The following is a 56221-nucleotide window of genomic DNA, read 5'->3' as shown; positions in this document are numbered from 1 at the left end:
TCGGCACGTCCGGAACGGTCATCCGACCGAAGTCCACGGGCGCCAGCGGGAGCACCGACACGATGCCGAACGGATCCTCCTTCGCCTGGTTCAGCGTGACCGCGGACGTCGCACCTTCGCCGCCGCGGGAGTGCCCCATGATGCCCACCCTGTCGAGGTCGAAACGGCCGACGAGTGCGGAGGCCGTGACGCCCGCGGCAGGGGCAGGAGCGTCGCGTCGTGTCGTCGCGTACACCAGAGCCTCGTCGAGCGTTCGGGTGGTGGTCGTGACGGTTCCCTCGGCATCCGGCCAGGAGATGTCGTCGAACGCCACGGGTGCTCCCGAGCTCGCCTTCTCGAGCATCTCCAGAGTGTCGAGGATCAGCTGTCCGCGTGCCTTCGCACCGTAATCCAGGGCGAGCTGGTTGTCGTTGGAGTTCACCGCGTTCGCCGCGATCGACAGCACGTTGTAGCCATGCGAGGCCAGCGCGCGACCCGTGCCCTCGTATCCCTGATAGCTGCGTACATTGACCTGCGACGGAGCGCATGGCCAACGATTCGCCGGCGTACCGCTCGTGGCGCAGGAGCCGTGACGTCCGTGCAGCAGCACGACCGTCGGCCGTTCTCCCGCCGCACTCGTGAGGTACATCTTGCCGGTCACCTCGCCACGGATCCCGGAGATCCCGGACAGGGCGATCGCTCGATCGCCGAAGTCGTACTCAGCCTCGGTCACCGTGTACTCGCCGGGGTCGCTCGGATCCGCGACCTCCGGTGCCGCGTCGATACGGCTCAGTTGATCCAGCAGCTCCTGGTTCGGCTCATCCACGACGCGTTCCGCTTCGGCGTCTTCGGCGGCCTTGGCCGAATCTCCCGACGCCCACCCCTTCTCGACGTCCTCCGCCGTCGTGACGCGCGGATCGTTGGTGAAGACCCTGAGGGAGCGACCGTCATCGGATTCGGTGGCGAGACCGATGACCTCGCCGTCGGCGAGCAGTGTCGGGGCGTCACTGACGATCGGCAGAGGCTCGTCGAGCTCGAACGTGACGAGATAACCGCCGGCCGCGTTGACGACCGACCAGTCGTCACCTGCTGCCACGGTGTCGCCGTCGTCGGGAGCAGCGACTGCCGCTGCGGGGGTGCTCAGCGCGATCAAGGGGGTGGCGACGGCGGCGGTGATCGCCAGCCATCTGAGGCGCGCGTTCGTGTGCTTTCTCACTGCACTCCAGAAGAGTCTGAGCCGGAATCGTGATTCCGGCCTCGGTGTCGGGTGGGGGACGCCGGCGATGCGCCGACCCGCACGACGCTATGAGAGCGCCGTGTCGCCGCCTGACCAAAACGGCAGAGGTTTACACCGCGGAAACAATCTGTAACCGGGAGGGGCAACTTTCATGCGTCCGAATCGAGTTGTTCTCATTTCGTGTCCGAACGGAATCGCGGAGCACCTGCGGGTCACTGGTATATTCCGCCGTGCACGGGGCACCGTCGTGGTCGCGGGGGCCTGGTGCGAGGATGGATGCATGGACACAGCCGACCTCACCCGAGACGAGACGGCGGCGCGATCCGCTGTCGTCACCGCTCGCAGTATCCGCGTCGAACTCGATCTGACCGGCGCTCCGCAGCGCGCCCGCACCGGGTTCCCGACGATCACCACCCTCGAATTCGAGTCGACGAGCACCGAGACCTGGCTCGACTTCATCGGCGAGTCGGTCGATCGCGTGGTCGTCAACGGCGTCGAGGTCGATATCGACTACGACGGTGCGCGCATCCGGCTCGGCGGCCTCGGCACGATCAACACCGTGCGGGTCGAGGCGACCGCGGCGTACAGTCGCTCCGGCGAGGGAATGCACCGCTTTCACGACCCCGTTGACGAGAACACCTACCTCTACACCCAGTACGAGCCCGCCGACTCGCGACGGGTGATGGCGTGCTTCGAACAGCCGGACATCAAGGCCTCGTACACGTTCGTGGTCGACGCGCCGGCCGGCTGGGAGGTGCTGTCGAACCAGGTGGCCGCGAAGCTCGACGTGGGAGTCGGAGTGCAGCGGGTCGAGTTCGCCCCCACCCTGCCGATCTCGAGCTACATCACCTCGGTGGCGGCGGGCCCCTATGCCCGGGTGCAGGGGGAGTGGCGTCGCGACGAGCAGCAGATCGCCCTCGGCGTGCTGGTACGACGTTCGCTGGCCCCGCACCTCGAGTCCGACGAGATCCTCGAGGTCACCCGCCAGGGGCTCGACTTCTTCACCGATGCCTTCGCCTACCCGTATCCCTGGGGCAAGTACGACCAGATCTTCGTGCCCGAGTACAACCTCGGTGCCATGGAGAACCCCGGCCTGGTCACTTTCACCGAGGCGTACATCTCGCGCGGCGCGGCCACGGATGCTCAGCGCGCCGCGCGCGCCAACACGATCCTGCACGAGATGGCCCACATGTGGTTCGGTGACCTCGTCACGATGACCTGGTGGGACGATCTGTGGCTCAAGGAGTCCTTCGCCGACTACATGGGCTCGCACGCCTCGGCGATCGCCACCCGATTCCACGACGCGTGGGTCACGTTCGCTCTGCGGAGGAAGGCCTGGGCGTATCAGCAGGATCAGCTGCCGACCACGCACCCGATCGTCGCCGACATCGTCGATCTCGAGGCGGCCAAGCTCAATTTCGACGGAATCACCTACGCCAAGGGGGCATCGGTGCTCAAGCAACTCGTCGCCTTCGTCGGCGACGACGCGTTCTTCGAGGGTGCCCGCCGGTACTTCGCCGCCCACGCGTTCGGCAACACGACGCTCGACGACTTCCTGGTGCAGCTGAGCGACGTGTCGGGGCGCGACATGAGCACCTGGTCGGATGCATGGCTGCAGACATCCGGATTGTCGACGATCAACTGGCAGCAGGATGCCGACGGGCGCGACCAGCTCGCGCAGACCGATCCGAGACCGCACCGCCTCCGCATCGGCGGGTACGGGTGGCAGGACGGTCGTCTGGTCCGCACATCGCAGGTGTCGCTCGATCTCGTCGACGAACGTATGACGATCGACCGGCCGGATGCCGACCTCGTGCTCATCAACGACGACGATCTCACCTACGCCAAGGTGCGCCTCGACGACCGCTCGCTCGAGACGGTCGAACGGTCCCTCTCGTCGATCGAGGATCCCCTCGCCCGCGCACTCGTGTGGTCGTCGCTGTGGAACGCGACGAGAGACGCAGAGCTCGACCCGCGTCGGTATCTGGCGATCGTGCGCACGCATGCTCCGGCGGAGGGCAATATCGGACTTCTGACCGGCGTACTGGCGAACGCCTCCTTCGCAGTGCAGCACTTCCTTCCCGAGAGGGTGCGCGCTGAGGAGGCGCGCACATGGGCGGAGACCACCGCCGCAGCGCTGAGCGCTGCCGAACCCGGCAGCGACGCCCAGCTCTCGTGGGCACGGGCTCTGGCGACGGCATCCGTTCTCGACGACGCGCAGCATGCACTCGTACGATCGCTGCGCGATGGCGACGGACCTGCCGGCCTCATCGTGGATCCCGACCTGCGCTGGCAGCTGCTCACGGCGCTCGTCGCGACCGGGCACGCGAGCGCAGCCGACGTCGCCACGGAGCTCGAGCGCGACGACACGGGAAGCGGAAGGACGGCGGCCCGGAGGGTGCTGGCCTCACGCCCGGAAGCTCAGGTGCGAGCCGACGCGTGGGATGCCGCATGGAACGACGAGTCGCTCAGCAACGACCACCTCGACGCGTCCATCGCGGGTTTCCGTGCCGGAGGTCGACGCGACCTCATCGCGCGCTTCGACGCGGAGTACTTCGAGCGGATCGCCGACGCCTGGCGCACCCGCAGCATCGAGCTCGCCCAGCGCCTCGTGATCGGGCTGTTCCCGGCCGCGGAGTCGGTCGACGCGGTCGACGCCTGGCTCGCCGCGCACCTCGACGCGCCTGCGGCGCTGCGTCGCATCGTCGTGGAGCAGCGCGACCACCTCGCGCGCGAGCTGCGGGTGCGCGCGTCCTTCGCCTGAGAGGCACGCTCAGGCGAAGGCCAGCTCCTGAGCCGTGCTCTCGCCGAGCGCTCGGAGCTCAGGTCGATCATCGCTCTGTGCGAGGAACACCCCTGCCAGATACGCGGCCCATGCGCGTGCACGTGTCCAGGTGGAGGAGTCATAGCGCTCGTCCGTCGCCTGTCGGAATGATCGACGACCCGCCGCGTCGAACAGGAGCCACGCCGAGGCCAGGTCGTATGCCGGGTCTCCCGCGGAGACGTCGCCGAAGTCGATCAGGGCGTGCAGATCGCCCCTGCGGAGCAGCAGGTTCCCGGGGTGGAGGTCGCCGTGGATCCACACGCGCTCCGTCGTGACGGGCGCCACCACTCCGGCTTCCCAGACGTCTCGAAGGACGGGCAGATCCACACCGGCGAGTCGACTGCGCATCGTGGCGTCTCGCTCGCGGAGCGGGACGCCACGCAGCGGGTTGTGCGGAGCGTCTGCGGGCGCGGGGCGATGCAGGACTCTGAGCGCGGTCGCGAGTCGTGGCGCCCACGATCTGTTCGCGGATCGCAGGTCCCTGAGCGCGGCGCGGCCGTCGAGCCAGGGCACGATCGACCACGGCCAGGGGAAGACGCCGGACGGCGAACCCGAGACGATGGGCTCGGGGGTGCGGATGCCGACGGCGCGCAGGGCCGGAGCGATCACCGGCAGCGCACGCTGTTCGTTCCTGATGAGAGGTGCTGCGACCTCGCGGCGGGGGATTCGCACGGCGTGGTTCTCACCCAGACGCCAGATCCGGTTGTCCCAGCCTTCCGCGACGGGAACCAGCGAGAGGTCCGCGAATTGGGGTGCCTCGGCGCGCAGCAGCTCTCGGACGCCCGACGCATCCAGATCGTGCTCGGCGGCGGGGGAGACCGCCATCGTCAGATGTCGAGGGACTCGCCGGGCTCGAGGACGAAGAACTCTCCGCCGTTCTGCTCGGTCGCCCACTGCAGCCGCTGCCGATGCATGCCCTTGCCGACGACCGACAGAGTCATGTCGTGGGTGCCGAAAGCCCGACGGGGCTTGGTCGCAAGGACGTAGTCGATCGCCTCTCCGATCTTCAGCCACGGGCCGCCGAGGGGAGCGGCCAGCGTGCCCACCTCGATGCCCTCGGGGACCGCGTAGGAGTCGCCCGGGTAGTAGAGCTCGCCGTCGACCAGCACGCCGAGGTTGTCGATGGTGGGGATCGAGGAGTGGATGACGGCATGCGTGCCGCCGAAGAATGTCAGGGTGAACTCTCCGGCCTGCACGGTGTCGCCGGGGGCGACGACCGTGATCTCATAGCCCTCGGCGGCCGCCGCGACCCCGGCAGGAGCGAACACGGGCGTGCCGGGTGCCGCGCGGAGGATGCGGTCGAGCTGTTCCGGGGTCCAATGGTCGGGATGCTCGTGCGTGATGACCACGGCGACGAGCTCGCTGAGATCCGTCAGGGGAGCGGTGAACGAGCCCGGATCGATGAGCAGGGTCTCGTGGTTCTGGTCGATGCGGAGGGTGGCATGTTCGAACTTCGTGACGCGCATGGGACGAGTCAACTCCTCATTCCTTCGAGGAGCAAACTCCGTGTCGCCCCCTGACGCCACGCCCGGGATCCGGGTCGCATCCGCCCCGATTTGGTGACGCGAGAATCGTCATGCCATACTTGAACGGTTGGCGCGGAACGGAAAAGTTCCGCAAGATCTGGCCCCATCGTATAGCGGCCTAGTACGCCGCCCTCTCACGGCGGTAACGCGGGTTCGAATCCCGCTGGGGTCACAACACCGAAAGAACCCCCGGCTTCTGCCGGGGGTTCTTTCGTCTCTGCGAGCGCTGCGGACGCCCGCGAGGTGTTCCCACCTCGGGGACTGTTCCCGCCGCGGATGACGAGGAACGCCCGGCCGAGGCCGGGCGTTCCCAGGGGTCTGTGTCGCGGCTTCCGTCGTCGGATCCTGGGATGCTCAGCTGCCGGCGAGCTCCTCGCGCACGATCCGGGCACCGGCGCTCAGAGCGCTCAGCTTGTCGAACGCGACCGAGCGCGGAAGCGGCGCCATACCGCAGTTGGTGCTCGCGATGAGCTTGTCTGCGTCGACGAACGCGAGCGCCTTCCGCAGCGTGTCGGCCACCTCTTCCGGCGTCTCGATCTCCTCGCTCGCCACATCGATCGCCCCGAGCATCACCTTCTTGCCGCGTAGCAGCTCCACGACATCGATCGGAACGCGTGAACGGTGGCTCTCGAGAGAGACCACGTCGATGCCGGCGGACTGCTGCAGCAGCGGGAAGGACTCCTCGTACTGGCGCCATTCCGCGCCGAGCGTGGCCTTCCAGTCGGTGTTCGCCTTGATGCCGTAGCCGTAGCAGATGTGCACCACGGTCTCGGCCTGAAGTCCCTCGACGGCGCGCTCGAGCGCGGCGACGCCCCAGTCCTTCAGCTCGTCGAAGAAGACGTTGAACGCCGGCTCATCGAACTGGATGACGTCGACGCCGGCTGCCTCGAGCTCACGTGCCTCCTGATTGAGGATCGTCGCGAACTCCCAGGCGAGCTTCTCCCGGCTGCGATAGTGCCCGTCGTACAGGGTGTCGATCATCGTCATCGGCCCCGGCAGCGCGAACTTGATCGGCTGATCGGTCTGCTGGCGCAGGAACTTCGCGTCGTCGACGAAGACCGGAGCACGGCGGCTCACCTCACCGACGACGCTCGGCACGCTGGCGTCGTAGCGATCGCGGATGCGCACCGTCTCGCGCTTCTCGAAGTCGACGCCGTCGAGGTGCTCGATGAACGTCGTGACGAAGTGCTGTCGGGTCTGCTCGCCGTCGCTGATCACGTCGATCCCGCGGTTGCTCTGCTCGAGCACCGCGCTGCGCAGCGCATCGTGCTTGCCCTCGACGAGGGCGTCGCCCTGCAGCTCCCAGGGAGCCCAGAGGATCTCGGGCTTCGCGAGCCAGGCGGGCTTGGGCAGGCTGCCGACGATCGACGTCGGAAGAAGGGTGTTCATGATCGTGTCTCCTCCGACGCTCAACCGACGGGGGCCGGGTACGCGGCCGCCCACTGCTCGAGCACATCCCCGTGCGGCTGCACGAAGTGCTCATCGGTGTACCTGCCCTGGGTGACGGCGAGGCGGCTGCGCTCCTCGCGGTCGTAGTCGACCCGGGTGCGCGAGAAGTCCTGCTGGTCGAGAGTCGGTCGGTACTCGACCGCAGCGGCAGAGTTCGCGTTGTAGATCTCGGGTCGATAGATCTTCTGGAACGTCTCCATCGTGCTGATCGTGCCGGCGAGCTGGAGGTTGGAGTAGTCGTTGAGAAGATCGCCGCGGAAGTAGAAGGCGAGCGGCGCCACCGCACCCGGAGGCATGAAATAGCGCACCTGCAGGCCCATCTTGCCGAAGTACACGTCGGTGAGTGAATGGTCGGGCTGCACGTATTCGACGCCGAGCACCGGGTGGCGGTTCTCGGTTCGACGGTATGTCTTGCTCGTCGAGACGCTGATGCAGATCACGGGCGACACGGTGAAGCGCTCCCGGTAGGCGGCGGAGTCGAGGAAGTGCTGGAACAGCTTGCCGTGCAGATCGCCGAAGTCCTCGGGAATGCCGCTGCCGTCGGCGGTCTTCGCGGGCAGCAGCACGCTGAAGTCGTAGTCGCGGAGGTAGGACGAGAAGTTGTTGCCGACGATGCCGTGGTGGCGGAGGCCGGTCGTCGTGTCGATGATGCCGATGTCGAGCACCTCGAGAAGGGGGAACTCGCGGTCCTCGCCCTCGGCCGAGAACTGCAGCGACACGGAGATGATCTCGAGGTCGAGCGTGTACCGGTCGGCGTTCGGATTGTCCCAGCTCGCGAGATCGTTGAATCGGCGATCGATCATCGTGAGGGCGTTGCGCAGGTTCTCCTGGCGGTGCTCACCACGGGCGAGGTTCGCGAAGTTCGTCGTCAGTCGTGAGCTGTCCGACGGCGAGTAGTCCTCGTCGAAACGCGTGGTGGAGATGTGGAAGGTGAACTCGTTCGCCATGTGCGGCCCGTTCGATGCGTGGTCGGCCGGTCTCGGCCGTGCGGAAAGTCTGAAGCTCTATCGTGCAGCGCGAGCCTCTCCATCGAGAAACTCGGTGAAGCTATGTTTCGCTATAGTCATCACCTATGGCTAGAGGAACCAACGGCATCACTCTTCAGCAGCTCAGCTATTTCGTCGAGGTCGCGGCCGAGGGATCGATCAGCGCGGCCGCCGATCTGCTCTACGTCTCGCAGCCGACGATGTCCGCCGCGATGAAGGATCTGGAGTCGCGGGTCGGGAGGACCCTCCTGCTGCGCTCCGCCCGCGGGGTCACGCTGACGGCCGACGGTGTCGAGTTCCTCGGATACGCGCGTCAGGTCGTCGAGCAGGTCGCCCTGCTCGAACAGCGCTACCTCGATCGACCGCCATCCCGTCGGCTGCTCGGCGTCTCGACCCAGCACTATTCGTTCGCCGTCGATGCGCTCGTCCGCATGGTCAAGGGAAGCGGCGCAGCGGAGTACGAGTTCTCCCTGAGAGAGACCCGCACCTGGGACATCATCGAGGACGTCCGAACGCTCCGCAGCGAGCTCGGCATCCTCTACCGCAACGACTTCAACCGCAACGTCATCGACAAGCTGCTGCGCGACTCGGGGCTCGTCTTCCATCCGCTGTTCTTCGCGGAGCCGCACATCTTCATCTCGCGCAAGAACCCGCTGGCGGCGCGGGAGCGGGTGACTCTCGACGATCTCGTGAGCCTGCCGAGGCTCACGTTCGATCAGGGCGCCAACAACTCGTTCTACTTCGCCGAGGAGATCCTGTCGACGCTGTCCAGCGCACAGGAGATCCGGGTGTCCGACCGGGCGACGATCTTCAATCTGATGATCGGTCTCGACGGCTACACCATCTCGACCGGCATCATCAGCGACGACCTCGACCCTGAAATCGTCGCGATCCCGCTCGATCTCGACGAGCGCATCGAGATCGGATGGATCGGGCATTCGATCATCCCGCTCACGGAACAGGCACAGCGCTACCTCGCCGAGCTGAGATCCGTCGTCGCCGGCTTCGGCGTCGAACTGCTGGGCTGAGCAGCGCGCGGGACACCCAGCATCCGTTCTCCGGCGTCCCGATGGACTACTGTCGGGCAGCCGGTGCCCGGCGCTCTCCGCTTGTGAGCCACATCGCCGCCACAGAGCCGACAAGGGCCGCCGCAGCGAGCGGGAAGTCGAGCCCGTATGCCGTGATCGCGATGACCGGGGCGATGAAGAGCAGCACGCCGGCGATCGTCGCTCTGGCCGAGGGGAAGCGCGGCACCGCGGTCTTCGGCGCCTGCTCGAACCGCACGAGCCAGAGCGAGAGCAGCCAGACCGCGGCGAGTACGACGACGAGGAACACCGGGCGCGTCCACCACCAGAGCGCACTTCCTGGAGCCGGCATCGGGAGTGGGAGCAGCAGCTGGATGCCGGTCAGCACCATGATCATCGGCAGATGCCAGAGGTAGATCGTCATCAGCCGTGAGCCGACGATGAAGACAGCGCCCCGGGCCGCCCTCGTGCGCATCAGGGCCGTCAGCGGGCGATGCAGCAGCGCGAGCACGGATGCCTGGACGACCGCGAACAGCGCCATGAGCGCGGTGGGCGGCCACTGGTTCGTGAGCATGCTCGTGGAGTACCCGCCCAGCGACACGAGCCCCCAGATCGCGGCATAGCCGCCGACGACGATCAGCAGATGCTGCCACCAGCTGCGCCTCGCGAACCAGCCGTCGTAGAGGAAGAAGCCGATCTGCTGCGCGAAGAGCCAGACGAACACGATGTTCGGGATGCCGAACAGCTGCTGACCGAGCCCGTAGCCGGTCGCGGGGATCGGCTCGATGCCCAGCACGCCGCCGATGAAGGCGAAGCGGAACGCGTCGACGGCGATCGCGGCCGCGAGGAGGACGATGGGCACGCGGATGCCGAAGCGTCCGTGCATCCTGATCATGAGAGGGGCGAGTGCCCGCACGACCATGTAGGCCGCAAGGAACCACAGCGGCGAGCCGACGCCGATCGCGATCGTGTCGACGAGGGCGGGGTCGAGGCCGATGCTGCGCGCGACTCCGAGCGCGAGCGTGAAGAACACGAAGACCGGGATGGCGGGCCGGGCGAGGCGGGCGAGACGCACGCGCACGAAGGCGTCGGCGGTCTCCCCGCGGGCCGATGCCGAGCGCCATCCCGCTCGCACCGCGTAGCCGCCCACGACGAAGAACAGCGGCATGATGTTCGCCAACCACGTCGCCGCGGCGAACCACGGCTGGAACTCGACGGTCTTCTCGATGAGCAGAGCGCCGTCGTCCGCCCGCCCGACCCCGGTGAAGAGGATGTGCACGAAGACCACGAGCACCACGCAGGCGACGCGGGCCAGGTCGAGCGTGAGGTCACGCCCGGCGGGGACCGATCGCTTCTCCTGCGCGGTGCTCGTGCGGCTCATGACGCCGACTCTAGTGGGCGGGGACCTGTCTGGTGGTGGGGGACCGGACGCCCACCACCAGTGTCACGCGTCGTCGTCCGCGCCGGAGGATGCCGTGACCCGGCGGGTCCGACGGGCGCGCCGCACGAGCCAGATCACCAGAACGATCACCGCCGCGACGCCGAGCCAGGGGAGGACGAACCCGATCGCGATGACGAGGGCGTTGAGCGAGACGATGAGCCCGTTCCATCCGGCCAGGAGACCGTCGCCGAATCCGGCGGGGTCGGCGGAGGCCTGCTCCACGGGGAGCGTGAGCTGCACCTGGAGGGTGGACATCGCGACCTGATCCTCGATCGATGCGAGCTGCTGCTCGTACGACTCGAGCTCGGCCTGCCTGGTCGTGAGCGCGACCTCGGCTTCGATCAGCTCCGACACCGAGCCCGACTGCGCCATGAGCTCGGTCAGGCGCTGCACTGATGCGCGTGCCGCATCGACCCTGGCGCGTAGATCGATCGCCGTGGCCGTCACATCCTGCTTCGATGTCGAGGAGGAGAGCACCTCGCCGGCGTCGCCCAGCGCCTCGACGACGGCCGGGAGCTCGGCCGACGGCACGCGGACGCTGATCCAGCCGTAGCCGCTGTCGACAGGCGTCGGGATGCTCGTGTCGTAGACCGCACCGCTCTTGCCGATCTCGGTGCCCTCGACGTAGCCGCCCTTGTCGGTCGCGAGCTCGGTGATAGCGGCGACCGCCTCGGCGACGTCGTCGACTTCGAGGGTCGCGTAGGCGCTGGCGACGATCTCGCGGACGCTCTCGTCCGCTGCCGTGCTCGCCTGGTCCGGTGCGGATGCCGACAGCGACTCCGACTCCGTTGTGACGTCCCCCGGGACGCTGCGATCGGCGGAACCCGCGTCGTACAGAGCGGTGCCGGGGATCTCGCCCCCGGCCGTGCTGCTGTCGGAGCCGCCGGCGGCGAGCAGGAGCGGCGGGGTGACGAGCACGCCGGCGACGAACGCCGCAGCGACGCCGAGACCTGTCAGCCAGCGCCGGCGACGTGACCGGGCACGAGCCGGCGCGACGGTCTGCCGTCGTGGCTCGTCCTCGACCTGTGCGAAGACGGCTGACTCGATGCGCGTGATCACGGCATCCGACAGCTCGGGCAGTGCGGGGGTGGGGGTGTTCTCGGTCATGCCTCGCTCGCTTCCTTGACGGCACCGCGCACGTGGGTGCGCGCTCGAGAGAGACGGTTCCGCACGACGGAATGGCTGACGCCGAGGTGATCCGCCGCGGCCTGGTAGGCATAGCCTTCTGCCGCGCACAGCAGGAAGATCTCGCGGTCGAGCTCGCTCAACGTGCCAACGGCCGCCACGATCGTCTCGGCCAGCTCGGTCGTGATGATCTGTTCCTCGACGCTGACGGTGCCCGGCAGCGTCTCGTCGACGGCATCCGCGGTGTGCGCCGCATCGCGTCGCTGGCGCCGCAGGCGATTCGCCGACTGGAACCGGCAGATCGTCGCGAGCCAGGGCAGCACGGAGTCGCCCTGCAGCACGAAGCCGGGCAGCTTGCGCCACGCGGCCACGAACGTCTCCTGGGTCACGTCCTCGGCGTCCGCCGCCGAGCCCAGGATGCCGTGGGCGATCCAGTACACGGGGCGGACGTACGCGCGGTACAGGTCGCGGAAGGCGCTCTCGTCGCCGGCCGCAGCCGCTGCCACCCATCGCTGATCATTCGTCTGTGCAGGCATCGTTCTTCCGTTCGGTGTCTCTCACCCGGAAAGTGTCGTCAGACGGACGATCGTCTCAGAGTCAGTGCTCGGTGGGTGCGGAGGACGCGTGGGCGGCCTTGATCGTGCTCTGCGACATCTTGTCGATCCAGGCGAGGGCGAGCGCCGAGACGATGAACACGACGTGGATCACGACCTGCCACAGCACACCCGTCGACGTGTAGGTCCCGATCTCGGATTTGGTGGTTCCTGTAGGGTCCAGGTCTCCGACGGCGATGAACGTCTTCAGCAGGTGGATCGAGGAGATGCCGATGATGGCCATGGCGAGTTTGACCTTGAGCACGTTCGCGTTGACGTGCGAGAGCCACTCGGGCTGATCGGGGTGGCCCTCGGTGTTGATGCGCGAGACGAAGGTCTCGTACCCGCCGATGATCACCATGATCAGCAGGTTCGCGATCATCACGACGTCGATCAGGCCCAGGACGGAGAGCATGATCGTCGCCTCGTTGATATGCGTGATGTCGTGCATCACGTCCTCGACGATCAGGTGCCAGAGCTCCACCATGAAGACGACGACGTAGACGATCTGCGCGATGATCAGGCCGATGTACAGCGGGGCCTGCAACCAGCGGCTGACGAAGATCAGCGAGCCGATCGATCGGGCCCAGGGATTGCGGGGAGGAGTCTCGAGCGGGGCGATGGTCTGGCTGGATGTTTCGGAGGGCGGAGGCGGAGTCACGCGACTATTCCACCATGGGTTCCGCCGCCTGTGCGTGACGGGTCTAGACTCAGGACCGCGAGAGGGAGTATCCCGGATTCGCACGACCCGTCAACACGAGCATCGAGGACGCTGCTCCGGGCGTGCGGCGCACATCGAGTGCGGGGAGAGACTTTCGGTTCTCACCGACCCCTCCCGAAAGCACGTGCTCCTCCTGTGAACATCCCCGTCTGGTTCGAGATCGGCTCGCTCGCCGTTCTCGTCCTCATCCTCATCGGCGACCTGCTGCTGGTCCGCTTCCGTCCCCACGTCCCGTCGACCAGAGAGTCGACGCTGTGGGTGGTCTTCTACGTGGGCCTGGCGCTCGCGTTCGCAGGCCTCATGTTCCTCTTCGTCGGCCCGGCTCCGGCGGGGGAGTTCCTCACCGGCTGGGCGCTCGAGTACAGCCTGTCGGTCGACAACCTCTTCGTCTTCGTACTGATCATGGCCCAGTTCGCCGTACCGCGACGGCTGCAGCAGATGGTGCTGATGGTGGGCATCATCATCGCCCTGGTCCTGCGCGGGATCTTCATCCTGCTGGGCGTCGCGATCATCGAGAACTTCTCACCCGTGTTCTACCTGTTCGGCGCCTTCCTCATCTGGACGGCGATCCGTCAGGCGATGCCCGAGGGCGATCACGACGGCGAGGTGCAGCGCGAGAATCTCGTGGTCCGCCTGCTCCGTCGTCGCATCGACATCAGCGACCACTACGACGGCAATCGGATCCGCACGGTCGTCGACGGCAAACGCATGTGGACGCCGATGCTCATCGTCTTCGTCGCGATCGGTGTCACCGACCTCATGTTCGCGATCGACTCGATCCCGGCGATCTTCAGCATCACGCACGACAGCTTCATCGTGTTCACGGCGAACCTGTTCGCCCTGATGGGTCTGCGTCAGCTGTACTTCCTCCTCGGCGACCTCCTCGACCGCCTGCGGTACCTGCACTACGGCATCGCGATCATCCTCGGCTTCATCGGCGTGAAGCTGATCCTCCACGCCATGCACGAGAACGAACTGCCGTTCATCAACGGCGGCGAGCACATCGAATGGGCGCCCGACATCCCGATCTGGTTGTCGCTCACAGTGATCCTGGTGTCGATGGTCGGTGCCACGGCGGCGAGCCTCATCGCGTCATCGCGGGAGAAGCGCGCGGCCGCCGAGGCCCCCGCCCGCTCGGAGTGACGTCCCGGCGGGCACGAGGGCCGCACCTTACTCGGCCGACCACAGAAGCTCCGCCTCGAGCGTGAAGTCGATGACCTGACGAAGCACTGCGCCTGCCGTGGTGGATCGAAGCAGGGCGTATCTGTCGTACTCGCCGAGCGGTGCGAGCGCCGCGAGCTGCCAGGCCGCGGCGAGTGGATCATCGGACAGTTCGGTGTTCGCGTCCCAGCGAGCATCGGGGGAGCGAGCGAGGCTGCGCCTCACGATCGCCTCGGCTTGGGCGCGAAGCGGTGTGAGGGCGTCGTTCCACGCGAGCTCCGGCAGGGGAGTGACCTCGGCTCGGGGGTACGGATCGTCCTCCAGCCATTGACGGACGCTGAAGCGCTCGGTGCCGACCGACACCGTGTGCAGCGCCTCTGCGCCGGCGGCGACGCGGACGAGACGGGCCGTCGTGCCTATGGCGTTGCGACGATCGCCGCCGCCGACCTCGTGCCCGCGTTCGATGAGCACTACACCGAACTGCGCCTCGTCCTCGTCGAGAAGCCGCCCGATCATCGTGAGGTAACGCGGCTCGAAGACGCGCAGCGGGAGCGGTGTGTGCGGAAAGAGCACCGAGCCGAGAGGGAACATCGGAAGCACCGTCATGCCCTCAGTCAACACCGAGCGACGTACAGTGAAAAGGTGCGCAGGCCGACTCCTCTCACCCCCGCTCCCGATCAGGAATCCGTGTGGGACTATCCGAGACCACCCCGGGTCGAGCCGGTGGCGGCGCGCATCACGATCCGCCTCGACGGTGATCTGATCGCCGATACCCGGAAGGCCGTCCGCGTCCTCGAGACGAGCCACCCACCCGTGTACTACCTTCCGATCGCCGACTTCGTCGCCGGTGCGCTCACGGCGTCCTCCGGCACCTCGTTCTGCGAGTTCAAGGGCGCCGCGGCCTACTTCGACGTGCGCGGCGGACGCACCGTCCGCGACGGCGCCGCATGGACCTACCCTGACCCGATGCCGGGCTTCGAGGCGCTCGTCGACCGGGTGGCCGTGTACGCCGGGCAGATGGACGAGTGCACGGTCGCCGGCGAGGTCGTCACCGCGCAGCCCGGCGGCTTCTACGGCGGGTGGGTGACGTCCTCCGTCGTCGGGCCGTTCAAGGGCGTGCCCGGCTCCCTGGGCTGGTAGCGCGAGCTCCCGAGCCCCGCCTCAGAACGCGTGCAGGTTCGCTCGCAGCCCGCCGTCGACATACTCGCGACGCAGGATGCCGCGTCGGCGCAGAACCGGGACGAGCTCGTCGAGCGTGCGGTGCAGGGTGACGGGATGGAAGTCGCCCCACAGCAGCACGCCGTCGTTGCCCCAGTCGCCGAGCTCCTCGATCAGGTCGGCGAACTCCTCCGCGGTTCCGACGAATCCCGAGCGATCGCTGATGCGGCCCGTCCGTGCGAGGGCTGCGAGGTGGGCGCGCAGCGGGGCATCCGGTCCGCGGTCACCGATCAGACGTCGGATGCTGCCCTCGGAGACGTGCTCGCCGAAGATCGACGGGTCGAGCGGCCGATCGAGGTCGAGTCCGGTCAGATCGGTCTCGAGGTCGCTCGACTGCTTGCGGGCGATCTGCACGAGCGCCGCATCGTCGGGGTGGGCGGATGCCGCCACGATCCGGTCCGCCTCCTCCGCCGAGGACGTGATCACGGGCTGGATCGCGAAGAGGATCTTGACGTCCTCCGCGCGGCGGCCGGCGGCGGTCGCCGCGGCGTGGATCTTCGCGCGGTAGGCGCGGACGGAGTCCTCGGTCAGCGGCGCGAGTGCCAGCTGCACGTCGGAGTTCGTCCCGGCGAAGCCGAGACCGCGTCCGGAGCCGCCGGGGGAGACGATCGCGGGCTCGCCGTCCACGAACGGCAGCGCATTCAGAGGCCCGTCGAAGGCGTAGTGCTCTCCGCGGTGCTGCACCGGGCGCAGCTTCGATCCGTCGGCGAACACGTCCGTCGCTCGATCGCGCACAAGGGCCCCGTCGTCCCAGCTGCGCCACAGCGAGCGGATGCCGTCGAGCCACTCCTCGGCGCGGTCGTAGGCGGCGTCATGACCCAGTTGCGGAGCATCCGAGAAGTGTCGTGCGCTGCCGGTGTCGGTCACGACGTTGAGCCCGAGCCGGTGTCCGCTCAGGTGCTGCAGCGTCGCGAACTGTCGTGCAGAGGTGTATGGCAGGGACGCTGCGGGGTTGACGGTCGGGACCACACCGAGATGACGGGTCGCCTGGAACAGATACGGTGCCAGCAGCAGAGGGTCGTGCTTCGGACCGCCGAACGCGTGCCGGACGCGCAGATCGATCGTCTCGGCGGAACCGAGCGACGGGGCATCCTCGATTATGACCAGATCGAACCCCGCCTGCTCGAGAGTGCGCGCCGCCTCCTGATAGATCTCGGGCCTGGTCCAGTCGTAGTCCCAGTCCAGCGAGGGGTAGCCCCAGCCCTGCGGCCCGAAGCCGCGGGCGAGGAACCATCCGAAGTGCTGCGGCCGGCTCATGCGACCTTCTCCCACACGGTCGCGAGGACGCGGGAGAGGTCCTCGATCAGGTCGTCGACGGACTCGATGCCGATCGATACGCGTAGGGTGCCGGGATGGATGCCGTGCGCCTCGCGCTCCTGCTCCGTCCGGTGCGAGTGGCTCGTGGTCGCCGGATGCAGGACGAGGGAGCGCACGTCGCCGATGCGCGTCATGTGCGTGAACACCTGCACACTCTCGACGAAGTCCCGTGCTGCTTCGAGTCCGCCGCGCAGGGTGAACGTGAAGATCGAGCCGTAGCCGCCGCTCAGGTAGCGCTGGGCGAGGTCGTGGTCGGGATGGCTCTCGAGCCCGACGTGATCGACGCTCTCCACAGCCTCCTGGGCCTGCAGCCAGCGCGCGATCTCGAGGGCGTTGCGGGATTGGCGTTCGACGCGGAGTCCGATCGTCTCGGCGCCCTGTCCGATGAGGAAGGCGTTGAGCGGCGAGGGGGAGGCTCCAAAGCGTGGCGCGACGCTCTCACGGGCGTAGGCGATGCGGGCATCTCCTCCGTGCCTCTCGAAGATACTGGGGGCACCGCCGGCACCTGGCGCGAGCAGATGCGGCGCGTGGCGACCCGACAGGGTCGCGTCGAAGCGCCCGCCGTCGATGATGACGCCGCCGAGCACCGATCCGTGACCGGCGAGGAACTTCGAGGCCGAGTGCACGACGATCGACGCACCGTGCTCGAGGGGGCGCACGAGGTACGGGGTGGCGAGCGTGTTGTCGACGATGAGGGGGATCCCGGTCTCGTCGCCCACCGCGCTCACCGCGGCGATGTCGAGGATGTCGTTGCGGGCGTTCGCGATCGACTCGGCGAACAACGCCCTGGTGTTCGGTCGGATCGCGGCACGCCAGGCCGCCGGATCGCGGATCTCGTCGACGAAGGTCGACTCGATCCCGAGCCTCGCCAGGTTGTCCACGAGAAGGCCGCGGGTGCCCTCGTAGATGTGCGTAGAGGCGACGATGTGATCGCCTGCCCCGGCCACGGTGAGCAAGGCGATCGCCACGGCGGCCTGCCCGCTCGCCACGAGCACGGCATCGGAGCCGGACTCCAGATTCGCGAGCTGCCGCTCCACGGCGCGCAGCGTGGGGTTCCCGGTCCGCGTGTAACCGAAGCCCTCGCCCGTGCCGAAGTGGTGCGCGGCGTGATCGAAGTCCTCGAACTCGAACCCCGCCGTGAGGTATATCGGCGTCGCGCGGGACGGTGCCGTCTGACGACTGCGCCCAGCATGCAGTGCGCGGGTGAAGAAGCTGGGGGAGTCGGTCATGGCTGGCACCTCTCGGGTCGATGGCGTCCAGAGTGTCACGGCGTGTCTCGCGCTGCTCATCGAGTGGTAATCTGACGACATGCGGATCGTGCTCCTTCTTAGCGGCCGCGACGAGACCTCGTTCTGAGCCCCTCCTCGTCGCGGAGTCCATCGTGGGCCGAACCGCCAGCTTCAGGAGACACGCAATGAACACCCCCGCAGAGAACGCCGCTTCCGCACGCACGAGGACCCTGGCCGAGAAGGTCTGGGACGACCACCTGGTCGTCAAGGGCGAGAACGGCGAGCCGGACCTCATCTACATCGACCTGCACCTCGTGCACGAGGTCACCAGCCCGCAGGCCTTCGACGGGCTGCGGGCCGAGGGGCGCCCGCTGCGCCGACTCGACCTCACGATCGCGACCGAGGATCACAACACCCCCACGTGGGAGATCGACAAGCCGATCGCCGATCTGACGAGCCGCACCCAGATCGAGACGCTGCGGCGCAACGCCACGGAGTTCGGTGTGCGGCTGCACTCGCTGGGCGACGCGGAGCAGGGCATCGTGCACGTCGTCGGCCCGCAGTTGGGACTCACGATGCCGGGCATCACCGTCGTCTGCGGCGACTCGCACACCTCGACGCACGGCGCGTTCGGAGCGATGGCCTTCGGCATCGGCACGAGCGAGGTCGAGCACGTCATGGCCACGCAGACGCTGCCTCTCAAGCCCTTCAAGACCATGGCGATCAACGTCGAGGGAACGCTGAAGCCCGGCGTCACGGCCAAGGACATCATCCTCGCCGTGATCGCGAAGATCGGCACCGGCGGCGGCCAGGGATACGTGCTGGAGTACCGCGGCAGCGCGATCCGTGCGCTGTCGATGGAAGGCCGCATGACCATCTGCAACATGTCGATCGAGGCGGGTGCTCGCGCCGGCATGGTGGCTCCGGACGAGACCACCTTCGCCTACGTCAAGGACAAGCCGCACGCGCCGCAGGGCCAGGACTGGGACGACGCCGTCGCCTACTGGCGTACGCTGCCGACCGACGAGGGCGCGACCTTCGACGCCGAGGTGTTCATCGACGCCGACGAGCTGGAACCCTTCGTCACCTGGGGCACGAACCCCGGGCAGGGCAGCTCGCTGTCGGCATCCGTTCCGAACCCGATGGACATCCAGGACCCGAATGAGCGTGCCGCAGCCGAGCGGGCACTCGAGTACATGGATCTGACCCCGGGCACTCCGCTCAAGGAGGTTCCGGTCGACGCGGTGTTCATGGGCTCGTGCACGAACAGTCGCATCGAGGACCTGCGCGCCTTCGCGTCGATCATCGAGGGCAAGAAGAAGGCCGACGGCGTACGCGTCATGGTCGTACCGGGATCGGCGCGCGTGAGGCTCGAGGCCGAGGCAGAGGGTCTAGACAAGATCATCACCGACTTCGGCGCCGAGTGGCGTTTCGCCGGGTGCTCGATGTGCCTCGGAATGAACCCCGATCAGCTCGCGCCGGGTGAACGCTGCGCGTCGACCTCGAACCGCAACTTCGAGGGACGCCAGGGCAAGGGCGGACGCACGCACCTCGTGTCTCCGCTGGTCGCTGCGGCGACCGCGATCCGCGGCACCCTGTCCAGCCCGAGCGACCTGGAGGTCTGACTCATGGAGAAGTTCACCACGCACACCGGTATCGCGGCCCCGCTGAAGCGGTCGAACGTCGACACCGACCAGATCATCCCGGCCGTCTTCCTCAAGCGCGTCACCAAGACGGGCTTCGAGGACGCGCTGTTCCACGGGTGGCGGCAGGATCCCGAGTTCGTCCTCAACCAGCCGGCATTCCAGGGGGCATCGGTGCTCGTCGCCGGACCCGATTTCGGCACCGGATCGAGCCGCGAGCACGCGGTGTGGGCGCTGCGCGACTTCGGCTTCAAAGTCGTGCTGAGTCCGCGTTTCGCCGACATCTTCCGCGGCAACTCGGGCAAGCAGGGCCTGCTCGCGGCCACCGTCACCGAGGCCGAGGTCGAGCAGATCTGGGCCGAGATCGACAAGGATCCCGGCGCGCAGATCACGGTGGACCTCGAACAGCGCACCGCCTCGATCGGCGGGTTCCAGGCCGACATCGGTATCGACGATTACACTAGATGGCGGCTCCTCGAAGGGCTCGATGACATCGGGCTCACGCTGCGCAACGAAGACAAGATCGCGCAGTTCGAGGCCCGACGAGAGTCGTGGCGGCCTCGCACTCTTCCCGTCAGGTGACGTAGAGGGGGCGGGCGAGCAAGGGGCACCCGCCCCCGAACACCTGGAACGAAGTGAGGCCCCGAATGACGACACCCGTGCGCGACGCTCTCCCCGAAGGAGTCCCTGCACTCACCGGAGACGTCCTCGCCATTCGTGGCGGGCGCCCGCTCCGCGGACGCGTCGACGTCAAGGGCGCGAAGAACCTCGCCACCAAGGCGATGGTCGCGACCCTGCTCGGCGAGACGGCCAGCACTCTGCGCGACGTCCCCGCGATCAGCGACGTCGCCGTGGTCCGCTCGCTGCTCGAGGTGCACGGCGTCCGCGTCAGCGAGGGCGACGAGCCCGGCTCGCTCGTGTTCGACCCGAGCGACGTCGAGTCTGCCCACTTCGAAGAGATCGACGCCCATGCCGGCGCCTCTCGTATTCCGATCCTCTTCTGCGGCCCGCTGCTGCACCGTCTCGGTCAGGCGTTCATCCCCGATCTCGGCGGCTGCCGCATCGGCGACCGTCCGATCGACTTCCACCTGGACGCGCTGCGCAAGTTCGGCGCCATCGTCGAGAAGCTGCCGAGCGGCATCCGTCTCTCCACGGGCGGCGAGCGTCTGCACGGCGCGAACATCCACCTGCCGTACCCGAGTGTCGGCGCCACCGAGCAGGTGCTGCTGACGGCGGTCCGCGCCGAGGGGACGACCGAGCTGCGCAACGCGGCCATCGAGCCCGAGATCATGGACCTGATCGCGGTGCTGCAGAAGATGGGCGCGATCATCTCCTACGAGCCGAACCGCGTCATCCTCATCGAGGGCGTCGAGAAGCTCCGCGGCTACGACCACCGCTCGATCTTCGACCGCAACGAGGCGGCCTCCTGGGCCTCTGCGGCGCTCGCGACCGATGGCGAGATCTTCGTCGGCGGTGCCAAGCAGCAGGAGATGCTCACGTTCCTCAACGTCTTCCGCAAGGCCGGCGGCTGGTTCGACATCCAGGAGGACGGCATCCTGTTCCGTCGCGAGGGCGAGCTCAAGCCCGTGGTCGTCGAGACCGACGTCCACCCAGGCTTCATGACCGACTGGCAGCAGCCGCTGGTCGTCGCGCTGACACAGGCGAACGGCCGCTCGGTCGTGCACGAGACGGTGTACGAGAACCGGATGGGCTTCACCGAGGCGCTCGTGAAGATGGGCGCCGACATCGTCGTGCACCCCCACGGGTTGCAGGCCGGACCGCGTCGGGTCGCCCGCCGCGAGCTGGAGCAGGCGGCCGTGATCACCGGACCGACTCCGCTGCACGGCGCCGACATCGTCGTGCCCGACCTGCGCGGCGGGTACAGCCACGTGATCGCGGCGCTGACCGCGACGGGCGAGTCGAAGGTGTCGGGCGTCGACATCCTCAGCCGCGGGTACGAGAAGTTCCTCGCCAAGCTCGACGCCCTGGGCGCTGACTTCGACGTCATCCGGTGACCGACGTGCGCTCCGGATCGGAGACGCGTCGGCCCAGCCTGTTCTGGCCGCTCGCGGCGATCGTCGTGCCGGTGGTCTCGCTCATCGCGAAGATCCGCATCTCCGGTGCCGAGAAGCTCCCTCGTGAGGGCGCTTACGTGCTCGCACCCAACCACTACTCCGAGTTCGATCCGCTCATCGTGGCGGTCGCGGTGTGGCGGATGGGCCGTGCGCCGCGTTTCATGGCGAAGGAGAGCCTGTTCCGCGTGCCGGTGCTCGGTGCGGCGCTGCGCGCGACGGGGATGATCCCTGTGGCACGCGCCTCTTCCGCAGCCTCGGCGAAACAGACGATGGCGCAGTCGGCCGCGCTCGTCGAGAACGGCCGCGGTGTGATCGTCTATCCGGAGGGGACCCTCACCAGGGATCCTGCTCTCTGGCCGATGCGCGGCAAGTCCGGTGCCGTGCGGCTGGCCCTTGCCGACGGCATCCCGCTCGTCCCGATGGCGCAGTGGGGAACGCAGGAGATCATGGGGCGGTATCAGAAGGGGCTCAGCCTCTGGCCGCTGCGCAAGCCGGTCAGGGTGCTCGTGGGCGACCCGATCGACGTCTCCGATCTCCGAGGCCGGGCAAGCGAGCCGGCGGCGCTCAACGAGGCGACCGCCAGGCTCATGAACGCGATCACCGCCCTTCTCGAGGAACTGCGCGGTGAGAAGGCTCCCGCGGAGCGCTGGAACCCGTCATCGCACGGTCAGAACGAGACGGGGCGCCTTGACTCCTAGACGACAGCCGCAGAGCGGCCCTCGGGTCGCGGTCATCGGTGCGGGCAGTTGGGGCACGACGTTCGGCAAGATCCTCGCCGACGGCGGCGCCCAGGTCACGATGTGGGCCCGGCGGGCCGAACTCGCGCAGGAGATCAACGAGGCCAAGCGCAACTCGCGCTATCTGCCCGGGATCAACCTGCCACGCAGCATGGGGGCGACGCACGAGCTCTCGCTCGCATTGCGTGACGTCGATCAGGTCTACCTGTCGGTGCCGAGTCAGTCGCTGCGTGAGAACCTCAAGGCCCTGCGACCGCTGCTCTCCCAGAACGACGTCAAGATCGTCAGCCTCATGAAGGGCGTCGAGAAGACGACGGGCCTGCGGATGAGTCAGGTCATCGAGCAGGAGTTGCGCTGCGATCCCGATCGGATCGCCGTCGCCTCCGGTCCCAACCTCGCGCTCGAGATCGCTCGCGAGCAGCCGACCGCCGCGGTGATCTCCTCTCGCAGTCAGGAGACCGCGGAAGAGGTCGCTCGCGCGGCGAGGAACTCGTACTTCCGCACCTTCGTGAACACGGATGTCATCGGCACCGAGTTCGGCGGTGTACTGAAGAACCTCATCGCAGTGGCGATCGGCATCGTCGACGGTGTCGGTTACGGCGAGAACACCAAGGCGTCGATCATCACGCGCGGTCTGGTCGAGATGACCGACTTCGCCGTGGCGAACGGCGCCCACCCCGAGACGCTGCAGGGACTCGCGGGGCTCGGCGATCTGATCGCCACGTGCCAGTCTCCCCTCAGCCGCAACAACACGGCCGGACGCCTGCTCGGCCAGGGCTACAGCTTCCAGGACGTCGTGAAGCAGATGCAGCAGACCGCCGAGGGACTCGCGTCCGTGGCTCCGGTGCTGCAACTCGCCCGCGAGTCCGAGGTGCACATGCCCATCGTCGAACAGGTGAAGATGGTGCTCGACGGGAAGATGAACCCGCGCGACATCGCACCCCACCTGACGACGGACGACGACACCCCCCAAGGGGAGAGGACCAACCATGGACAAGCAGACGGTGGTGGTGCTCTTCGGCGGGCGCTCCAGCGAGCATTCGATCAGTTCCGCCACGGCGGGCGGAGTTCTGGGGTCGATCGACCGTGACCGCTATGCGGTGATCCCGGTCGGCATCACCCGCGAAGGGGCGTTCGTCCTCGAGGACGACGACCCCGCCAAGTTCCCACTGGATGCCGCGCACCTGCCGGAGGTCGTCGACAACGGCACCCGCGTGCTCTGGCCCGAGCCGGGCGGCGACCGCACCCTGCGCGTCGTGCAGTCCGACGGCACCGTCGAGGGACTCGGTGAGATCGACATCGTGCTCCCGATCCTGCACGGTCCGCACGGTGAGGACGGCACGATCCAGGGGTACTTCGACACCCTGGAGGTGCCGTACGCGGGCGGCGGCGTCCTCGACTCGGCGCTCTGCATGGACAAGCACTTCATGAAGATCGCGCTCCAGGCCGCAGGCATCCCCGTGGCGCCGTGGGCGACCGTGCGCGCGAGGCAGTGGGCGGAGTCGCCGGAGCAGGTCCGCGCCTCCGCCGCTGCACTCGGCCTGCCGCTCTTCGTGAAGCCGGCCCGCGCCGGATCGAGCGTGGGCGTGTCGAAGGTGGCGCACCTCGACGAGCTCGCGGACGCGCTTGCCGTCGCCTTCGCAGAGGACGACAAGGTGCTCATCGAGACCGGTGTGTCGGGACGAGAGATCGAGGTGGCGGTGCTCGAGGGGGTGGACGGCGTGCGCGCGTCGCTCCCGGGTGAGATCGTGCTCACCTCGCGCGGCTTCTACGATTTCGAGGGCAAGTACCTCGGTGGCGACGGCGTCGACGTCGTCTGCCCCGCAGAGCTGACGGATGCCGAGATCACGGCGATCCAGGAGATCGGGGTGCGGTCCTTCGAGGCGGTGGACGGTCGCGGGCTCGCGCGCGTCGACATGTTCCTGACCGCAGACGGCGAGCTGGTCGTCAACGAGCTGAACACGATGCCGGGCTTCACACCGATCTCCATGTTCCCCAAGTGCTGGGTGGCATCGGGATTGAGCTACGGCGATCTGATCTCCGAGCTGATCGAAGCCGGCCTGCGCCGCTGACCGGGAGCTCCCGCGGAGAGCGGCTGCTCAGCCCTCTCCGCGGTCGGTGCACTTGGCCGTGGCCGGAGTGAGTCCTGCCTGGATGCTGCGGGAGATCTCGTCGACCACGGTCGCGAAGTCGATGTCCAGGCCGCGCTTGATCGTGACTTCGACCGCGGGGTCGCGACCGTAGGTCACCAGGCGCTGACGCTCGTCCTCCTGGGCGAGCACGAGCCAGTCCACGCCACCGATCGTCTGGCAGACGAGTTCGGAGGGTGCGGGCACCGCGACGCCGCAGCGCAGCGCGATGTCGGGGGCGCCCCATGCTGCTGTGGCCTGAGCATCCGTCCACACGCGGTCGTGACCGGCGACGCTGTCGGGCACGAGAACCGAGACGTCGGCGCACGCCGGGTCGTTCGCGGCATCGGCAGGTTCGAGGTGCACGGTGGTCGAGCATCCGGACACCAGCGCGAGAAGGGCTACGGCCCCCGCGGCGATGACGGGACGGCGAAGGCGGAGCATGCTTCCAGGCTACCTTTGAGTTCATGCCCACCCGACGCGACGACGATGATCCCCTGCTCGCCGACGTCTCGGAGGGGGACATCCTCCGAGCGATCCTCGCGCGGACGGTGCCTGCGACGCACACGATCCTCGGGCCGGGTGATGACGCCGCTGTGATCGCTGCTCCGTCCGGCAGCGTCGTCGCTACGACGGACACGCTCGTGCACGGTCCGGACTTCCGTCTGGCCTGGTCGTCGGGGTACGACCTCGGATGGAAGTCCGCCGCGGTGAACCTCGCGGATGTCGCCGCGATGGGAGCTCGTCCGACGGCACTGCTCGTGGCTCTGGCTGTGCCGCGCGATCTTCCGCTGTCGTTCGTCGAGCGTCTGGCCGACGGCTTCCGCGAGGCCTGCGCGGCTCTCGCTCCCGGATGCTCGGTGGTCGGCGGTGATCTCACGGTGTCCGACGTCCTGACGGTCGCGGTCACCGCGCTCGGCGACCTGGAGGGCAGGCCGGCCGTCACCCGTTCCGGTGCACGGGCGGGAGACGTCGTGGCGATCGCCGGGGAGCTGGGAGTCGCGGCCCGCGGGCTCGCGATCCTGTTCGGACGATTCCGAGACGGCACGACGCCCATTCCCGTGGACCGCGGGGCACTCGCGGGCGGTGAGGCTGCGGCGGTGGACGCGCAGCTGCGTCCGTCACCGCCCATCGGTCTGGGTCCGTTCGCGGCCGTCGCTGGGGCGACGGCGATGATGGACGTCTCCGACGGGCTGGCGCTCGACGCCCGACGACTCGCCGTGGCCTCCGGCGTGACGGTCGCCCTCCGCCGCGCGGATCTCGGCGATGATCCGCTTCGCGCTCTCGCGGGTGGCGAGGATCATGCGCTGCTCGCGACGTTCCCGCCGGGCGCTCTGGCGCCCGGCTTCCGGGTCATCGGGGAGGTGCGCGCCGCGGGCGAGCACTCTCTGCTGTGCGATGACGAGCCGGTCGATGTGAGCGGCTGGGACCCGTACCGTGATTGGGACGCAGCCGCAGGGTGAGACGCGGTCAGTCCGTGGCCGGCTCCGCCCACCACAGCGTGGTGTCGCCATAGGTCTTCTCCCGGATCAGGGAGAGCCCCGCTGTGTCGAGCTCCGGGGGAGTGGAGCGCTTGGCCCGCTCGATCACGACCACTGCGTCGTCGGACAGGAGCGGAGCCAGGGCCACCAGATCCGCGGTCATCGCGGCGTCGTCGAGGTCGTAGGGCGGATCGGTGAACACGAGGTCGTAGGGCCCGCCGGCGCGGAGCAGGAACGGATGCACCGCGCTCTCGTACACGCGCGCGACCGGCAGATCGCCGGACTTCGCGACGATCTCCGCGTTCCGGCGCACGACGGCTGCGGCCTGGCGTCCGCGCTCCACGAGATCGACGGCGATGGCGCCGCGGCTGAGAGCCTCGAGCCCGAGTGCTCCGGAGCCTGCGTACAGGTCGAGGACCCGCGCCCCCTCGATCGCATCGAAGGACTCCAACGCGCCGAAGAGCGATTCGCGGACGCGGTCGCTCGTGGGGCGGGTGCCCGCCCCCGGTACGTCGAGTCGTGCGCCGCGCGCGCGTCCTGCGATGATCCTGGTCACCCGTTCACGATAGTGCCGGTCGTGTCCGCTGCCGTCCCTAGACTCGAACCATGTCGCTCACGCTGGATGCATCGCTCGATGAGGCGCTGGGGGCTGCCCCGGCCAAGACCCTCCATCGCGCGTTCGGCATGCAGTCCGTCGGCGATCTGCTCTCGCACTATCCGCGTCGCTATGCGGACCCCGCAGAACTCACGCCCATCCGAGAGCTGCCGCTCGGCGAGACCGTGACCATCGTGGCGGAGGTCCTGTCGTCATCCGCCCGCGCGATGCGCAATCGCAAGGGGGCGATGGTCGACGTGATCATCGGCGACGGCATCGGCAAGATGTCGCTGACCTTCTTCGCCAAGAACCTCGGTGCGGCGAAATGGCGCTCGGAGGAGCTCGCGGTCGGCCGCCGAGGGGTGTTCTCCGGCAAGGTCGGGGAGTTCAACGGCGTGACGCAGTTCGCGCACCCCGAGTACGAGTTGTTCGACGACGAGGACTCGGCACGCCGGCACGCGGATGCGATGGCGGCGGAACTCATCCCGATCTACCCGGCGACCGCGAGCCTGCAGACCTGGCAGATCGCCAGGTTCGTCGGCCGGGTGCTCGATGATCTCGACGACATCCCCGAGCCGCTTCCCGAAGCGGTGCGCCGGCGCGAGGAGTTGCTGACGGCGAGAGAGGCCCTCGAGCAGGTCCATCGCCCGAAGACCCGCAACGACATCGACCCCGCTGTGCGCACGTTGCGCATGCACGAGGCGTTGACTCTGCAGACCGCACTGCTGCAGCAGCGCGACGCGGTCAGGGCGTTGGCGGCGACCCCGCGTCCCGCGGTGCCCGGTGGTCTGCTCGAGCGGTTCGATGCGGCGCTGCCGTACACGCTCACCCCCGACCAGCAGACGGTGGGCGAGCAGGTCGCGAAGGACCTCGTGGGCGCGTGGCCGATGAACCGTCTCGTCCAGGGCGAGGTCGGTTCGGGAAAGACTCTCGTCGCGCTCCGCGCCATGCTGCAGGTGGCGGAGTCCGGAGGACAGGCGGCGCTCATCGCACCGACCGAGGTGCTCGCCGGACAACATCTGCGTTCGATCGCGAAGATGCTCGGTCCCGAGCTCTCACCTCTGCTCATGCCGACGCTTCTCACCGGGCAGATGCCCGCGGCCGAGCGTCGAAAGGCCGCGCTCCGCGTCGCTTCGGGCCAGGCGCTGATCGTCGTCGGCACGCATGCCCTCCTGGGTGAGAAGACCACGTTCGCCGACCTCGGGCTCGTCGTGGTCGATGAGCAGCACCGCTTCGGTGTCGAGCAGCGCGAGGCTCTGCGTGCGAAGGGATCGAGCCCGCACGCCCTCGTGCTCACCGCGACTCCGATCCCTCGCACCGTCGCGATGACGGTCTTCGGAGATCTCGACACCTCCGTGATCCGCACCATGCCCGCAGGCCGCGCCGGCATCCAGTCGTTCGTCGCTCCGCTCGCCGAGCATCCGGCCTGGTGGGGGCGGGTCTGGGAACGCGCCGCGGAGGAGATCGCTCAGGGACGCCAGGTCTTCGCCGTGTGCGCCGCGATCGACACCACGAAGAAAACGGCCGAAGCGGGCGCTCTGCTCGCTCCCGAGGGCACGAGCGGTCCCCGTTGGGGCGTCGTCCAGCTCGACGAGGCGCTGTCCACGCACCCGACGCTGGGCACGACGCGGCGCGCCGTGCTGCACGGCAAGATGCCCTCGGACGAGAAGGATGCCGTGATGCAGTCCTTCGCGCGCGGCGAGATCGATCTGCTGTTGGCGACGACCGTGATCGAGGTCGGCGTCGACGTACCGAACGCGTCGACCATGATCGTGCTCGATGCCGATCGATTCGGCGTGTCGCAGCTGCACCAGTTGCGCGGACGCGTGGGCCGAGGCGGCGTGCCGGGCCTCTGCCTGCTCGTCACCGAGGCGGAAGCCGAGTCTCTGGCGCGCGAGCGCGTCGACGCCGTCGCCGCGACTCTCGACGGATTCGCCCTGGCCGAAGTCGATCTCGAACTCCGTGGCGAGGGGGACGTGCTGGGGGCGGCGCAGGCCGGGGTCCGCTCCTCGCTCAAACTGCTGCGTGTGGTGAAGGACTCCAAGCTCATCGTCCGTGCCAGGGAACTCGCCGAGGTGATCCTCGCGACCGATCCCGATCTCACCGCCCATCCGGGCCTGCGCGAGGCGATCGAGCGTCGTGTGTCGGATGACGACCGCGCAGCGCTGGCCAAGAACTGACGTGGCCTAGGCTGGAGGCGTTCGGTGTATCGAGGGGAACAGGAGCAGTTGTGAGCAGCAGGATCGCCGTGGTACCGGGCTCCTTCGATCCGCCCACTCTGGGTCATCTCGACGTCATCCGCCGCGCGGCGAAGCTCTACGACGAACTGCACGTGCTCGTCGTGCACAACCCCGGCAAAGAGGCGATGCTGCCGATCGCGCAGCGTCTGGCCCTGCTCGAGCAGTCGATCGCCGAGGACGGCATGGCCGGCAACATCGTCATCGGCTCCTGGAGCATGGGGTTGCTCGTGGACTATGCGCGCGATGTGAACGCCGGTGTGCTCGTGAAGGGCATCCGCTCGCAGATCGACGTGGCGTACGAGTCGCCGATGGCGATCGTGAACCGTCACCTCGCCGATATCGAGACGGTCTTCCTCCTTCCCGACCCTGCACACGCGCTGGTCTCGAGCTCGCTGGTGCGCCAGGTCGCCGGCCTCGGGGGCGATGTGTCGCCGTTCGTCCCGCCCGCCGTCGCGTCGTTCCTCGACACCGGCGCCCGCGGCCTCTGATCGGCGCCCGTCGCGGCGCGAGCGGGTAGCATTGCGGGGTGCGTCCCCGTCTGAACAGTCCTTTCGTCCTGCCCGTTCGAGACATCGTCCGACGACCGGGCGAGATGCGCGAGCACGAATTCACCGTCGCCCTCCCTGCGCAGTGGGGCGAGGGCATCGTGTCGCTCGCGCAGGGTTCCCAGCTCGATCTCGACGTCCGGTTGGAGTCCGTCCACGAGGGCATCCTCGTCTCGGGTACGGCCGACGGCGAGTACAGCGGCGTCTGCGGCCGCTGCCTCACCGACATCGCTCGGCCTGTCGAAGTCGAATTCCAGGAGCTTTTCGCGTATCCTGGTGAGGAAGGTGACTTCGAAGTTCAAGACGACCACGTGGATCTTGAAATTCTTGTCAGGGATGCGGCCGTGTTGTCGCTTCCTTTTCAGCCGGTGTGTCAGCCGGATTGCCTCGGGCTCGACCCGGTCACAGGCGAGAAGCTGACCGAGAGCACCGACACGGAGCAGGCGGCTCCCATCGATCCTCGGTGGAGCGCGCTCCAGCAGATCACAGACCAAGACGGCACGGCAGAGCGCCGCGCCGCCGAGAAAGAAGAGAGCTAGTCATGGCTGGTAACCCCCCGAAGCGCAAGGTCTCCCGTTCGAACACCCGCTCGCGCCGCGCGCAGTGGAAGGCCGAGGCTCCCGCGCTGGTCAAGACCATCGAGAACGGCAAGGTCGTCTACAGCCGTCCCCACCAGGCGAAGGTCGTCACCGACTCGCAGGGCACCGAGCTCTTCCTGGAGTACAAGGGCCGCAAGGTCGCCGACGTCTGAGTTCGCTCATCACGTCTGCGATGGAGGCTCCTGACGAGCCGCAGTCTCTTCTCGAGAAGCTCCGCGTCGATATCGACGCGGAGCTTCTCGAGTTGGCGTTGACGCACCGTTCCTACGCGTACGAGCACGGCGGCATCCCGCACAACGAGCGCCTCGAGTTCCTCGGTGACTCCGTGTTGGGCCAGGCCGTCACGGTGATGCTGTTCACCACTCATCCCGAGCTGGATGAGGGGTCGCTGGCGAAGCGCCGGGCGAGCGTGGTGTCGACCGTCGCCCTGGCCGAGGTCGCCCGAGGCATCGGCCTCGGCGAGCACGTGCTGCTGGGCCGCGGCGAGGAACAGACGGGTGGTCGTGACAAGGACTCGATCCTCGCCGACACCATGGAAGCCGTGATCGGCGCGACCTATCTCTCGGCGGGTCCCGATGACGCGACAGACCTCGTGCTCCGTCTGACCGAGCCGTTGCTGGCCGATCCCGAACGATATGGCGCGGCGATGGATCCGAAGACGAGCCTGCAGGAGCTCGCGGCGCGCAGCGGCGCGTCGGCGCCCACGTACTCGATCGAGGCGAGCGGCCCGGATCATGATCGCCGTTTCGTCGCGACCGTCGTCGTCGGCGACTACCGCGCGACCGGGAACGGCACGAGCAAGAAGACCGCCGAGATGGCTGCCGCGCTCAACGCCTGGCGCACGCTCAACGAGCGTGCCTGAGCTTCCCGAGGTCGAGGTCGTCCGCGCCGGTCTCGCACCGGCGGCGATCGGGTCCCGGATCTCGGCCATCAGCGTTCTCGATGAACGTGCGCTCACGCGGCACTCCGATGGCGCGGCGGACTTCGTCGCACGTCTCGAGGGGCGAGCGATCGTCGACGCGGAGCGTCGCGGCAAGTTCCTCTGGCTTCCGTTGGAGGGCGGTGACGAGGCGCTCATCGCCCATCTCGGTATGAGTGGGCAGATGCTGCTGCGGAGGACGGATGCCGAGCAGGAACGGCACGAGCGCATCCGCCTGTTCCTGGAGCATCCGACCCACGGGGAGCTCGCCGTGGTGTTCGCCGATCAGCGCACGTTCGGCTCTCTCGCCGTGGACCCGCTGATCGACGACGGCCCGACCCGGGTGCCCTCCCAGGTCGTGCACATCGCCCGCGACCCGATCGATCCGCTGTTCGATGACGCGGCCTTCCGGGCGGCGCTGGCGCGTCGATCGAGCGGCATCAAGCGGGTTCTCCTCGACCAGGGCGTCATCAGCGGCGTCGGCAACATCTACGCCGACGAGTCGCTGTGGGCGGCACGCATCCATCCCGAGACCGCCGCCTCCGCACTGTCGACCCAGGCGGTGCGTCGGCTGCTCGCAGAGATCCGCGCGGTGCTCGCGAAGGCTCTCGCCGAGGGAGGCACGAGCTTCGACGCGCAGTACGTGAACGTGAACGGACAGGCGGGGTACTTCGCGCACTCGCTGAACGCCTACGGTCGGCACGGCAAGGCATGCCCTCGCTGCGGGACAGCGATCGTGCGCGAGAGCTTCATGAATCGCGGTTCGCACTACTGTCCGAGGTGCCAGCGGCGGCGCTGATCGTCTCACCTATCGAGCGGGAGCACAGTGTCGACGTCGAACGACCCGGGGTCGTGTAGGGGCTGAACACGGGTGCTCATGGCAGCGGGGGTACCGGCGCGCAGCTGGGTAGGCTCGACGGCATGGGGGATCAGAAGCCGACATCGCCGTCGCCAGCGGGCGGATTGCGCAGTGCGACCCGCGCGAACTTCGAGTATCTGGTGGCGACGCTGTCGAAGCGCACAGCGGGCAAGAAGTACGAGAACTTCGTCGTCAACGCGATCTGGAATGCGCTCGCAGACGACACACTTCGCCCCGTCACCCAGCAGTACGTGAACCGGAGGGTTCAGCACCGCGGTATGGCCCTCGTCGATCTTCGGCAGGAGAAGGCGACAGGCGAGACGTCGGAGCGAGCGTTGATCGACCTCTACTTCCCCGCTCTGCGCCTGGGCGTGGAATGCGACGAAGCTCAGCACGGCGCCCCGCGATCGGTGGACGACGACGCTGCTCGTACCGCGGACATCGAGCGTGCGATCCCGGACTATGAAGAACTGCGTGTGCGTGTCGAGAAGGACGCCGAGGGCGTGGCATTGTCGCCCGACGCTGTCATGGACCAGATCGATCACGTCGTCCAGCGGATCCGTGAACGCAAAGCCCAGGTCGAGAGCGGCGCCTTCGAGTGGTCACGCACCGGCTCGGTGCGCTGGCGGAGCGAGACGCCGGACTGGAAGCTTGCTCGAGAGGCTGGCGAACTCCGGGCGGGCGACGGCTTCGTCTTCGCTCACAACGGCGAGATCCGAGAACTCTTCGGGGTGGGAGACGGCACCGGCACGAAGTTCAACAGCTTCCGGTCGAACTTCGAGCTCGCCGATCCACGATATGTGGTCTGGTGCCCGACTCTTGCAAAACTCGATCGAGACGGACTGTTCCGGACGACGAACACCGCCGGGTATCTGAACTGGATCCTCGTCGAAGGCGAGACGGTGCTCCTCGGGCAGGCAGACGCGACGTCCGGGCCGCCATGGTCGTATGCCCTGCCTGCCGAGGAGAGAAGCAGGCGGTCAGCGTTCGTGGATCGTGACCCGTCGGCCATCGAGACGGGAGATGCGAGCCCGTGGGACGCGGGCACCCGCATCACGTTCGTCCGCACGCGGGACGCGACGGGGCGGACGGGCTACCAGTTCCTGGGCACGTTCACCCCGACGATCGGATATCGCGAGGTGAACGGCGTCTCCTTCGCGGTATGCCGCCTGATCTCCGATACCTTCCCGCTGCCGTAGGCAGAGACCTACCGTCGTGATCCTGACCGCTGGTTCAGTGCTCGCCCTTGATCACGAAGTACGAGCCGCGGATCTCTCCGGCCAGCTTCGAACGCTGACGGGCGAACGTGAAGGTCGACAGCTCCTCGGGGATGTCCATGCCCAGAGCGAGCTTGAATCCGACCGCGCGCTTGCCGCCCTCGGCGATCGTGTACATCACGTTGATCGACAGACCGGATTCGTAGAACACATAGGCGAAGCGGATGCCGTCGGCCTCGAAGGCCGTCACCTGGAGCGCGGGACTCGCGATGACGATTCCACGCTCCTCCTGCAGGACACCCGTGATCCACCGCAGCGCGTCCGGATCCTCTTCCGGTGTGCTCACGGCGAAGTCGATGCCGTACTTGTTGCTGATGTAGCGTGCCTCGTTCGCGCGAAGACCGGCGAGGGCCTCGGCGACCGGCGACGACTCCACCCCGACCGTCGAGACCTTGACGAAATCGACCACGGCGCTCATCGGATCCTCCTCCTCACCGCGCGGGACGCGGTGTGCTCCTCGAGTGAACACTACCGCCGTCCCGCGCGATCACGCGGCGCGGAACGACGACTCCAACAGGGGACCGGTGACCTTCGTGCTCAGCCAGACCGTGCCGATGCCGGCGCCGACCACCAGAACGATCGTGAGGAGCGAGTCGGGCGAGACGATGAGCGCGATGCCCAGCAGCGGGAACACGAGCACAGCCGCGCACAGGGCGGAGCCGAGCGAGGTGAGCAGCAGCGGCGACATGATCGCCTGGCGGCGAGCGCTGTCCACCGTCTCCACGGGAACGCCGAGATAGTGCAGACTGCGGTGCAGTTCGCGCTGATCGAGGATCGCGGACGCCTGGTTCACACCGACGGATGCCGCGACCATGAGGAACGTGGCCACCAGTGTGATGACGAGACCGGTGCGCATGTCCTGCGGGATCATCGCGTCGACCGAACCCGGTTCGGCAGCGCCCAGCGTGTTCATGAGCGAGACGCCGGTGCCGGCGAAGACGGCCATGAAGCTCGCCATCGCGACACCGCCGACCTGGCGCCATGCCGCTTTCGGCGCGTCGAGGACGAGTCGTGCGGACAGCATCCGCTCCGGCGTCTGAGCTCGGCGCAGTCGCCGCCGCGCCGACACCGCCAGAGCCCAGGGGCCGACGAAGTTCAGCACGCCGATCGCGGCGCCGAAGAGCAGCGCCAGCACGACGATCGTGGTGACGAGTCCGGCGATCTGCGGGATGAGCTGGATCAACAGGTAGGCGGCACCGATCACCACGACTCCGATGACGATGCGCACCCAGTGCACGGAGGACGCGGTGCTGCGCATCCGCACGCCGAGGGGTGAGATGACCACGCGGCGCAGGCCGAGGACGGCGCTGCCCACGGCGACCGCGAGTACGCCACCGACGACGGCGGCGATGAGCGCGGGGGAGAGGAGAACGCCGTCGAGCCCCAGCGCTTCGCCTCGGAACGGGATCAGGCCGACCAGCGGGGCGACAGCCAGATACGTCGCGGTGCCCGCAAGCGTGCCGATCGCAGCGAGAACAGCGGATTCGATCACGGTCACGAGGCCGACGCCGGCCGGGGACACGCCGAGCAGCCGCAGAGTCGACAGCCTCTCGTCCCGTCGGCGCGCGGAGAGTCGTGCGGCGGCGCCGCCGAGACTCGCGAGGGGAACCAGGAGCAGCGCGAGCGCGATCGCCGCGAGCGCCTGGTAGAGCGGAGCGGTGTCGTCGCTCCACGTCCAGAACGATTGCGCTCCGCCGACGACGATCAGGACCAGAGCGGTGACGATCGTGAACGCTGCGACGGGGAGCGCGATGATCGCGCGATCGGCGCGACCCGGTCGCAGCAGGAGCGCCAGGGTGCGGAGGTTCATGCCGCCACCTCCGTCGGCACGACGCGCCCGTCGCGCACCTGCACGACCCGCCCGCATCGAGCCGCGACCTGCGGATCGTGCGTGACCACGATGAGCGTCCGGCCCTGACCGGTCGTCGACCAGAGCAGCGCATCCATGACCTCGTGGGAGGTCTGGGAGTCGAGGGCTCCGGTCGGTTCGTCGGCGAAGACGAGCTCAGCCCCGGTGACCTGTGCCCGGGCGATCGCCACCCGCTGGGCCTGGCCGCCCGAGAGCTCGCCGATCCTGCGCTCCTCCATGCCCGCCAGGCCCAGCGCAGCGAGCCATGATGCCGCGTGGGTGACGGCATCCGCCTTCGGGGTGCCGTTGATCATCGCGGCGAGCGCGACGTTCTCGACGGCGGTGAGTTCAGGGATCAGCAGACCCTGCTGGAACACGAAACCGAAGCGCTCCCTCCTCAACCGCGAACGCGCGGTCTCCCCGAGACCGGCGACGTCGATGGCTGCTCCGGATGCCGGATGGAAGGTCACGCTGCCCGCGTCCGGCCGGACGATGCCGGCGAGCACGTGCAGCAGCGTGGTCTTCCCCGACCCGGACGCCCCCATCACCGCGACGGATTCGCCGCGATGGACGGCGAGATCGACACCGAGGAGTGCGTGTGTCGAGCCGAACGACTTCGTGAGAGCGTGTGCGTCGAGGACTGTGCTGTTCATCTCCTCAGCTTCGCCGGACGCACCCTCATGGGTCATCGCCCGGCGGTCGTAAACCCGTACATCTGGGGGATGATCATCGGACCTTCTTCTGCCACGCTCCGGCGTAGGACACCGGGACGAAACCTATCGACTCGTTGATGTCCAGCATCGGCCGGTTCTCCTCGGCGTTGAACGTCGAGACCGCCGGTGACTCCGGTACGAGATCACGCCAGCGCAGGAGGTTGGCGCATTTCACGATCGTGCCGAGCCGGTGACCACGGTGGTGCGCCGCGACGAGCGTGCCGAACTGGTGCGTGGTCGCAGAGCGGTCGCTCGCGATGAGGAGCTCGTTGTAGGCGACGATCTCGCCGGTCGGCACATGCTCCACCGCGACGACCGAGACGAGCTGTCCTGCTCCGGTGAGGCGGGCGTCGCGGCGGATGACCCGATCGGCGTCCCACTTCTCGGCGACGAATTCCATGTCGCCGCTCGGCGCATCCGTCGACAGCCGCGCGAGCACGGCCGCGTACCCGTCTCGCAGCTCCGCCGGTGTCGGCAGATTCCACGCGTGGATCCGGTAGTCGGAGCCTGCGTGCCGCTGGGCCTCCGCGAGTGACCGTTCGATGCGCACCGGGTCGCTCCGCAGGTCGAGTTCGCTGTTCCGCTCGACCTGCTCGAGCGTGTAGCCCTCCGCCTGCACAGCATCCGACAGGGTCGTCGAGGGGATCCGGCCCCGCCCGGTCCGCGGCGTCAGCATGTGCACGGCCTCGGTCGGCCGATGCAGAGTCCAGAGCTGGAGCGTGTGGCGGCCGCGAGCGGCGGCATCCGCTTCGGCGGCTCTCAGGAGCAGCTGCTCGATTCCTCGTCCTTCGTATGCGCGGGGGACGAGGACGTCGAACTCGGCGGTGTCCGCGCCGGCTTCCTGTGCATACGACATGGTCGCGATGCCCGCCACCTCGCCCTCGATCCTCGCGACGACGCCGATGTCGAGGGAATCGGTGTGGTCCTGCCAGCCCGGCAGCATCTCCGCCGCCGAGGGGGCGAGGTCGGGGAGGCCGACGTGTTCGTCGCAGATCTGTCTGCTCAGGGCTCCGAGCGCGTGGAAGTCGCCGGCGTCGTCGGCGTCGAGCGTCGCGGGCACGATGAGGGGGGTGAGGATGATGTCGCTCATGACAGGACCTTCTTCCATGCGCCTTCGTAGGCGACGGGGACGAAACCGAGTTCTTCGTTGATGGAGAGCATGGGGCGGTTCTCCTCGGCGTTGTAGGTGATGACGGATGCCGAGTCCGGTCTGCGCTCGCGCCAGGCGAGGAGAGCGGAGGTCTTGATCAGCATGCCGAGGCGATGACCGCGATGAGCGGCGATGACGAGGGTGTCCTCCTGGTGCGTGATGGCGCCGGCGGTGGCGTCGATGGACAACTCGGTGAAGGCGCACAGCTCGCCGCTGTCGACGTGTTGCGCCGCGGTGACCAGCACCGTGCGCCCCCGGTCGAGGTGTCGTCGATCATGGTGGGCCAGACGCTCGGCATCCCAGATCTCCTCCGGCATGTCCATGTCCGCACCGGGGGCGTCCGTGGACATGCGCTGCTTCATCCGCGCGTAGCCTTCGACGAAGGCATCGGGTGTCGGGAGCAGCCACGACACGACCCGATAGCCCTCGGAGCGGTCTGTCGCACTGCGGCGGAGCCGGTCGATCTCGGGCACGCGTCGATCGTCGAGTTGAAGCCCGCTCACACGGATCACCTGCTCCAAGGAGAAGCCGTGGGCGCGGAGGAACCGGGCACCGGCATCGGCGGGCACGGCGCCGAACCCGGTCGGAGCGGGAATCCTCTCGAGGTCGGCGCCGCTGTGCGGGTTCCAGACCGGCAGACGGGTGAGACCCCTCTCGCGCGCCCGTTGTTCGACGTGTGCGAGCACGGCCGAGCCGATTCCGCGCCCCCAGACGGGTCGCAGCAGATTGATGCTCACGACCCCTGAGGTCGCCTCGCCGTCCTCGATCGTGTTGAGCAGGGCGATGCCGATCGGATCGCCCTGCTCACGGATGATCCACTGCCGTCGTGTGGAGTGCTCGTTCGAGCGCAGGATCGGCAGCAGATCTCGCGGCTCGAGCACATCGTCGTCGCGACCGGCGATGTCACGGAGGCTCTCGTTGCGGACGCCGGCGTACTCGAGGAACGGTCCGGCGTCGGCGGCATCCGCCCGCGCCGGGAGCGCGAGCGGATGCAGCGATGTGGTGTCGGTGAGGGTGACGGGCATGGCGTTCTCCTCGGTTCAGCGAAGCTGACGGTGCAGGTCGTACGACAGGAGCGCCTGGGCCTCGCGCGCCGAGAGCTGCCGGTCGCGGACCAGGACGCCCCGGTCAGTGGTCAGAGCCCGACTGCGCCGTTCGCGCTTCGGTCGCCTTGTCCGCTCGACGAGCCGGACGGCAAGCACGAGGGAGAGGCGGTCCGCCCACGAGAGCGTGCGCAGCTCGTCGGCGGCGGGGAGGTGGATGACCGTGCGGTCGTCGGTATCGGGCGGGTGGATGGTGCTGCGGTACAGCGTGGTGTTCACGAGGTGTCCTTCGACAGGGATGCCCGCAGCCGTGAAGCGGCCATGGCGGGCGAGACAGAAGGGCCGGCGGATGCGCGAGGCCCGGGCTCAGGCGGCAGCAGAAGGGGCTGCGCCCGGCAGGAGGCGTCAGGAAGACGCGTCGATGACGACCGTCACCGAGGGAGTGCTGGCGGACTGCGGTTCTACGCGAGCGTGCGGAACACGACGTCGGCGGTCACCGAGAACGCAGAGTGCGGCGCGGAGTGAACACGCGCGGCGAGGCCAGTGGCCTGTGCGTTGAGCTGAATCATCATCGGTAACCTCCTTTCGTCCGTCGATCCGTGGGCAACCGTAGCGAAGGCCGGCGGACGTCGTCAAGAACCCGGGCGTGTCGCGGCGTGTCGCGCGGGATCCGGTTTCGTTCGGCGATGGCGCGGGATCCGGGTGGATCCGCGTGATTCCGGTAGCGTAAGGGGGATGATCCTTCTCCGACGAGCGGTGCGGCCATGCATCTGAAGAGCCTGACGCTCAAGGGGTTCAAGTCGTTCGCCCAGCCGACGAGCTTCGTCTTCGAGCCGGGCGTGACCTGCATCGTCGGGCCGAACGGCTCGGGCAAGTCGAACGTCGTCGACGCTCTCGCCTGGGTCATGGGGGAGCAGGGTGTGAAGACGCTCCGCGGCGGCAAGATGGAGGACGTCATCTTCGCCGGCACGTCGACGCGCGGACCGCTCGGACGTGCCGAGGTGCAGTTGACCATCGACAACGCCGACGGAGCACTGCCGATCGAGTACGCCGAGGTGACGATCAGCCGCACCCTGTTCCGCAACGGATCGAGCGAGTACGCGATCAATGGCGAGAGCTGCAGACTGCTCGACGTGCAGGAGCTCTTGAGCGACTCCGGGCTCGGGCGCGAGATGCACGTGATCGTCGGGCAGGGGCGGCTGGACACCGTGCTGCAGGCTTCGCCCGAGGACCGGCGCGGTTTCATCGAGGAGGCGGCCGGCATCCTCAAGCATCGTCGCCGCAAGGAGAAGACGCTGCGCAAGCTCAGCGCGATGGAGACGAATCTCACCCGTCTGAGCGATCTCGCCGGTGAGATCCGCCGTCAGCTCAAGCCGCTCGGGCGTCAGGCCGAGATCGCCCGCGAGGCGCAGACGATCGCTGCGGTGGTGCGTGATGCGAAGGCGAGGATCTTCGCTGACGACGTCGTCGCGCTGCGCGCGGCGCTGGCCGACCACACACGAACCGAGCAGGAGCGGCACACCGAGCGACTCGTCCTCACCGACCAGGCCGAGGGCGTGCGTGCCGGCATCGCGCGCCTGGAACAGGAGCAGAACTCCGTCGCCGTCGACCAGGCCCGCAGCGTCGCCTTCGGTCTCGAGCAGGTGCAGGAGCGGATGCGCGGTCTCTATACGCTCGCGAATCAGCGGCTCGCGCTGCTCGGCTCGGACGAGGACGACGCCGCGATAGCCGCCGTGACCGTCGCCCAGGCGGTCATCGACGAGGCGAAGGACGACGTCGAAGAGCTCTCGGCCGGACTCGGGGCCGCACAGGATGCTGCCGCTGCGGCGAACCGTGCGGTCGTCAACGCCCGTGCGGAGCTCGACACCCTCGACGTCGACATCGCCGAGCAGAGCGCGCTCGTCTCGGAGTACGACATGCGCCTCACCTCGCTGCGCGGCACAGCGGATGCCGCGGCGTCGACTCTCGCGGCGGTGCGAGGTGCCGTGCTGCGGCAGGAGAACGCGCTGGAGGCGGCCGAGAGCCGACGACGGGAGGCCGCGGAGGCGCTCGAATCGATCGACGTGGCCGAGGCGCCGGAGGGGACGGCAGCCGAGTACTCCGCCGAGTACGAGAGCGCCCAGCGTGCCTTCAGCGCGGCAGAGGCCGAGCGCGATTCACTGCGCGACCGCCTGCATGCGGCAGAGCGCGAGGTCGATGCGCTCACGGCGAAGGCCTCGGCGCTCAGCAGCGCCCTCTCGCTCTCCGGAGGAGCGGCTGAGATCGTGAAGGCCGGTGGGCCCGGCATCCGCGGTCTCGTCGGAGACTCCGTGCAGGTGCGCTCAGGGTTCGAGGCTGCGATCGCCGCCGTTCTCGGCCCACTCGCCGAAGGCGTGCTGGTGGATGGCGCCGCAGACGCGTTCGCTGTCGCGGACGACGCTGCGTCGCATCGGCGCGGCGTCGTCGATGTGGTGGTCGCCGACCCCGGTCTCCCTGCCGTCGAGACGGCGCCGGTGGAGGGTCTGACTGCGGCGACGGAAACGGTGACCGCGCCGGCGGGAGTGCTCGGCATCCTTTCGCACGTGGTGATCGCCGAGGATCTGGCCGCAGCGGAGCGAGCACGCGCGCTGTTCGACGAGCGACAGGACACGACGACCACGATCGTGACGCTCGGCGGTGATGTCGTCACGGCGCAGACCCTGCGCACGGGTTCGGGAGGTGAGCGCTCACGCCTCGAGCTGGCGGCCGAGAGGGATGCGGCGAGCGAGCGGCTGGAGGAGATTCGGGTCGTCGTCGACTCGCTGCGCGAGGCGCGGATCGAGGCGGACGATCAGGTCGAGCTCACCCGTCGGCGCACGAAGGACGCGCTCCGCGCGCTCCGCGAGTACGACGCGGCGCTGGCGAGCCACGCGGAGCAGGTGAACCGGATCACGGTGCGTCACGAATCGGCGGTCGCCGAGTGCGAGCGTCTGCAGACCGGGCTCGCGCAGGCGCAGGCGGCTGTCGCCGACGCGGAGACGCAGGCGGAATCGGCTCGCGCCGCGCTGGATCGTGCGGTCGCTGAGCCGCGGCCCGTTCTGGACGCCTCGGCGCGGGACGAGCTGCTGGAGGCGCTCGAGGCCGCGCGCGAGGGGGAGATGCGAGCAAGGCTCGAGATCGAGACGCTGCGCGAACGCATCCGTTCCGGACAGTCCAGAGTCGCGGCTCTCGAACGTCAACGTGAGCAGGAGAAGACGGCCGCGGCCGAAGCGGCACGTCGCGCGGTGATCCGGCGGGCGCAGCGGGAGACGGCATCCGGTGTGGCGGAGGAGCTCCCGCGCATCCTCGACTCGATCGACAGGTCGGTGACCGAGGCGCGCGTGGCGCTGGCCGAGGCCGAGGCCGCACGCTCGGCACAGAATGAGGAGCTCACCGCGCTCCGCCGTCAGGAGTCGGGACTGCGTGAGCGGCTGGCCGGCCTGACTGAGAGCGTGCACGGTCTGGAACTGCAGATCCACGAGAAGAAGCTGCACCTGCATGGACTGTTGGAACGTGTCGCATCCGAACTCGCGCTCGACGAGGACACCCTCGTCGCCGAGTACGGACCGGACCAGCTCATCCCGCCGGACTCGGGTGCGGAGTCCGCCGACGACGACGAGGCCGGCATCCCGTTCGACCGGAGGGTGCAACAGCGGCGACTGGCCGAGGCCGAGCGCAAGCTCGCGCAACTCGGTCGGGTCAATCCGCTGGCGCTGGAGGAGTTCGCCGCACTCGAACAGCGGCACGCATTCCTCACAGAACAGCTGGCCGACCTCACGCAGACCAGACAGGATCTGCTGACGATCATCGCCGACCTCGACGAACGGATGCAGACGATCTTCGCGAGCGCCTTCGCCGACACCAAAGAGGCGTTCGGTGAGGTCTTCCCCGTCCTTTTCCCCGGCGGCTCGGGCAGCATCTCGCTCACGGATCCCGAGAACATGCTCACGACGGGGATCGAGGTGTCGGTGCGCCCGGTCGGCAAGAAGATCGAGAGACTGTCGCTGCTCTCCGGTGGCGAGCGTTCGCTCGCGGCTGTCGCGCTGCTCGTCGCGATCTTCAAGGCCCGTCCGAGTCCGTTCTACATCCTCGACGAGGTGGAGGCGGCGCTCGACGATGCGAACCTCGGCAGGCTGCTCGCGGTGTTCGAGCAGCTGCGCGAGAGCTCGCAGCTGCTGATCATCACCCACCAGAAGCGCACGATGGAGATCGCCGATGCGCTCTACGGCGTCTCGATGCGTCAGGACGGTGTCTCCGCCGTGGTCGGCCAACGCGTCGGCGATCGCGCCTCCGCCGGCTGAGCAGCGGAACGCGGGCGGGCTACCCGTAGGCTGGAGTCATGGCGGAGAAGTCCTGGTCCCTCGGTCGCGCGCTGCGCGGCATGTTCGTCAAGCCCACGATCGATGAGACGACGTGGGACGACCTCGAGACCGCGCTGCTCACCGCGGACTTCGGTCCGGACATCACAGAGCGTGTGATCGACGAGCTGCGTGAGAAGGTCGAACGCTTCCGCACCACGGATCCGAAGGACCTGCAGCGGATGCTTCGCGAGACGCTCGAGGAGCACTTCGCGAAGTTCGACACGACCCTGAAGCTCACCGAGCGTCCGGCCGTCGTGCTCGTGGTCGGCGTCAACGGCGTCGGCAAGACCACCACGATCGGCAAGTTCACGAAGTTCCTGCGCGGGTACCAGCGCAGCGTCGTCGTCGGCGCCGCCGACACCTTCCGCGCGGCCGCCGTCGACCAGCTCGCCACCTGGGCTCAGCGCGGCGGCGCGGCGATCGTCCGCCCCCAGCAGGAGGGCCAGGACCCGGCATCCGTCGCCTTCCAGACCATCGAGTATGCGCAGCGCGAGGGCATCGAGATCGCGATCATCGACACCGCAGGGCGCCTGCACACGAAGGGCGGGCTCATGGACGAGCTCGGCAAGATCCGTCGCGTCATCGAGAAGCAGGCGCCCATCAGCGAGGTACTGCTCGTGCTCGACGCGACGACAGGTCAGAACGGCGTCATGCAGGCCGAAGCGTTCCTGCAGCATGCCGGGGTGACCGGCCTCGTGCTGACGAAGCTCGACGGCTCGGCCAAGGGCGGCTTCGTGCTGGCAGTGCAGGAGCGCACAGGCATCCCTGTGAAGCTCCTCGGGCAGGGTGAGGGCATCGACGACCTGACCGGATTCACTCCGCACGTCTTCGTGCAGTCGATGGTCGGTTGACAGGGCTATCGCGGTGAGCGTGAGGCTGGTTTTATAGCGTTATGGCGATCGAACACGACTACTTCGGGCTCCTGTCCTCCGGGCCGGATGGCTCGATCTTCTGGTCGGAGACCGTGGAGCTCGGCGACCAGAGCGTCACGGTCGATCTCACGGCGCCCGATCAGGACGACGTCTCGGTCGAGGCGCTCGACATCGCCGCCGGCCTGATCGCCGGGCTCGAGAACGTCGATGCGACGGCCCGACGCGGCATGCTCGCGGAGGTCGACGATCGCACGAGCGAAGTGACCGAGTACATCCTGCAGCAGCAGGAGGCGTACGGGGATGAGCTCGAGGAGGTCCTCGTCGACGTCAGCGGAGATGCGGCGGTCGACATCATCCGCTCGCTCCGGCTGATGAGCATGACGTTGCTGGCCGACGAGCACGGGGGTTCAGAGCCGTTCGCGGTGCTGGAGTACGCACTCGACGCGGGAACCACCGACGACGTGCTGCTCGTCAATCTCGGATCGGACGGCCGCGTGCAGTCCGTGATGAGCGCCGACTGAGACGAAGGAACCGCCGCTCAGACGGCCTGCGCGAAGCCGAGGTCGGCGCTGGCGGCGATGTGAGCCAGATGCGCGGGGATCTCGCGTCCCTTCGACGTCATCGACTGCGCCCACAGGCGACCCGCACGGTACGACGAGCGCACCAGGGGACCTGCGAGCACGCCGAGGAACCCGATCCGCTCGGCCTCCTCCTTGAACTCGACGAACTCGGCCGGCTTCACCCACCGCGACACCGGCAGGTGTCGCGGTGAGGGTCGCAGATACTGCGTGATGGTGATGATGTCGCACCCTGCGTCGTGCAGGTCGTTCAGCGCCTGCACGACCTCCTCCGGCTCCTCGCCCATGCCGAGGATGAGGTTCGACTTGGTGATGAGTCCCGCGTCGCGGGCCTGTGTGAGCACGTTCAGCGAGCGCTCGTAGCGGAACGCCGGACGGATGCGCTTGAAGATGCGAGGTACCGTCTCGACGTTGTGCGCGAAGACCTCCGGCCGCGCATCGAAGATCTGCCCGAGGAACGCCGGGTCGGCGTTGTGCTCGTTCGCGAGGAGTTCGACGCCCGTGTTCGGGTTCAGGGCGTGGATGCGCCGCACCGTCTCGGCGTTGAGCCAGGCCCCGGTGTCGGGGAGGTCATCGCGTGCGACGCTGGTGACCGTCGCATAGCGCAGGCCCATCCGCTGCACGCTCTCGGCGACACGACGGGGTTCGTCGGTGTCGTAGGCATCCGGTTTGCCCGTGTCGATCTGGCAGAAGTCACAGCGTCGGGTGCACTGCGAACCACCGATGAGGAAGGTGGCCTCCTTGTCCTCCCAGCACTCGAAGATGTTGGGGCACCCCGCTTCCTGGCAGACCGTGTGCAGGTCCTCGCTCTTCACGAGGGAGTGCAGGGTCGTGTACTCGGGGCCCATCTTCGCCTTGGTCCTGATCCACTCCGGCTTGCGCTCGATCGGCGTCTCTGAGTTGCGGATCTCGAGTCGGAGGAGCTTGCGTCCGTCGGGTGAAGCGTGTTTCGACTCGGTCACTTCGTTCCCTCGCTCAATCTGATCGAATTCGGTCGACGCATCATGCGGGAACTCCTGTGTACTCGGCGGTCGCGTATTCGTCGCTGAAGGCGTTGATCACTCCGGCGACGATGTCCGCGGGGGAGACGGATGCTCCGATGACCTCGCTCACTGTGGTGACACCCGCGTCGGTGATCCCACACGGGATGATGCCGCGGAATCCGGCGAGAGAGTTGTCGCAGTTGATCGCGAAGCCGTGCATCGTCACCCCCTGCTGCACACGGACGCCGATCGCGGCGACCTTGTCCTCGGAGAGCGGTCGGCGGACCCAGACGCCGCTGCGCCCGTCGACCTGGTAGCCGTCGACGCCGAGCGGACGAAGCACGTCGATGAGGAGCCGCTCCAGACGGCGTACGTGAGCGACGACGTCCATCGGCTCGTGCAGGCGGACGATCGGGTACCCCACCAGCTGACCGGGACCGTGCCAGGTGATCTTGCCCCCGCGGTCGACATCGACGACCGGCGTGCCGTCCTGCGGTCGCTCGTGCGGCTCGGTGCGCTTGCCGGCCGTGTACACGGCCTCGTGCTCCAGGAGGATCAGCGTGTCCGCGCGGTCGCCGCTGACCACGTCATGGTGGACCTGCCGCTGAAGGTCCCAGCCGGCGAGGTAGGGAACGTAGTCCGGAGCGAGTCCCGGAGTGAGGATGTCGAGCATGAGTCGCGCCTCCCGCAAATAATTGGATCGCGTCTAATAATACGCCTGAATCTGGATGTTCGATGCGTGGGCGGTACCGTGAGGGCATGACCGCCCCCAGCCGCGCCGGACGCCCGAAGTCCTCTTCCCGGGAGACCCTCGCCGAGGCCGCGTGCGAGCTCTTCCTCGAGCAGGGCTACGACGCGACGTCGGTCGCGGACATCACGCGTCGAGCGGGCGTGAGCCGATCGAGCTTCTTCAACTACTTCTCCTCGAAGAGCGACGTGCTGTGGTCGGGGCTGGACACGCGGATCGCTGAGGCGTCCGATGCGCTTGCCTCGCTCGCTAATGACGCCGATGCCGAGAGCGTGCGCGAGATCCTGCGGGAGACGGTCCGGGGCTTCGCGCCCGATCCTCTCGCGCTCGCCCTGCGGAACCGCTCCGCCATGGGGCTGGATGACGAGCTCGTGCGCGACACCGGAGTGCGACAGATCCGCCTCGCCTCCGCCATCTCGGAGGCTGCGCGATCTGCGGGGATGGGAGTGATCCGGGCGGACATCATCGGGGCGGCGTACGCCGCAGCGCTGTTCTCGTCGCTGCGGGTCTGGGCCGAGCAGGGTGCCGGGACCGGATCGCCGGAGATCGCTCTGGAAGGCGCACTCGGGGGGCTGGACGAACTGCGCTGGACGTAGTCGCGGACGTTCGGCGCTCTGCCGGACACGTATGGAGTGAACCCCCGGAGAAGGGAAGCACCCATGGACACCGAACAATTCGACGCTTTGCTCGACGCATCAGCACCGGCGCCCCGCGTGGTGGATCGGGCCGACGTGCGCGCGATGATGACAGCAGCCGCAGAAGCCGCAGAAGCCGCAGAACCGCCGGACACCTGGCGGCCGCGCCGGCGCGTGCGGATCTCTCTGGCGGCCGCGGCTGCGGTCGCTCTTATGATCGGCGGAGGGGGAGTCGCCGTGGCATCGGGCCTGGTCTCCTGGCCGAGCGGCTACGAGGATCCGGATGGCTCCTACGCTTTCACGCTCCCCAGCGGTCGAGCATGCGAGGTGCGACTGGTGGTCGAGGATCAGACCGCCTCGGACGAGGACGCGGGTGCCGATGACGCGACGACGCGCGCCGTCCAGGACGCCCTCACCTCGTGGCTGCGCGAAGGAGCGCTGGAGCGCGATCTCGATCTGCAGGAGGCGGATGCCGAGGCGGCGAGGATCCTCGCAGAGCAGCGTGCAGTGGGTATGACCGTCCTGATCGGGGCCGACGGGTGGCTGACCGACGAGGCGATCGCTCCAGGGCGCCCAGACGATGACGACGCCCGGGCATTCGCCGTGGACCGCGCCGTGCGGGCAGCGCTGGCGGACCGCCTGGTCGACGCGGGTTTCCCTCCGCAGACGTGGACGGTCAGCGCAGAGGGCGGTGTCAAGTGCGAGGCCGAGTGAGCCCGGAAGCGGCTCGCCTCCGGTCGGCGGTCGAGGCGAACGCATCCGATCTCCTCTCGTACATCTCGCGTCGGGTCGGCCCTGACGATGCTCCCGACCTTCTCGGCGAGACGATGGTCGTCGCGTGGCGCCGGGTACGCGAGCTGCCTGTCGAAGACGAACGGTGCCGCATGTGGCTCTTCGGCATCGCGCGGGGCACGCTGCTCAACCATGCTCGCGGCCAGCGGCGGCGGTGGGCGCTGGCCGACCGCATCCGCTCGAACCCCTCCGACGAGCGGAGCAGCCCGCCCGCCGATGCGGGGAACGACGTCCGCGACGCGATCGAGAGGCTGAACCCGGATCTCTCCGAGATCGTCCGACTGGTGCATTGGGACGGTTTGAGTCTGGCCGAGGCGGCGGAGGTGATCGGCATCGGTGCGTCCACGGCGCGAGGCCGGTACGCCCGTGCGAAGGAACAGCTTCGAGCCGCGCTGAGCGTCGATGCTCCTCTCGCGTAGAATCAGAGCACCATGGCTACGTTTGGCACGCTCTCCGATCGGCTCACCGAGACCTTCCGCAATCTGCGCACGAAGGGAAAGCTCACCGCCGCCGACGTCGACGGCACCGTCCGCGAGATCCGTCGCGCTCTTCTCGACGCAGACGTCGCGCTGCAGGTGGTCAAGGACTTCACCGCCAAGGTGCGCGAGCGTGCACTCGGCGACGAGGTCAACAAGGCGCTCAACCCGGCCCAGCAGGTCGTGCAGATCGTCAACGAGGAGCTCGTGCAGATCCTCGGTGGCGAGCAGCGTCGTCTGCACTTCGCGAAGACCGCGCCGACTGTGATCATGCTCGCGGGGCTCCAGGGATCGGGCAAGACGACCTTCGCAGGCAAGCTCGCCAAGCAGCTCGAAGGAGAAGGGCACACGCCCCTCCTGGTGGCCGCGGACCTCCAGCGGCCCAATGCCGTCAACCAGCTGCAGGTCGTTGCCGAACAGGCGGGTGCCACGATCTACGCCCCCGAGCCCGGCAACGGCGTGGGCGACCCCGTTCGCGTCTCGCGCGACGGAGTCGAGCACGCGCGCCGCCACCAGCACGACGTCGTCATCATCGACACGGCCGGACGCCTCGGCATCGACGCGGAGCTGATGAAGCAGGCATCCGACATCCGCAAGGCGGTCGACCCGGACGAGGTCCTCTTCGTCATCGACGCGATGATCGGCCAGGATGCCGTCAACACGGCCAAGGCGTTCCAGGACGGTGTCGACTTCACCGGCGTCGTGCTCTCGAAGCTCGACGGTGACGCGCGAGGCGGAGCGGCGCTGTCCGTCGCCTCCGTGACCGGGCGTCCGATCATCTTCGCCTCCACGGGCGAACGGCTCGAAGACCTCGAGCCGTTCCACCCCGACCGCATGGCGAGCCGTATCCTCGACCTCGGCGACATCCTCACCCTCATCGAACAGGCCCAGCAGGCCTTCGATGAGGAAGAGGCGATGAAGGTCGCCGAGAAGCTCGCGAAGGAGCAGTTCACCCTCGAGGACTTCCTCGAGCAGCTCCAGCAGATGAAGAAGATGGGCTCCATGAAGAAGATGCTCGGCATGCTGCCGGGCATGGGGCAGATGAAGCAGCAGCTCGACGACTTCGACGAGCGCGAGATCGATCGCACCGAGGCCATCATCCGCTCGATGACGCCGGGGGAGCGCCGCAACCCGAAGATCCTCAACGGCTCGCGCCGCCTGCGCATCGCCCGAGGCTCCGGAATGACCGTCACCGATGTGAACCAGCTCGTGCAGCGATTCGAGCAGGCCGCGAAGATGATGAAGACCGTCGCCCGAGGTGGCACGCCCAACATCCCGGGCATGGGGCCTGTTCCGGGCATGGGACGCCCGGGGGCGTCCTCGAAGCGTGGCAAGAAGGGCAAGTCGTCCGGGGGTTCGCGTTCGGGCAACCCTGCGAAGCGCGCAGCGGAGAACGCCGGGCTCGCCGCTCCTGCGGCGAACCCGACGGGCTCGGGCTTCGGCCTCGGCGGGGCCAAGGCTCCGAGCGAAGCCGACCTCGCCGAGATTCAGAAGCTGTTCGGCAAGAACTGAGGTCGATCAGCGGTCGCTGAGGACGAGCTCCTCCGACAGCGCGGGCGCCTCGGCGATTCGACGCGGTCGCGCGGCGAACTGTCCGGCGACCAGGGCGACGAGAACGATCGCGAGTCCCGCCGCCTGCACACCGGTGAACCTCTCACCGGCGACGAGGACGCCGAGTGCGGTCGCCACGACCGGCGAGAGCAGCGCCAGCAGGCCCGGGGCCATGATCGGCAGTTCTTGCAGCCCTCGGAACCAGAGGACGTATGCGAGCAGGCCGCCGACGGTCCCCAGCCAGACATAGCCCCACACCGCACCCGCATCGATCGATGTCGGCAGTGGTTCGAAGATCAGGGTCAGCGGCAACAGGAAGAGACCGCCTGCGGTCAACTGCCATCCGGCGTACGCCACAGGGCCGACGCCGGATGGCCGCCCCCAGCGCTTGGTCAACAGCATCCCGATCGCGGTCGACGTGATCCCGGCCAGAGCCGCGATCAGACCGAACGCGTCGAGCGTCGCGGCCGGGCCGAGGACGACGAGAGCCACTCCGCCGGCCCCGGCGGCGGCTGCGGCAGCGGTGCCCGGGCGGATCCGCTCACGCACGACGAGCGCACCGAGCAGCAGGACGATCATCGGCTGGGCGCCCGCGACCGCGGCGGCGACCCCTCCGGGAAGATGTTCCGCGGCGAGGAAGAGGAGAGGGAAGAACGCGCCGATGTTGAGGACGCCGAGCAGGGACGCCTTGCCCCACCAACGCCCTCGCGGAAGTCGGCGCCCGATCGCGATCGCGATGAGTCCGGCAGGAAGAGCTCGCAGGAACCCTGCGAGCAGCGGATGACCGGGAGGAAGCAGGGCCGTCGTGACGAGGTACGTCGTTCCCCACGCCATCGGCGCGAGGGCGGTCAGCAGCAGTGTGGACAGTCGGTTCATGCCGTTCAGTCTTCGCGGGTATGCGTGATGAGTCCAACGCATTGTTGTCACAGCATCCATGAACAGAGATCATGGAAAAATGGACCTGCAGCAACTCCGATACGTGGTCGAGGTGGCGGATCTCGGGAGCTTCACGAAAGCCGCAGAGCGGTGCTTCGTGACGCAGTCGGCCCTGAGCCACCAGATCGCGGCGCTCGAGCGGGAGATCGGTGCTCTGCTGTTCGCGCGCACGAGCAGGAGCGTCCGGGTGACGGAGGCCGGCGAGGCATTCGTGCGACAGGCCCGAGTGGCTCTGGATGCCGCCCGCGCGGCCGCCGAGGACGCTGCGGCCGTGAACGGACGTGTCGTCGGAGTACTGCGGTTGGGTGTGATCCCCACCGTTGCGGTAGTCGACGTCCCGGCGCTGATCGCGGGATTCAGAGCCGCGCACCCCGAATGTCGGGTCGAACTCGCCATGGGCAACAGCGACACCCTGATCGCGGCCGTCCGACAGGGGAGTCTCGATGTCGCGATGATCGGTCTGAGAGCGGATGCCGCACCTGCGGGCGTCGCCCATCGTGAACTCGCTCGCGAGCGGCTGGTGGCTGTCGTGCCGGCCGGTCATCGCCTCGCTCGGAGGGCTCGGATCGCGCTCGCAGAGCTGGAGCGAGAGACGTTCGCCGACTTCCCTGCCGGCACCTCGGGGCGAGCCCAGAGCGACAGCGCCTTCACCGCGTCTGGAATCATCCGCGACGTGGCCTATGAAGTCGGTACCGCCGAGCTGCTCGTCGGACTCGTCGCCGCGGGCCTCGCCGTCGCCCTGTTGGCCCCCGGCGTCGTCCACCCGGGTGAGTCGCGTGTCGTCCAGGTGCCGGTCGTCGGAGGACCGGAGCGCATCGAGTACGTGGTGTGGCCCGAGCAGGCCCCCCGTCAGGTCGCCCGTGCCCTCCTCGAAGAACTCGACGGGCTGCTCGAGCAGACATGACGGCGGGCCCGGAGCGATCGCTCCGGGCCCGCCGCCTTCGGCCGTCCGTCATCGGACGTCGTCGTCGACCCAGTCCATCGACTTCGTCACGGCCTTGCGCCACAGGCGCAGTTGTCGGTCGCGCTCCGCGTCATCCATCGAGGGCTCCCAGCGCCGGTCCTCCTGCCAGTTGGCGGAGAGGTCGTCGAGGCCGCTCCAGAAGCCCACGGCGAGTCCGGCCGCGTAGGCAGCGCCCAGCGCGGTGGTCTCGGCGACGACGGGGCGGACGACGGGCACGCCGAGCACGTCTGCCTGGAACTGCATGAGAGCGTCGTTCGCGACCATTCCGCCGTCGACCTTCAGCTCGGTCAGATCCACGCCGGCGTCGGCGTTGACCGCGTCGAGCACGTCGCGCGTCTGGAACGCGACGGCCTCGAGAGCAGCGCGGGCGATGTGGTTCTTGTTGGCGTAGCGGGTGAGACCGACGATCGCTCCTCGAGCGTCCGGGCGCCAATACGGCGCGAAGAGGCCGGAGAACGCCGGGACGATGTAGACCCCGCCGTTGTCCTCGACCTGCTCGGCGAGCTTCTCGACCTCGGGCGCGGAGGAGATGATTCCGAGCTGGTCGCGCAGCCACTGGATGAGCGAGCCCGTGACCGCGATCGAGCCCTCGAGAGCGTAATGCGTCGGCTGGTCGCCGAGCTTGTAGCCCACGGTCGTCAGCAGCCCGTTCTTCGAATGGACGATCTCTTCGCCCGTGTTGAAGATGAGGAAGCAGCCCGTTCCGTAGGTGTTCTTGCTCTCGCCCTTGTTGAAGGCGGCCTGGCCGAAAGTGGCGGCCTGCTGATCGCCCAGGATGCCCGCGATCGGGGTCTCGCGCAGCAGCGATGAGTCCTCGGCCGCGCCGTAGACCTCGGAGGACGAACGGATCTCCGGCATCATCGAACGCGGCACGCCGAACGCCTCCAGGATGTCGTCGCGCCACTCGAGCGTCTCGAGGTCCATGAACATCGTGCGGGATGCATTCGTGACGTCGGTGGCGTGCACGCCGCCGTCGACACCTCCGGTCAGATTCCACAGCACCCAGCAGTCGGTCGTGCCGAACAGGAGGTCTCCCGCCTCGGCCTTCTCGCGTGCGCCCTCGACGTTCTCGAGGATCCACGCGATCTTCGTGCCCGAGAAGTACGTCGCCAGCGGCAGTCCGACGATCGGCTTGAAACGCTCGACCCCGCCGTCGGCCGCGAGACGGTCGACGATGGACTGCGTGCGGGTGTCCTGCCACACGATCGCGTTGTAGACCGGCTCACCGGTGTTCTTGTCCCAGACGACGGCCGTCTCACGCTGGTTGGTGATGCCGACGGCGGCGATGTCGTGACGGGTGAGGTCGGCGCGGCTGAGCGCCAGGCCGATGACCTCCTGGACGTTGCGCCAGATCTCGGCGGCATCGTGCTCGACCCAGCCGGCCTGAGGGAGGATCTGCTCGTGCTCCTTCTGGCCCGTGGCGATGATGCTGCCCTTCTTGTCGAAGATGATCGCGCGGCTGGACGTTGTTCCCTGATCGATGGCGATGATGTAGTCGGCCATGGTGGTTCTCCTTCGAATGTCAGGTCGGGGTTCAGGCGAGGTGGAGCAGGACGGGGGCGAGCAGCGCCGCGATCGCGCCACCGATCAGCGGGCCGACGACGGGAACCCAGGAGTAGGACCAGTCGCTGGATCCCTTGCCCTTGATCGGCAGGATCGCGTGGGCGATACGCGGACCCAGGTCACGTGCGGGGTTGATGGCGTAGCCGGTCGGACCACCAAGAGAGGCGCCGATGCTCACCACGAGCAGGGCGACGGGCAGTGCGGTGAGCGGGCCGAGCCCGCCGGGCGTGCCGACGGCGATGTCACCGTAGTCGGCGAACGCGAGGATGACGAACACCAGCACGAACGTCCCGATCACCTCGGTGACGAGGTTCCAGCCGTACGAACGGATCGCCGGGCCGGTGGAGAAGACGCCGAGCTTGTTGGCGGCATCCGGCTCCTCATCGAAATGCTGCTTGTAGGCGAGCCACACGAGGATCGCACCGACGATGGCTCCGAGGAGCTCCGCCGCGGTGGCGATCGCGAACTGGCCGACGTCGATGGTGTTCGAGATCAGCAGGCCGAGGCCGACGGCCGGGTTGAGGATGGCGCCGGAGTATGCCGACGCCAGGACACCCGCGAACACCGCGAGGCCCCAGCCCCAGTTGACCATCAGGAAGCCGCCGCCGAAGCCCTTGTTCTTCGCGAGCGCGACATTGGCCACCACTCCGCAGCCGAGGAGGATCAGCATCGCCGTGCCGACGAACTCCGACAGGAAGTAGAGGCCGAGATTCACATCGTCCATGTCTTCATTGACCTTTCTTATGCGGCAGGACCCCTCTGTCCTGCTGCGTGTTGGGATTGTTGCTCACCGCGAGGAGGGCGGCGATCCTCCCGCGTTCAGCCGCGAGCGCGGGAGGGGATCTCGAGACCGTGTCGTTCGTTCAGCAGCAGCCTGGTCTGTTCGACCTCCGCGTCGTGACGATCGCGGTCCCAGCCGAGCAGCGGCGCCAGAGCGTCCGCGATCTCGTCGAGCACGTCGGCATCGGCGTCGCCCATGAAGGCGATGCTCGTGCGCCGTAGGATCACGTCCTGCAGGCGTGCGACCATCTCGTTGCTCACGATCCACTCGAGCTCACGGGTCGACAGAGCGCCTCGGGCCAGAGGCTCGTCCGCACCCTGCTCGATGTGGGACCAGACCTCGGCCGCCCGCGTCCCGTACCGTGCGAGCAACTGCTCTGCTCGCGGACCGGCTCCCGGCAGGTTCTCCTGGAACCAGATGCGACGGGCCTTCTCGGTGCGGGGGAACTCGCGGCCGCCGCCGATCGCGCGACCGGCGGTCGACACGGTGCGGGTGCGGTGCAGGAGCCCCAGAACCACGTTCGACACCGATTCGCCGAGTGCACGGAACGTCGTCCACTTGCCGCCGACCAGACTGACGAGCGGCACGGCGTCCTTCTCGTCGACCTCGATGCGGTAGTCGCGCGACACGAAGCCGGGCGCGGTGTCCTCGTGGCGGGGGAGCGGACGGATGCCGGAGAAGTTGTAGACGATCTGATCGCGTGAGACCGGGATCTCGGGGAACACGTGGTGGATCAGGTCGAAGAAGTAGGTGATCTCCTCGTCCGTGCACACCGGGACCTCGCGAGGATCGGCGTCGATGTCGGTCGTGCCGACGAGCACTCGGCCCTTGAGCGGATAGATCAGCACGATCCGGCCGTCGGAGTGCTCGAAGAAGATCTCCCGACCGCGGGTCGCCTCCAGCAGTTCGGGGTGATCGAGCACGATGTGCGAGCCCTTGGTTCCTCCCATGAAACGTGTCGCCTCGCCGAGCGCCTCATTGGTGATGTCGGTCCAGGGGCCCGAGGTGTTCACGATGACGTCGGCCGCCACATCGAACTCGGTGCCGCTCTCACGGTCGCGCAGACGAACGGTGTCGCCGTCGCGGCCGATGGCCTCGACGTAGTTCAGAGCGACCGCACCGGGGTGCGCCGCACGACCGTCCTGCAGCACGTCGAGGGCGAGACGTTCCGGATCGTGCATGGACGCGTCGTAGTACGTGGCCGTGTACTTGATCTTCGGGTCCAGGGACGGCAGCTCGGCGAGCGACTTCTTGCGTCCGAGGAAGCGGTGGCGGGGAACGGTTCCCCCGTCGCGCGAGAACGTGTCGTAGATCGTCAGACCGATCTTGATCAGGAAGGCACCGCGTTCCTGAGGCTTGCCGCTCTTGTGCGTGAGGAAGCGCAGGGGGGCGGCGAGGACGCCCGAGAACGTGGAGTAGATGGGGATCGTCGTCTGCAACGGCTTGACGTAGTGCGGCGCGATCTTCAGCAGTCCGTTGCGCTCCTCGACGGATTCGCGCACGAGCCGGAACTCGCCGTTCTCGAGATAGCGGATGCCGCCGTGGATCATGTGGCTCGACGCCGAGGAGGCCCCGGAGGCGAAGTCGCCCCGCTCCACGAGGACGACATCGATTCCCTGCAGCGCGAGGTCGCGGAAGGTCGAGATGCCGTTGATCCCGCCCCCGATGATCACGACGCTCGTGCGTCCGGATTCGCGTACCGCGCGAACCGTGTCGCGCTCTGCCGATGAGTGTGTCGTCTCGATCATCTTCGGCCTCCCTTTGCCTGCCCCCCAGCATCGACCTCTGCACAGCCGCGCGCAAGCCCGCTGCACATATGTGCAAGCATGGACGTCGAGGAGGTCCCGATGACATCGCCGGAAGCTCGATCGAGCGATTCCAAGCTGGTCGCGGCGCTCACCGCGGCGCAGCTTTACTACATGCAGGACAAGACCATGGAGGTCATCGCCCGTGAGCTCGGCACCTCGCGGTCATCGGTGTCGCGCCTGCTGAGCTTCGCCAGGGAGACGGGTCTCGTCGACATCCGGATCAACTCGCCGCTCGAGCGGCTCGGAATGCTGGAGCAGCGCATCCGCGACCGTCACCGCGTGTCCGCGCACGTCGTCCCGATGCCGGAGATCGTGAGCGAGGTGGAGAGGCTCGAGCGCGTCGCGCTCACGGCGGGGCGACTCCTCTCGCAGTTCGTGGACTCGAACATGATCGTCGGCGTGGCATGGGGATCGACGATCAGTGCGGTCAGCCGCGGCCTCACGCAGAAGGAGACGCACAACACGACGATCGTGCAGCTCAACGGTGCCGGCAACACGCAGACGAGCGGTGTCGAGTACTCCAGCGACATCCTGCAGCGCTTCGGCGGCGCGTTCGGGGCGCAGGTGCAGCAGTTCCCGGTGCCCGCGTTCTTCGACGATCCGCATACGCGGGAGGCGATGTGGCGCGAGCGGAGCACCCGGCGCGTGCTCGACCTGCAGTCGAAGATGGACATCGCCGTCTTCAGCCTCGGCTCGCCCGCGGCCGAAGTGCCCAGCCGGGTCTACGTGGGTGGCTACCTGGGGCGTGACGACTACCGCAGCCTCCGCGAGGATCGCGCGATCGGTGATGTGGCGACGGTCTTCTTCCGCGCGGACGGAAGCTGGAAGGACATCCGGCTGAACGCGCGTGCGACCGGCCCCGGTCTCGACCGCCTGCGGCGCGTCCCTCGGCGGGTGTGCGTGGTCTCGGGGGTGCCGAAGCTGCACAGTCTGCGTGCGGCGATCGCCGCGGAGCTCATGACGGACGTCGTGCTCGACGAAGGTCTCGCGCGTCAGCTCGTCGACGGCTGAGCGGCCTCCGACTGATCGGGGGTCAGCGGATGCGTCGACGTGACAGGGCCCTCTCGGAACTCCCGGATCAGGTGGTGCACGACCGCGGTCAGGTCCCCGCCGGAGGCATCCGCCACGGCCTGCTGGCGGGCGTAACTCGCACCGCCGTCCAGGATGCGCTCGACGCTGGCGAACTCGCGTTCGCAGCCGAGGTCCCGCGAGATCGGTGCGAGTCTGTCGATCGTCTCGGCGAGATGCTCGCGCACCGGGCGTTGGGTGCCCGCCCTGTCGACGATGAGTCGGGCGTCCAGGCCGTAGCGCGCCGAGCGCCACTTGTTCTCGCGGTGGAACCAGGGTGGCAGGACCGACAGTGCACGTCCCTCGTCCAGCTCGCGCGATAGATGCTCCACGAGCACCTGCACGAGTGAGGCGACGGCTGCGAGCTCGGGAAGCGTCGACATCCCATCGCAGGCGCGGACCTCGATCGTGCCCCAGCGCGGC

54 protein-coding genes and 1 tRNA gene (2 of these 55 cut by a window edge) are annotated in these 56221 nt (G+C 68.1%); 28 read left to right on the top strand and 27 right to left on the bottom strand.

Features of this window, described 5'->3' with window-relative positions; genetic code table 11:
• A protein-coding gene (locus ACI3KS_RS08170) for a hypothetical protein (protein WP_404917061.1) crosses the window boundary here: on the bottom strand, positions 1-1195 show its beginning. Its footprint begins 2297 nt before the window's first position; 1195 of the gene's 3492 nt are visible here — the first part of the coding sequence; its start codon is at positions 1193-1195; its stop codon lies beyond the left edge, outside the window.
• Between the two features lie 301 nt (positions 1196-1496).
• Between ACI3KS_RS08170 and pepN the strand changes: the two genes are divergently transcribed.
• Positions 1497-3980 (top strand): aminopeptidase N, encoded by a 2484-nt coding sequence (gene pepN, locus ACI3KS_RS08165; protein WP_404917059.1) that lies wholly within the window; start codon positions 1497-1499, stop codon positions 3978-3980.
• Between the two features lie 9 nt (positions 3981-3989).
• Here pepN and ACI3KS_RS08160 read toward each other — a convergent pair whose 3' ends face one another.
• Positions 3990-4865: an aminoglycoside phosphotransferase family protein gene (locus ACI3KS_RS08160; RefSeq protein WP_404917057.1), complete on the bottom strand. Its 876-nt coding sequence runs from the start codon at positions 4863-4865 to the stop codon at positions 3990-3992.
• Positions 4866-4867: 2 nt separating this feature from the next.
• The gene (locus ACI3KS_RS08155; protein WP_404917055.1) at positions 4868-5506 is read right to left on the bottom strand and encodes an MBL fold metallo-hydrolase; all 639 of its coding nucleotides are present in this window, start codon (positions 5504-5506) and stop codon (positions 4868-4870) included.
• 159 nt (positions 5507-5665) lie between these two features.
• On the opposite strand from ACI3KS_RS08155, the gene ACI3KS_RS08150 reads away from it, so the two are divergent.
• Positions 5666-5738, top strand: a tRNA-Glu gene (locus ACI3KS_RS08150).
• A gap of 182 nt (positions 5739-5920) precedes the next feature.
• On the opposite strand, the gene ACI3KS_RS08145 is transcribed toward ACI3KS_RS08150, so the two are convergent.
• Complete coding sequence (locus ACI3KS_RS08145) at positions 5921-6955, bottom strand: methionine synthase (protein ID WP_404917053.1); 1035 nt, start codon at positions 6953-6955, stop codon at positions 5921-5923.
• A 20-nt stretch (positions 6956-6975) separates the two neighbouring features.
• Complete coding sequence (locus ACI3KS_RS08140; RefSeq protein WP_404917052.1) at positions 6976-7962, bottom strand: putative oxygenase MesX; 987 nt, start codon at positions 7960-7962, stop codon at positions 6976-6978.
• A gap of 125 nt (positions 7963-8087) precedes the next feature.
• On the opposite strand from ACI3KS_RS08140, the gene ACI3KS_RS08135 reads away from it, so the two are divergent.
• Entirely contained in the window at positions 8088-9029 is a 942-nt protein-coding gene (locus ACI3KS_RS08135; RefSeq protein ID WP_404917050.1) for a LysR family transcriptional regulator, read from the top strand.
• Positions 9030-9075: 46 nt separating this feature from the next.
• Here the strand turns inward: ACI3KS_RS08135 and ACI3KS_RS08130 are convergent, their stop codons facing one another.
• The 4 genes from ACI3KS_RS08130 to ACI3KS_RS08115 form a co-directional block, all read right to left on the bottom strand.
• Complete coding sequence (locus ACI3KS_RS08130; protein WP_404917048.1) at positions 9076-10407, bottom strand: acyltransferase; 1332 nt, start codon at positions 10405-10407, stop codon at positions 9076-9078.
• 63 nt (positions 10408-10470) lie between these two features.
• On the bottom strand, positions 10471-11574 hold the full coding sequence (locus ACI3KS_RS08125; protein ID WP_404917046.1) for a DUF4349 domain-containing protein: 1104 nt from the start codon (positions 11572-11574) through the stop codon (positions 10471-10473).
• Positions 11571-12128 (bottom strand): RNA polymerase sigma factor, encoded by a 558-nt coding sequence (locus ACI3KS_RS08120; RefSeq protein ID WP_404917044.1) that lies wholly within the window; start codon positions 12126-12128, stop codon positions 11571-11573. The genes ACI3KS_RS08125 and ACI3KS_RS08120 overlap by 4 nt, the downstream gene beginning before the upstream one ends.
• A gap of 61 nt (positions 12129-12189) precedes the next feature.
• Positions 12190-12846 carry a TIGR00645 family protein gene (locus ACI3KS_RS08115; RefSeq protein WP_404917043.1) on the bottom strand — a complete coding sequence of 219 codons (657 nt, stop codon included), beginning with the start codon at positions 12844-12846 and terminating at the stop codon, positions 12190-12192.
• Between the two features lie 195 nt (positions 12847-13041).
• Between ACI3KS_RS08115 and ACI3KS_RS08110 the strand changes: the two genes are divergently transcribed.
• The gene (locus ACI3KS_RS08110; RefSeq protein ID WP_404917041.1) at positions 13042-14049 is read left to right on the top strand and encodes a TerC family protein; all 1008 of its coding nucleotides are present in this window, start codon (positions 13042-13044) and stop codon (positions 14047-14049) included.
• 27 nt (positions 14050-14076) lie between these two features.
• Here ACI3KS_RS08110 and ACI3KS_RS08105 read toward each other — a convergent pair whose 3' ends face one another.
• Positions 14077-14673 carry an LON peptidase substrate-binding domain-containing protein gene (locus ACI3KS_RS08105; protein ID WP_404917039.1) on the bottom strand — a complete coding sequence of 199 codons (597 nt, stop codon included), beginning with the start codon at positions 14671-14673 and terminating at the stop codon, positions 14077-14079.
• Between the two features lie 36 nt (positions 14674-14709).
• Here ACI3KS_RS08105 and ACI3KS_RS08100 point away from each other — a divergent pair, with 36 nt between their 5' ends.
• The gene (locus ACI3KS_RS08100) at positions 14710-15207 is read left to right on the top strand and encodes a DUF427 domain-containing protein (protein ID WP_404917037.1); all 498 of its coding nucleotides are present in this window, start codon (positions 14710-14712) and stop codon (positions 15205-15207) included.
• Between the two features lie 21 nt (positions 15208-15228).
• Here ACI3KS_RS08100 and ACI3KS_RS08095 read toward each other — a convergent pair whose 3' ends face one another.
• Both ACI3KS_RS08095 and ACI3KS_RS08090 read right to left on the bottom strand, forming a co-directional pair.
• Entirely contained in the window at positions 15229-16542 is a 1314-nt protein-coding gene (locus tag ACI3KS_RS08095; protein ID WP_404917035.1) for an LLM class flavin-dependent oxidoreductase, read from the bottom strand.
• Positions 16539-17831 (bottom strand): O-acetylhomoserine aminocarboxypropyltransferase/cysteine synthase family protein, encoded by a 1293-nt coding sequence (locus ACI3KS_RS08090; protein ID WP_404917033.1) that lies wholly within the window; start codon positions 17829-17831, stop codon positions 16539-16541. The genes ACI3KS_RS08095 and ACI3KS_RS08090 overlap by 4 nt, the downstream gene beginning before the upstream one ends.
• A 185-nt stretch (positions 17832-18016) precedes the next feature.
• Here ACI3KS_RS08090 and leuC point away from each other — a divergent pair, with 185 nt between their 5' ends.
• The 6 genes from leuC (at position 18017) to ACI3KS_RS08060 (ending at position 24358) form a co-directional block, all read left to right on the top strand.
• The gene (leuC, locus tag ACI3KS_RS08085) at positions 18017-19456 is read left to right on the top strand and encodes a 3-isopropylmalate dehydratase large subunit (RefSeq protein ID WP_404917031.1); all 1440 of its coding nucleotides are present in this window, start codon (positions 18017-18019) and stop codon (positions 19454-19456) included.
• 3 nt (positions 19457-19459) lie between these two features.
• On the top strand, positions 19460-20056 hold the full coding sequence (gene leuD, locus ACI3KS_RS08080) for a 3-isopropylmalate dehydratase small subunit (RefSeq protein ID WP_404917029.1): 597 nt from the start codon (positions 19460-19462) through the stop codon (positions 20054-20056).
• Positions 20057-20121: 65 nt separating this feature from the next.
• Positions 20122-21489, top strand: coding sequence for a UDP-N-acetylglucosamine 1-carboxyvinyltransferase (murA, locus tag ACI3KS_RS08075; RefSeq protein ID WP_404917027.1), 1368 nt, complete (start codon positions 20122-20124; stop codon positions 21487-21489).
• Positions 21486-22247, top strand: a complete 762-nt coding sequence (locus ACI3KS_RS08070; protein WP_404917025.1) for a lysophospholipid acyltransferase family protein — start codon at positions 21486-21488, stop codon at positions 22245-22247. The genes murA and ACI3KS_RS08070 overlap by 4 nt, the downstream gene beginning before the upstream one ends.
• Positions 22237-23376, top strand: coding sequence for an NAD(P)H-dependent glycerol-3-phosphate dehydrogenase (locus tag ACI3KS_RS08065; RefSeq protein WP_404917022.1), 1140 nt, complete (start codon positions 22237-22239; stop codon positions 23374-23376). Before ACI3KS_RS08070 ends, ACI3KS_RS08065 begins: the two co-directional genes overlap by 11 nt.
• Positions 23276-24358, top strand: a complete 1083-nt coding sequence (locus ACI3KS_RS08060) for a D-alanine--D-alanine ligase family protein (RefSeq protein ID WP_404917020.1) — start codon at positions 23276-23278, stop codon at positions 24356-24358. The genes ACI3KS_RS08065 and ACI3KS_RS08060 overlap by 101 nt, the downstream gene beginning before the upstream one ends.
• A 27-nt stretch (positions 24359-24385) precedes the next feature.
• Here the strand turns inward: ACI3KS_RS08060 and ACI3KS_RS08055 are convergent, their stop codons facing one another.
• Positions 24386-24859 carry a DUF3515 family protein gene (locus ACI3KS_RS08055; RefSeq protein WP_404917018.1) on the bottom strand — a complete coding sequence of 158 codons (474 nt, stop codon included), beginning with the start codon at positions 24857-24859 and terminating at the stop codon, positions 24386-24388.
• Positions 24860-24882: 23 nt separating this feature from the next.
• Between ACI3KS_RS08055 and thiL the strand changes: the two genes are divergently transcribed.
• A complete protein-coding gene (gene thiL, locus ACI3KS_RS08050) occupies positions 24883-25878 on the top strand; it encodes a thiamine-phosphate kinase (protein WP_404917016.1) in 996 nt (331 codons plus the stop codon).
• 7 nt (positions 25879-25885) lie between these two features.
• Here thiL and rsmD read toward each other — a convergent pair whose 3' ends face one another.
• Entirely contained in the window at positions 25886-26452 is a 567-nt protein-coding gene (gene rsmD, locus ACI3KS_RS08045; protein ID WP_404917014.1) for a 16S rRNA (guanine(966)-N(2))-methyltransferase RsmD, read from the bottom strand.
• A 50-nt stretch (positions 26453-26502) separates the two neighbouring features.
• Between rsmD and ACI3KS_RS08040 the strand changes: the two genes are divergently transcribed.
• The 7 genes from ACI3KS_RS08040 to ACI3KS_RS08010 all read left to right on the top strand — a co-directional run bounded on the left by ACI3KS_RS08040 (position 26503) and on the right by ACI3KS_RS08010 (position 32852).
• Positions 26503-28671 (top strand): ATP-dependent DNA helicase RecG, encoded by a 2169-nt coding sequence (locus ACI3KS_RS08040; RefSeq protein WP_404917012.1) that lies wholly within the window; start codon positions 26503-26505, stop codon positions 28669-28671.
• A gap of 50 nt (positions 28672-28721) precedes the next feature.
• The gene (gene coaD, locus ACI3KS_RS08035) at positions 28722-29219 is read left to right on the top strand and encodes a pantetheine-phosphate adenylyltransferase (protein WP_404917010.1); all 498 of its coding nucleotides are present in this window, start codon (positions 28722-28724) and stop codon (positions 29217-29219) included.
• Positions 29220-29323: 104 nt separating this feature from the next.
• Positions 29324-29815: a YceD family protein gene (locus tag ACI3KS_RS08030; protein ID WP_404917071.1), complete on the top strand. Its 492-nt coding sequence runs from the start codon at positions 29324-29326 to the stop codon at positions 29813-29815.
• Between the two features lie 2 nt (positions 29816-29817).
• Positions 29818-30027, top strand: a complete 210-nt coding sequence (gene rpmF, locus ACI3KS_RS08025) for a 50S ribosomal protein L32 (RefSeq protein WP_013586329.1) — start codon at positions 29818-29820, stop codon at positions 30025-30027.
• Positions 30028-30047: 20 nt separating this feature from the next.
• Positions 30048-30737 (top strand): ribonuclease III, encoded by a 690-nt coding sequence (rnc, locus tag ACI3KS_RS08020; protein WP_404917007.1) that lies wholly within the window; start codon positions 30048-30050, stop codon positions 30735-30737.
• Positions 30730-31593, top strand: a complete 864-nt coding sequence (mutM, locus tag ACI3KS_RS08015) for a bifunctional DNA-formamidopyrimidine glycosylase/DNA-(apurinic or apyrimidinic site) lyase (RefSeq protein ID WP_404917005.1) — start codon at positions 30730-30732, stop codon at positions 31591-31593. The genes rnc and mutM overlap by 8 nt, the downstream gene beginning before the upstream one ends.
• A gap of 122 nt (positions 31594-31715) precedes the next feature.
• Complete coding sequence (locus ACI3KS_RS08010) at positions 31716-32852, top strand: AbaSI family restriction endonuclease (protein ID WP_404917003.1); 1137 nt, start codon at positions 31716-31718, stop codon at positions 32850-32852.
• Positions 32853-32886: 34 nt separating this feature from the next.
• Here the strand turns inward: ACI3KS_RS08010 and ACI3KS_RS08005 are convergent, their stop codons facing one another.
• The 6 genes from ACI3KS_RS08005 to ACI3KS_RS07980 form a co-directional block, all read right to left on the bottom strand.
• Positions 32887-33348 (bottom strand): phage tail protein, encoded by a 462-nt coding sequence (locus ACI3KS_RS08005; protein ID WP_404917001.1) that lies wholly within the window; start codon positions 33346-33348, stop codon positions 32887-32889.
• A gap of 69 nt (positions 33349-33417) precedes the next feature.
• On the bottom strand, positions 33418-34740 hold the full coding sequence (locus tag ACI3KS_RS08000; RefSeq protein WP_404916999.1) for an FtsX-like permease family protein: 1323 nt from the start codon (positions 34738-34740) through the stop codon (positions 33418-33420).
• Positions 34737-35432, bottom strand: coding sequence for an ABC transporter ATP-binding protein (locus ACI3KS_RS07995; RefSeq protein WP_404916997.1), 696 nt, complete (start codon positions 35430-35432; stop codon positions 34737-34739). The genes ACI3KS_RS08000 and ACI3KS_RS07995 overlap by 4 nt, the downstream gene beginning before the upstream one ends.
• Before the next feature lie 73 nt (positions 35433-35505).
• The gene (locus ACI3KS_RS07990; protein WP_404916995.1) at positions 35506-36582 is read right to left on the bottom strand and encodes a GNAT family N-acetyltransferase; all 1077 of its coding nucleotides are present in this window, start codon (positions 36580-36582) and stop codon (positions 35506-35508) included.
• Positions 36579-37667, bottom strand: coding sequence for a GNAT family N-acetyltransferase (locus ACI3KS_RS07985; RefSeq protein ID WP_404916993.1), 1089 nt, complete (start codon positions 37665-37667; stop codon positions 36579-36581). The genes ACI3KS_RS07990 and ACI3KS_RS07985 overlap by 4 nt, the downstream gene beginning before the upstream one ends.
• A gap of 15 nt (positions 37668-37682) precedes the next feature.
• Entirely contained in the window at positions 37683-37964 is a 282-nt protein-coding gene (locus ACI3KS_RS07980) for a hypothetical protein (RefSeq protein ID WP_404916991.1), read from the bottom strand.
• A 485-nt stretch (positions 37965-38449) separates the two neighbouring features.
• Between ACI3KS_RS07980 and smc the strand changes: the two genes are divergently transcribed.
• From smc to ACI3KS_RS07965, 3 genes are read left to right on the top strand one after another with little or no spacing between them, the layout of a single operon-like run.
• On the top strand, positions 38450-41983 hold the full coding sequence (gene smc, locus ACI3KS_RS07975; RefSeq protein ID WP_404916989.1) for a chromosome segregation protein SMC: 3534 nt from the start codon (positions 38450-38452) through the stop codon (positions 41981-41983).
• 38 nt (positions 41984-42021) lie between these two features.
• Positions 42022-42894 (top strand): signal recognition particle-docking protein FtsY, encoded by an 873-nt coding sequence (gene ftsY / locus ACI3KS_RS07970; RefSeq protein ID WP_404916987.1) that lies wholly within the window; start codon positions 42022-42024, stop codon positions 42892-42894.
• 41 nt (positions 42895-42935) lie between these two features.
• Positions 42936-43436, top strand: a complete 501-nt coding sequence (locus ACI3KS_RS07965) for a DUF2004 domain-containing protein (protein WP_404916985.1) — start codon at positions 42936-42938, stop codon at positions 43434-43436.
• A gap of 17 nt (positions 43437-43453) precedes the next feature.
• Here the strand turns inward: ACI3KS_RS07965 and lipA are convergent, their stop codons facing one another.
• Both lipA and lipB read right to left on the bottom strand, forming a co-directional pair.
• Positions 43454-44473 (bottom strand): lipoyl synthase, encoded by a 1020-nt coding sequence (gene lipA, locus ACI3KS_RS07960; RefSeq protein WP_404917069.1) that lies wholly within the window; start codon positions 44471-44473, stop codon positions 43454-43456.
• Between the two features lie 22 nt (positions 44474-44495).
• The gene (gene lipB / locus ACI3KS_RS07955) at positions 44496-45149 is read right to left on the bottom strand and encodes a lipoyl(octanoyl) transferase LipB (protein ID WP_404916983.1); all 654 of its coding nucleotides are present in this window, start codon (positions 45147-45149) and stop codon (positions 44496-44498) included.
• Positions 45150-45235: 86 nt separating this feature from the next.
• Between lipB and ACI3KS_RS07950 the strand changes: the two genes are divergently transcribed.
• From ACI3KS_RS07950 to ffh, 4 genes are all read left to right on the top strand, one after another.
• Positions 45236-45820 carry a TetR/AcrR family transcriptional regulator gene (locus ACI3KS_RS07950; RefSeq protein WP_404916981.1) on the top strand — a complete coding sequence of 195 codons (585 nt, stop codon included), beginning with the start codon at positions 45236-45238 and terminating at the stop codon, positions 45818-45820.
• A gap of 63 nt (positions 45821-45883) precedes the next feature.
• Positions 45884-46573: a hypothetical protein gene (locus tag ACI3KS_RS07945; protein ID WP_404916979.1), complete on the top strand. Its 690-nt coding sequence runs from the start codon at positions 45884-45886 to the stop codon at positions 46571-46573.
• Positions 46570-47070 carry an RNA polymerase sigma factor gene (locus ACI3KS_RS07940; protein ID WP_404916977.1) on the top strand — a complete coding sequence of 167 codons (501 nt, stop codon included), beginning with the start codon at positions 46570-46572 and terminating at the stop codon, positions 47068-47070. The genes ACI3KS_RS07945 and ACI3KS_RS07940 overlap by 4 nt, the downstream gene beginning before the upstream one ends.
• A gap of 12 nt (positions 47071-47082) precedes the next feature.
• The gene (ffh, locus tag ACI3KS_RS07935) at positions 47083-48639 is read left to right on the top strand and encodes a signal recognition particle protein (RefSeq protein WP_404916975.1); all 1557 of its coding nucleotides are present in this window, start codon (positions 47083-47085) and stop codon (positions 48637-48639) included.
• A gap of 6 nt (positions 48640-48645) precedes the next feature.
• On the opposite strand, the gene ACI3KS_RS07930 is transcribed toward ffh, so the two are convergent.
• On the bottom strand, positions 48646-49554 hold the full coding sequence (locus tag ACI3KS_RS07930) for an EamA family transporter (RefSeq protein WP_404916973.1): 909 nt from the start codon (positions 49552-49554) through the stop codon (positions 48646-48648).
• A 79-nt stretch (positions 49555-49633) separates the two neighbouring features.
• Here ACI3KS_RS07930 and ACI3KS_RS07925 point away from each other — a divergent pair, with 79 nt between their 5' ends.
• Positions 49634-50518, top strand: coding sequence for a LysR family transcriptional regulator (locus ACI3KS_RS07925; protein ID WP_404916972.1), 885 nt, complete (start codon positions 49634-49636; stop codon positions 50516-50518).
• Between the two features lie 48 nt (positions 50519-50566).
• On the opposite strand, the gene glpK is transcribed toward ACI3KS_RS07925, so the two are convergent.
• The 3 genes from glpK to ACI3KS_RS07910 form a co-directional block, all read right to left on the bottom strand.
• Positions 50567-52081, bottom strand: coding sequence for a glycerol kinase GlpK (gene glpK / locus ACI3KS_RS07920; RefSeq protein WP_404916970.1), 1515 nt, complete (start codon positions 52079-52081; stop codon positions 50567-50569).
• Between the two features lie 31 nt (positions 52082-52112).
• Entirely contained in the window at positions 52113-52865 is a 753-nt protein-coding gene (locus tag ACI3KS_RS07915) for an MIP/aquaporin family protein (RefSeq protein WP_404916968.1), read from the bottom strand.
• A 95-nt stretch (positions 52866-52960) separates the two neighbouring features.
• Positions 52961-54670: a glycerol-3-phosphate dehydrogenase/oxidase gene (locus ACI3KS_RS07910; protein ID WP_404916966.1), complete on the bottom strand. Its 1710-nt coding sequence runs from the start codon at positions 54668-54670 to the stop codon at positions 52961-52963.
• 99 nt (positions 54671-54769) lie between these two features.
• Between ACI3KS_RS07910 and ACI3KS_RS07905 the strand changes: the two genes are divergently transcribed.
• Positions 54770-55741 carry a sugar-binding transcriptional regulator gene (locus ACI3KS_RS07905; protein ID WP_404916964.1) on the top strand — a complete coding sequence of 324 codons (972 nt, stop codon included), beginning with the start codon at positions 54770-54772 and terminating at the stop codon, positions 55739-55741.
• On the opposite strand, the gene ACI3KS_RS07900 is transcribed toward ACI3KS_RS07905, so the two are convergent.
• Positions 55723-56221 carry the 3' end of a glutamate--cysteine ligase gene (locus tag ACI3KS_RS07900; protein ID WP_404916962.1) on the bottom strand. 692 nt of this gene lie beyond the right edge of the window, so the window shows 499 of its 1191 coding nt (coding positions 693-1191); its start codon lies beyond the right edge, outside the window; the stop codon is at positions 55723-55725. The genes ACI3KS_RS07905 and ACI3KS_RS07900 overlap by 19 nt on opposite strands.

This window comes from Microbacterium sp. ZW T5_45 (assembly GCF_044987415.1).
GTDB lineage: Bacteria > Actinomycetota > Actinomycetes > Actinomycetales > Microbacteriaceae > Microbacterium.
Note: the sequence above shows the minus strand (reverse complement) of the source record. Positions and strands in the feature narration are given on the sequence as shown.

Bases quoted from the DNA above. Each gene is read 5' to 3' on its own strand.
- leuC (WP_404917031.1), top strand. From the start codon at position 18,017: ATGAACACCCCCGCAGAGAACGCCGCTTCCGCACGCACGAGGACCCTG.
- ACI3KS_RS08010 (WP_404917003.1), top strand. From the start codon at position 31,716: ATGGGGGATCAGAAGCCGACATCGCCGTCGCCAGCGGGCGGATTGCGC.
- ACI3KS_RS08125 (WP_404917046.1), bottom strand. From the start codon at position 11,574: ATGACCGAGAACACCCCCACCCCCGCACTGCCCGAGCTGTCGGATGCC.
- murA (WP_404917027.1), top strand. From the start codon at position 20,122: ATGACGACACCCGTGCGCGACGCTCTCCCCGAAGGAGTCCCTGCACTC.
- ACI3KS_RS07905 (WP_404916964.1), top strand. From the start codon at position 54,770: ATGACATCGCCGGAAGCTCGATCGAGCGATTCCAAGCTGGTCGCGGCG.
- ACI3KS_RS07985 (WP_404916993.1), bottom strand. From the start codon at position 37,667: ATGCCCGTCACCCTCACCGACACCACATCGCTGCATCCGCTCGCGCTC.
- ACI3KS_RS08155 (WP_404917055.1), bottom strand. From the start codon at position 5,506: ATGCGCGTCACGAAGTTCGAACATGCCACCCTCCGCATCGACCAGAAC.
- ftsY (WP_404916987.1), top strand. From the start codon at position 42,022: ATGGCGGAGAAGTCCTGGTCCCTCGGTCGCGCGCTGCGCGGCATGTTC.
- thiL (WP_404917016.1), top strand. From the start codon at position 24,883: ATGCCCACCCGACGCGACGACGATGATCCCCTGCTCGCCGACGTCTCG.
- ACI3KS_RS07965 (WP_404916985.1), top strand. From the start codon at position 42,936: ATGGCGATCGAACACGACTACTTCGGGCTCCTGTCCTCCGGGCCGGAT.
- glpK (WP_404916970.1), bottom strand. From the start codon at position 52,081: ATGGCCGACTACATCATCGCCATCGATCAGGGAACAACGTCCAGCCGC.
- ACI3KS_RS07910 (WP_404916966.1), bottom strand. From the start codon at position 54,670: ATGATCGAGACGACACACTCATCGGCAGAGCGCGACACGGTTCGCGCG.
- ACI3KS_RS08005 (WP_404917001.1), bottom strand. From the start codon at position 33,348: ATGAGCGCCGTGGTCGATTTCGTCAAGGTCTCGACGGTCGGGGTGGAG.
- ffh (WP_404916975.1), top strand. From the start codon at position 47,083: ATGGCTACGTTTGGCACGCTCTCCGATCGGCTCACCGAGACCTTCCGC.
- rnc (WP_404917007.1), top strand. From the start codon at position 30,048: ATGGAGGCTCCTGACGAGCCGCAGTCTCTTCTCGAGAAGCTCCGCGTC.
- lipB (WP_404916983.1), bottom strand. From the start codon at position 45,149: ATGCTCGACATCCTCACTCCGGGACTCGCTCCGGACTACGTTCCCTAC.
- ACI3KS_RS07950 (WP_404916981.1), top strand. From the start codon at position 45,236: ATGACCGCCCCCAGCCGCGCCGGACGCCCGAAGTCCTCTTCCCGGGAG.
- ACI3KS_RS08030 (WP_404917071.1), top strand. From the start codon at position 29,324: ATGCGCGAGCACGAATTCACCGTCGCCCTCCCTGCGCAGTGGGGCGAG.
- ACI3KS_RS08000 (WP_404916999.1), bottom strand. From the start codon at position 34,740: ATGAACCTCCGCACCCTGGCGCTCCTGCTGCGACCGGGTCGCGCCGAT.
- ACI3KS_RS08140 (WP_404917052.1), bottom strand. From the start codon at position 7,962: ATGGCGAACGAGTTCACCTTCCACATCTCCACCACGCGTTTCGACGAG.
- ACI3KS_RS08145 (WP_404917053.1), bottom strand. From the start codon at position 6,955: ATGAACACCCTTCTTCCGACGTCGATCGTCGGCAGCCTGCCCAAGCCC.
- ACI3KS_RS08105 (WP_404917039.1), bottom strand. From the start codon at position 14,673: ATGACGGTGCTTCCGATGTTCCCTCTCGGCTCGGTGCTCTTTCCGCAC.
- ACI3KS_RS08120 (WP_404917044.1), bottom strand. From the start codon at position 12,128: ATGCCTGCACAGACGAATGATCAGCGATGGGTGGCAGCGGCTGCGGCC.
- ACI3KS_RS08090 (WP_404917033.1), bottom strand. From the start codon at position 17,831: ATGACCGACTCCCCCAGCTTCTTCACCCGCGCACTGCATGCTGGGCGC.
- leuD (WP_404917029.1), top strand. From the start codon at position 19,460: ATGGAGAAGTTCACCACGCACACCGGTATCGCGGCCCCGCTGAAGCGG.
- ACI3KS_RS07945 (WP_404916979.1), top strand. From the start codon at position 45,884: ATGGACACCGAACAATTCGACGCTTTGCTCGACGCATCAGCACCGGCG.
- ACI3KS_RS08130 (WP_404917048.1), bottom strand. From the start codon at position 10,407: ATGAGCCGCACGAGCACCGCGCAGGAGAAGCGATCGGTCCCCGCCGGG.
- ACI3KS_RS08135 (WP_404917050.1), top strand. From the start codon at position 8,088: ATGGCTAGAGGAACCAACGGCATCACTCTTCAGCAGCTCAGCTATTTC.
- ACI3KS_RS07990 (WP_404916995.1), bottom strand. From the start codon at position 36,582: ATGAGCGACATCATCCTCACCCCCCTCATCGTGCCCGCGACGCTCGAC.
- ACI3KS_RS07995 (WP_404916997.1), bottom strand. From the start codon at position 35,432: ATGAACAGCACAGTCCTCGACGCACACGCTCTCACGAAGTCGTTCGGC.
- ACI3KS_RS08160 (WP_404917057.1), bottom strand. From the start codon at position 4,865: ATGGCGGTCTCCCCCGCCGCCGAGCACGATCTGGATGCGTCGGGCGTC.
- smc (WP_404916989.1), top strand. From the start codon at position 38,450: ATGCATCTGAAGAGCCTGACGCTCAAGGGGTTCAAGTCGTTCGCCCAG.
- ACI3KS_RS07925 (WP_404916972.1), top strand. From the start codon at position 49,634: ATGGACCTGCAGCAACTCCGATACGTGGTCGAGGTGGCGGATCTCGGG.
- rpmF (WP_013586329.1), top strand. From the start codon at position 29,818: ATGGCTGGTAACCCCCCGAAGCGCAAGGTCTCCCGTTCGAACACCCGC.
- pepN (WP_404917059.1), top strand. From the start codon at position 1,497: ATGGACACAGCCGACCTCACCCGAGACGAGACGGCGGCGCGATCCGCT.
- ACI3KS_RS07930 (WP_404916973.1), bottom strand. From the start codon at position 49,554: ATGAACCGACTGTCCACACTGCTGCTGACCGCCCTCGCGCCGATGGCG.
- ACI3KS_RS07915 (WP_404916968.1), bottom strand. From the start codon at position 52,865: ATGGACGATGTGAATCTCGGCCTCTACTTCCTGTCGGAGTTCGTCGGC.
- ACI3KS_RS08055 (WP_404917018.1), bottom strand. From the start codon at position 24,859: ATGCTCCGCCTTCGCCGTCCCGTCATCGCCGCGGGGGCCGTAGCCCTT.
- ACI3KS_RS08095 (WP_404917035.1), bottom strand. From the start codon at position 16,542: ATGAGCCGGCCGCAGCACTTCGGATGGTTCCTCGCCCGCGGCTTCGGG.
- ACI3KS_RS08040 (WP_404917012.1), top strand. From the start codon at position 26,503: ATGTCGCTCACGCTGGATGCATCGCTCGATGAGGCGCTGGGGGCTGCC.
- ACI3KS_RS08060 (WP_404917020.1), top strand. From the start codon at position 23,276: ATGGACAAGCAGACGGTGGTGGTGCTCTTCGGCGGGCGCTCCAGCGAG.